50 protein-coding genes are annotated in these 57,671 nt (G+C 73.6%); 29 read left to right on the top strand and 21 right to left on the bottom strand.

Translation table 11 applies throughout. The features are described from left to right. The 4 genes from AC6EXY_RS02855 to purH form a co-directional block, all read left to right on the top strand. Positions 1-1,049: cell division protein PerM (locus tag AC6EXY_RS02855; RefSeq protein ID WP_499842285.1), on the top strand; the 1,049-nt coding region annotated here is incomplete at its 5' end. Positions 1,050-1,142: 93 nt separating this feature from the next. Further along, positions 1,143-1,673, top strand: a complete 531-nt coding sequence (locus AC6EXY_RS02860; protein ID WP_101831703.1) for a helix-turn-helix domain-containing protein — start codon at positions 1,143-1,145, stop codon at positions 1,671-1,673. 268 nt (positions 1,674-1,941) lie between these two features. After that, positions 1,942-2,565 (top strand): phosphoribosylglycinamide formyltransferase, encoded by a 624-nt coding sequence (gene purN / locus AC6EXY_RS02865; RefSeq protein ID WP_101831702.1) that lies wholly within the window; start codon positions 1,942-1,944, stop codon positions 2,563-2,565. After that, the gene (purH, locus tag AC6EXY_RS02870; protein ID WP_101831701.1) at positions 2,562-4,196 is read left to right on the top strand and encodes a bifunctional phosphoribosylaminoimidazolecarboxamide formyltransferase/IMP cyclohydrolase; all 1,635 of its coding nucleotides are present in this window, start codon (positions 2,562-2,564) and stop codon (positions 4,194-4,196) included. The genes purN and purH overlap by 4 nt, the downstream gene beginning before the upstream one ends. A 353-nt stretch (positions 4,197-4,549) precedes the next feature. Here purH and AC6EXY_RS02875 read toward each other — a convergent pair whose 3' ends face one another. The 3 genes from AC6EXY_RS02875 to AC6EXY_RS02885 form a co-directional block, all read right to left on the bottom strand. After that, complete coding sequence (locus AC6EXY_RS02875; RefSeq protein ID WP_101831725.1) at positions 4,550-4,879, bottom strand: hypothetical protein; 330 nt, start codon at positions 4,877-4,879, stop codon at positions 4,550-4,552. Positions 4,880-5,048: 169 nt separating this feature from the next. Continuing rightward, positions 5,049-5,702 carry an FHA domain-containing protein gene (locus AC6EXY_RS02880; RefSeq protein ID WP_101831700.1) on the bottom strand — a complete coding sequence of 218 codons (654 nt, stop codon included), beginning with the start codon at positions 5,700-5,702 and terminating at the stop codon, positions 5,049-5,051. Between the two features lie 181 nt (positions 5,703-5,883). Further along, positions 5,884-6,270 carry a hypothetical protein gene (locus AC6EXY_RS02885; RefSeq protein WP_499842286.1) on the bottom strand — a complete coding sequence of 129 codons (387 nt, stop codon included), beginning with the start codon at positions 6,268-6,270 and terminating at the stop codon, positions 5,884-5,886. A 387-nt stretch (positions 6,271-6,657) separates the two neighbouring features. On the opposite strand from AC6EXY_RS02885, the gene AC6EXY_RS02890 reads away from it, so the two are divergent. Then, on the top strand, positions 6,658-7,056 hold the full coding sequence (locus tag AC6EXY_RS02890; RefSeq protein ID WP_499818915.1) for a DUF3017 domain-containing protein: 399 nt from the start codon (positions 6,658-6,660) through the stop codon (positions 7,054-7,056). A gap of 91 nt (positions 7,057-7,147) precedes the next feature. Here the strand turns inward: AC6EXY_RS02890 and AC6EXY_RS02895 are convergent, their stop codons facing one another. Beyond that, the gene (locus tag AC6EXY_RS02895) at positions 7,148-8,386 is read right to left on the bottom strand and encodes an NAD(P)/FAD-dependent oxidoreductase (protein WP_243407469.1); all 1,239 of its coding nucleotides are present in this window, start codon (positions 8,384-8,386) and stop codon (positions 7,148-7,150) included. 174 nt (positions 8,387-8,560) lie between these two features. Here AC6EXY_RS02895 and AC6EXY_RS02900 point away from each other — a divergent pair, with 174 nt between their 5' ends. From AC6EXY_RS02900 to AC6EXY_RS02910, 3 genes are all read left to right on the top strand, one after another. Beyond that, the gene (locus tag AC6EXY_RS02900) at positions 8,561-9,430 is read left to right on the top strand and encodes a serine hydrolase domain-containing protein (protein WP_101831723.1); all 870 of its coding nucleotides are present in this window, start codon (positions 8,561-8,563) and stop codon (positions 9,428-9,430) included. 477 nt (positions 9,431-9,907) lie between these two features. Further along, positions 9,908-10,516: a 2'-5' RNA ligase family protein gene (locus AC6EXY_RS02905; RefSeq protein ID WP_101831697.1), complete on the top strand. Its 609-nt coding sequence runs from the start codon at positions 9,908-9,910 to the stop codon at positions 10,514-10,516. A gap of 72 nt (positions 10,517-10,588) precedes the next feature. Next, entirely contained in the window at positions 10,589-11,596 is a 1,008-nt protein-coding gene (locus AC6EXY_RS02910; protein ID WP_101831696.1) for a YihY/virulence factor BrkB family protein, read from the top strand. Here the strand turns inward: AC6EXY_RS02910 and AC6EXY_RS02915 are convergent. Further along, positions 11,497-13,587, bottom strand: coding sequence for a D-alanyl-D-alanine carboxypeptidase family protein (locus AC6EXY_RS02915; protein WP_499842287.1), 2,091 nt, complete (start codon positions 13,585-13,587; stop codon positions 11,497-11,499). The genes AC6EXY_RS02910 and AC6EXY_RS02915 overlap by 100 nt on opposite strands. Before the next feature lie 88 nt (positions 13,588-13,675). Next, positions 13,676-14,701 carry a DUF1003 domain-containing protein gene (locus AC6EXY_RS02920; protein ID WP_243407468.1) on the bottom strand — a complete coding sequence of 342 codons (1,026 nt, stop codon included), beginning with the start codon at positions 14,699-14,701 and terminating at the stop codon, positions 13,676-13,678. A gap of 873 nt (positions 14,702-15,574) precedes the next feature. Here AC6EXY_RS02920 and AC6EXY_RS02925 point away from each other — a divergent pair. Further along, the gene (locus tag AC6EXY_RS02925; RefSeq protein ID WP_499818885.1) at positions 15,575-16,882 is read left to right on the top strand and encodes a zinc-binding metallopeptidase family protein; all 1,308 of its coding nucleotides are present in this window, start codon (positions 15,575-15,577) and stop codon (positions 16,880-16,882) included. On the opposite strand, the gene AC6EXY_RS02930 is transcribed toward AC6EXY_RS02925, so the two are convergent. Continuing rightward, positions 16,773-17,339 (bottom strand): GNAT family N-acetyltransferase, encoded by a 567-nt coding sequence (locus tag AC6EXY_RS02930; protein ID WP_499818886.1) that lies wholly within the window; start codon positions 17,337-17,339, stop codon positions 16,773-16,775. The genes AC6EXY_RS02925 and AC6EXY_RS02930 overlap by 110 nt on opposite strands. A 242-nt stretch (positions 17,340-17,581) precedes the next feature. On the opposite strand from AC6EXY_RS02930, the gene AC6EXY_RS02935 reads away from it, so the two are divergent. The 7 genes from AC6EXY_RS02935 to AC6EXY_RS02965 all read left to right on the top strand — a co-directional run bounded on the left by AC6EXY_RS02935 (position 17,582) and on the right by AC6EXY_RS02965 (position 23,853). Next, complete coding sequence (locus AC6EXY_RS02935; RefSeq protein ID WP_101833561.1) at positions 17,582-18,160, top strand: hypothetical protein; 579 nt, start codon at positions 17,582-17,584, stop codon at positions 18,158-18,160. A 984-nt stretch (positions 18,161-19,144) separates the two neighbouring features. Beyond that, on the top strand, positions 19,145-19,216 hold the full coding sequence (locus tag AC6EXY_RS02940) for a hypothetical protein (protein ID WP_499818891.1): 72 nt from the start codon (positions 19,145-19,147) through the stop codon (positions 19,214-19,216). A 183-nt stretch (positions 19,217-19,399) separates the two neighbouring features. Further along, positions 19,400-19,642: a type II toxin-antitoxin system HicA family toxin gene (locus tag AC6EXY_RS02945; RefSeq protein ID WP_101834170.1), complete on the top strand. Its 243-nt coding sequence runs from the start codon at positions 19,400-19,402 to the stop codon at positions 19,640-19,642. Further along, positions 19,635-20,204, top strand: a complete 570-nt coding sequence (locus AC6EXY_RS02950; protein ID WP_499818887.1) for a hypothetical protein — start codon at positions 19,635-19,637, stop codon at positions 20,202-20,204. The genes AC6EXY_RS02945 and AC6EXY_RS02950 overlap by 8 nt, the downstream gene beginning before the upstream one ends. A 112-nt stretch (positions 20,205-20,316) precedes the next feature. Beyond that, positions 20,317-20,592 (top strand): SCO4848 family membrane protein, encoded by a 276-nt coding sequence (locus AC6EXY_RS02955; RefSeq protein ID WP_499818888.1) that lies wholly within the window; start codon positions 20,317-20,319, stop codon positions 20,590-20,592. Between the two features lie 111 nt (positions 20,593-20,703). Beyond that, the gene (locus AC6EXY_RS02960; RefSeq protein ID WP_499842288.1) at positions 20,704-23,175 is read left to right on the top strand and encodes a RecQ family ATP-dependent DNA helicase; all 2,472 of its coding nucleotides are present in this window, start codon (positions 20,704-20,706) and stop codon (positions 23,173-23,175) included. A 315-nt stretch (positions 23,176-23,490) separates the two neighbouring features. Beyond that, positions 23,491-23,853 carry a hypothetical protein gene (locus tag AC6EXY_RS02965; RefSeq protein WP_207770203.1) on the top strand — a complete coding sequence of 121 codons (363 nt, stop codon included), beginning with the start codon at positions 23,491-23,493 and terminating at the stop codon, positions 23,851-23,853. A 236-nt stretch (positions 23,854-24,089) separates the two neighbouring features. On the opposite strand, the gene AC6EXY_RS02970 is transcribed toward AC6EXY_RS02965, so the two are convergent. Continuing rightward, positions 24,090-26,045: a serine/threonine-protein kinase gene (locus AC6EXY_RS02970; protein ID WP_499818890.1), complete on the bottom strand. Its 1,956-nt coding sequence runs from the start codon at positions 26,043-26,045 to the stop codon at positions 24,090-24,092. A gap of 93 nt (positions 26,046-26,138) precedes the next feature. Next, entirely contained in the window at positions 26,139-29,237 is a 3,099-nt protein-coding gene (locus AC6EXY_RS02975; RefSeq protein WP_499842289.1) for a serine/threonine-protein kinase, read from the bottom strand. Between the two features lie 151 nt (positions 29,238-29,388). Here AC6EXY_RS02975 and AC6EXY_RS02980 point away from each other — a divergent pair, with 151 nt between their 5' ends. The 4 genes from AC6EXY_RS02980 to AC6EXY_RS02995 are packed head-to-tail and all read left to right on the top strand — an operon-like array spanning position 29,389 to position 32,973. Next, positions 29,389-29,892, top strand: coding sequence for a cytidine deaminase (locus tag AC6EXY_RS02980; RefSeq protein WP_101830794.1), 504 nt, complete (start codon positions 29,389-29,391; stop codon positions 29,890-29,892). Then, positions 29,889-31,196 (top strand): thymidine phosphorylase, encoded by a 1,308-nt coding sequence (locus tag AC6EXY_RS02985; protein WP_101830793.1) that lies wholly within the window; start codon positions 29,889-29,891, stop codon positions 31,194-31,196. The genes AC6EXY_RS02980 and AC6EXY_RS02985 overlap by 4 nt, the downstream gene beginning before the upstream one ends. A 47-nt stretch (positions 31,197-31,243) precedes the next feature. Then, on the top strand, positions 31,244-32,347 hold the full coding sequence (locus tag AC6EXY_RS02990; protein ID WP_101830792.1) for an adenosine deaminase: 1,104 nt from the start codon (positions 31,244-31,246) through the stop codon (positions 32,345-32,347). Next, positions 32,344-32,973: a DNA-3-methyladenine glycosylase I gene (locus AC6EXY_RS02995; RefSeq protein WP_101830791.1), complete on the top strand. Its 630-nt coding sequence runs from the start codon at positions 32,344-32,346 to the stop codon at positions 32,971-32,973. The genes AC6EXY_RS02990 and AC6EXY_RS02995 overlap by 4 nt, the downstream gene beginning before the upstream one ends. 113 nt (positions 32,974-33,086) lie before the next feature. Here the strand turns inward: AC6EXY_RS02995 and deoC are convergent, their stop codons facing one another. Continuing rightward, positions 33,087-33,881: a deoxyribose-phosphate aldolase gene (gene deoC, locus AC6EXY_RS03000; protein ID WP_243407287.1), complete on the bottom strand. Its 795-nt coding sequence runs from the start codon at positions 33,879-33,881 to the stop codon at positions 33,087-33,089. Positions 33,882-34,133: 252 nt separating this feature from the next. Between deoC and upp the strand changes: the two genes are divergently transcribed. Beyond that, a complete protein-coding gene (upp, locus tag AC6EXY_RS03005) occupies positions 34,134-34,772 on the top strand; it encodes a uracil phosphoribosyltransferase (protein ID WP_101830789.1) in 639 nt (212 codons plus the stop codon). Positions 34,773-34,787: 15 nt separating this feature from the next. Here upp and AC6EXY_RS03010 read toward each other — a convergent pair whose 3' ends face one another. Further along, positions 34,788-36,764 carry a phospho-sugar mutase gene (locus tag AC6EXY_RS03010; RefSeq protein WP_499816652.1) on the bottom strand — a complete coding sequence of 659 codons (1,977 nt, stop codon included), beginning with the start codon at positions 36,762-36,764 and terminating at the stop codon, positions 34,788-34,790. A 24-nt stretch (positions 36,765-36,788) separates the two neighbouring features. Then, entirely contained in the window at positions 36,789-37,787 is a 999-nt protein-coding gene (locus AC6EXY_RS03015; protein WP_499816653.1) for a purine-nucleoside phosphorylase, read from the bottom strand. 90 nt (positions 37,788-37,877) lie between these two features. Here AC6EXY_RS03015 and AC6EXY_RS03020 point away from each other — a divergent pair, with 90 nt between their 5' ends. From AC6EXY_RS03020 to AC6EXY_RS03035, 4 genes are all read left to right on the top strand, one after another. After that, the gene (locus AC6EXY_RS03020) at positions 37,878-38,267 is read left to right on the top strand and encodes a hypothetical protein (protein ID WP_101830417.1); all 390 of its coding nucleotides are present in this window, start codon (positions 37,878-37,880) and stop codon (positions 38,265-38,267) included. A gap of 234 nt (positions 38,268-38,501) precedes the next feature. Next, on the top strand, positions 38,502-40,331 hold the full coding sequence (gene aspS / locus AC6EXY_RS03025) for an aspartate--tRNA ligase (RefSeq protein ID WP_101830418.1): 1,830 nt from the start codon (positions 38,502-38,504) through the stop codon (positions 40,329-40,331). Positions 40,332-40,472: 141 nt separating this feature from the next. Beyond that, entirely contained in the window at positions 40,473-41,621 is a 1,149-nt protein-coding gene (locus AC6EXY_RS03030; protein ID WP_101830419.1) for a glutamate--cysteine ligase, read from the top strand. A gap of 108 nt (positions 41,622-41,729) precedes the next feature. Next, positions 41,730-42,947, top strand: coding sequence for an amidohydrolase (locus AC6EXY_RS03035; RefSeq protein ID WP_101830420.1), 1,218 nt, complete (start codon positions 41,730-41,732; stop codon positions 42,945-42,947). A gap of 25 nt (positions 42,948-42,972) precedes the next feature. Here AC6EXY_RS03035 and AC6EXY_RS03040 read toward each other — a convergent pair whose 3' ends face one another. After that, positions 42,973-43,413, bottom strand: coding sequence for a gamma-glutamylcyclotransferase family protein (locus AC6EXY_RS03040; RefSeq protein WP_101830421.1), 441 nt, complete (start codon positions 43,411-43,413; stop codon positions 42,973-42,975). Positions 43,414-43,604: 191 nt separating this feature from the next. On the opposite strand from AC6EXY_RS03040, the gene AC6EXY_RS03045 reads away from it, so the two are divergent. Then, a complete protein-coding gene (locus AC6EXY_RS03045) occupies positions 43,605-45,083 on the top strand; it encodes an NAD(P)H-quinone dehydrogenase (RefSeq protein WP_101830422.1) in 1,479 nt (492 codons plus the stop codon). Positions 45,084-45,659: 576 nt separating this feature from the next. Here the strand turns inward: AC6EXY_RS03045 and AC6EXY_RS03050 are convergent. The 3 genes from AC6EXY_RS03050 to AC6EXY_RS03060 all read right to left on the bottom strand — a co-directional run bounded on the left by AC6EXY_RS03050 (position 45,660) and on the right by AC6EXY_RS03060 (position 48,158). After that, positions 45,660-46,055, bottom strand: coding sequence for a DUF5313 family protein (locus AC6EXY_RS03050; protein ID WP_101830423.1), 396 nt, complete (start codon positions 46,053-46,055; stop codon positions 45,660-45,662). Positions 46,056-46,113: 58 nt separating this feature from the next. Beyond that, the gene (locus tag AC6EXY_RS03055) at positions 46,114-47,871 is read right to left on the bottom strand and encodes an ATP-binding protein (RefSeq protein ID WP_101830429.1); all 1,758 of its coding nucleotides are present in this window, start codon (positions 47,869-47,871) and stop codon (positions 46,114-46,116) included. Between the two features lie 116 nt (positions 47,872-47,987). Further along, on the bottom strand, positions 47,988-48,158 hold the full coding sequence (locus AC6EXY_RS03060) for a hypothetical protein (protein WP_243407221.1): 171 nt from the start codon (positions 48,156-48,158) through the stop codon (positions 47,988-47,990). On the opposite strand from AC6EXY_RS03060, the gene AC6EXY_RS03065 reads away from it, so the two are divergent. Continuing rightward, a complete protein-coding gene (locus tag AC6EXY_RS03065) occupies positions 48,115-48,342 on the top strand; it encodes a hypothetical protein (protein WP_243407222.1) in 228 nt (75 codons plus the stop codon). The genes AC6EXY_RS03060 and AC6EXY_RS03065 overlap by 44 nt on opposite strands. A gap of 16 nt (positions 48,343-48,358) precedes the next feature. On the opposite strand, the gene AC6EXY_RS03070 is transcribed toward AC6EXY_RS03065, so the two are convergent. Further along, positions 48,359-49,954, bottom strand: coding sequence for an acyl-CoA carboxylase subunit beta (locus AC6EXY_RS03070; protein ID WP_101830424.1), 1,596 nt, complete (start codon positions 49,952-49,954; stop codon positions 48,359-48,361). Between the two features lie 316 nt (positions 49,955-50,270). Here AC6EXY_RS03070 and AC6EXY_RS03075 point away from each other — a divergent pair, with 316 nt between their 5' ends. Next, entirely contained in the window at positions 50,271-51,263 is a 993-nt protein-coding gene (locus AC6EXY_RS03075) for a biotin--[acetyl-CoA-carboxylase] ligase (protein ID WP_101830425.1), read from the top strand. Positions 51,264-51,409: 146 nt separating this feature from the next. After that, the gene (locus tag AC6EXY_RS03080) at positions 51,410-51,934 is read left to right on the top strand and encodes a PH domain-containing protein (protein WP_101830426.1); all 525 of its coding nucleotides are present in this window, start codon (positions 51,410-51,412) and stop codon (positions 51,932-51,934) included. A gap of 61 nt (positions 51,935-51,995) precedes the next feature. Here AC6EXY_RS03080 and AC6EXY_RS03085 read toward each other — a convergent pair whose 3' ends face one another. The 4 genes from AC6EXY_RS03085 to AC6EXY_RS03100 all read right to left on the bottom strand — a co-directional run bounded on the left by AC6EXY_RS03085 (position 51,996) and on the right by AC6EXY_RS03100 (position 57,412). Beyond that, positions 51,996-52,637, bottom strand: coding sequence for a hypothetical protein (locus AC6EXY_RS03085; protein ID WP_207770174.1), 642 nt, complete (start codon positions 52,635-52,637; stop codon positions 51,996-51,998). A gap of 25 nt (positions 52,638-52,662) precedes the next feature. Next, positions 52,663-53,562 carry a hypothetical protein gene (locus AC6EXY_RS03090; protein WP_133150567.1) on the bottom strand — a complete coding sequence of 300 codons (900 nt, stop codon included), beginning with the start codon at positions 53,560-53,562 and terminating at the stop codon, positions 52,663-52,665. 1,550 nt (positions 53,563-55,112) lie between these two features. Next, positions 55,113-56,444 (bottom strand): hypothetical protein, encoded by a 1,332-nt coding sequence (locus tag AC6EXY_RS03095; RefSeq protein ID WP_101831199.1) that lies wholly within the window; start codon positions 56,442-56,444, stop codon positions 55,113-55,115. Between the two features lie 371 nt (positions 56,445-56,815). Continuing rightward, the gene (locus AC6EXY_RS03100) at positions 56,816-57,412 is read right to left on the bottom strand and encodes a TetR/AcrR family transcriptional regulator (RefSeq protein WP_101831198.1); all 597 of its coding nucleotides are present in this window, start codon (positions 57,410-57,412) and stop codon (positions 56,816-56,818) included. Between the last annotated feature and the right edge of the window lie 259 nt (positions 57,413-57,671).

Consider the following 57,671-nt stretch of genomic DNA (forward strand, 5'->3'; position numbering starts at 1 on the left):
ACCCGCGCCGCCCCCGCCCGCCCGCGGCCAGCACGCGGCCGACCAGCGCTCGGGCGCGGCGCCCGGACGGGCGGGGGCGGCGCGGGTCGTCGGGGGTCGGCGTGCCCTGGCGGGTCGTGATTCTGGACGTCGGCGAGGTCGTCGCCGCCCAGACGCTGTTCGTGGTGGTCGTCGCGCTGCTGGTCAGCTCCGGCCCGGCCCGGCCGGGCCTCGCGTCGGCCGCGCTGGGCACGGTCGCGTTCGGCCTGCCCGCGGCGCTGCTCGGCGCCCTCGCCGGGCGCCATCGGCTGCGCACCGCGTGGCGCGTGTTGCCGCGGTGGCTGCGGACCCCGCTGCTGTGCGGGATGGCGGCGTTCGCCTCGCTGGTGGCCGCCGCCGCGTTCGGGGTGGCCCTCGTCATCGCGGCCACCCTGCCCGAGGTGGCCGGCGCCGAGCGGGCGCTGGACGTCGGGGTCCTCGGCGGGCTCGGGCTCGCGGTGGCGCAGCTCGCGGTGCTGCCCAATCTGGTGTTGTGGGCGCTGGCGTACGCCCTCGGTCCGGGCTTTCACACCGGTTCGGGCCTGGTGCGCGCCGACGTCGTCCACGCCGGCCGGGTACCCGACCTGCCGGTGCTCGCGGCGCTGCCGCCGAGCGCGCTACCGCGTCCGGGCTGGCTGGCGCTGCTGGTGGTGCCGCTCGTCGCCGGAGTGGTGTGCGGGGTGATGGCACATCGCGCCACAGCGGGCGCGCGCTCGCGGGACCGGCTCGCGACCGTGCTGCTCGCCGGGGCGTGCTGCGGCCTGCTCATCGGGCTGGCCTGCCAGGCCTCGCTGGGGCGGGTGGGCGGCGGCGCGGGCGTCTACGGGCCGGCGGCGGCCTGGGCCTGCGGTCTGCTCGCCGGAGGCGAGGTGGCGTTCGTCGGCCTGCTGCTGGTCGGCGGGGTGGACCTCGCGGTGCGGCGGGCCGAGCGGCCGTTCCTCGCCCGGGACGCCGAGCCGTCCTTCTGGCGGCGCAGGATGCCGCTGCCCGGTGGCCGGACGGCGACCTGGACGTCGCGGCGCCCCGAGTGAGGCCGCGCGGGCGGGCGCGCCGGGACTCGTCGCCGGAAACTGTCGGCGGTGCCGGCTAGGGTCCGCGCAACGGATCATCTTCAGGAGGTCGTCGTGCCGGTCGCGGTCGCCCGTATCCGAGTCGAGGCTCGTCAGCTGCGCGAGCTGGGCTGGTCCTCCCGTCGCATCGCTCGCAGGCTGCAGGCTCGGCATCATCTCGGCGCCCTGGTGGCGTTCCGGCTCGCCCAGGGGTGGACGCAGGAGGAGGCGGCCCGCCGGTGGAACGAGCGCTGGCCCGCTCCCGGGCCTGCCAAGACGGGTAAGACCTGGTCGTACTGGGAGGCCTGGCCGGCCAGGGGCGGCCGCGCCCCGTCGGCTGCGGTGCTGTGGCGGCTTGCCGAGCTGTACCGGTGCCGGCCCGGAGAGCTGCTCGACGGGCCGGACTTCGGGCAGGTCGACGCCGGCGCGGACGAGTCCGCCGCGGGCTGTCGGTGCGGCGCCGGCGGGGCCGAGGACGACGTCAGCCCGGGCCTGCTGCCCCTGGCGGCTCGGCTGGCCACCGCGTCGGGGCCGGCCGCCCCGCCGGCCGCTCTGATCGAGGAGCGACTGGCCGCTCTGGTCGCCGGCTGGGCGCCCGCCGCGTGAGCCGGCGGCGGGCGAGGCCGCGTCGATGTGATGTGGCCCGGTCGATCGGCTGGCGTGGGTACTCGGAGTCAGTACAGTCGGACTCGGCGCGGTTCGTCGCCTGGCGGTTGACGGCGGCCCCCATGCGTTGACGGTGGTGTTTTGGTGGCATCGGCCGTTCCCGCGGTCCTCGCCCCGGCGCCCCTGGCGACCACGGGCCCGCGACATCGGTCCGGTCCCCGCACGGCCCTGGTCCTGATAGGTCTCACGTCCCGTTACGGAGTGTGGTGTGTCTGCTCGCCTCGTCGTTCTCGCCTCAGGCGCCGGCACCACCCTGCAGGCGATCCTCGACGCGACCGCGGACGCCGGGTTCGGTGCCACCGTCGTCGCGGTCGGGACCGATCGGCACGGCACCGGGGCGCAGCGGCGGGCCGAGGCCGCGGGCGTCCCGGTGTTCACCATCCGCCTCGAGGACCATCCCGACCGGGCCGCGTTCAACGTCGCGACGGCCGAGCGCATCGCCGCCCACCAGCCCGACCTGCTCGTGCTTGCGGGCTACATGAAGATCCTCGGCCGTCAGGTCATCGGACGCTTCCCGGCGGTGAACACGCACCCGTCGCTGTTGCCCGCCTTCCCAGGGGCCGCCGCGGTCCGCGACGCGCTGGCCGCCGGAGTGAAGGTCAGCGGGGTGACGGTGCACTGGGTCGACGAGGGGGTCGACACCGGCCCGATCATCGCGCAGCGTGCCGTGCCCGTCGAACCGGGGGACACCGAGGACACGCTGCGAGTCAGGATCCAGGGCGTCGAACGCGGCCTGTTCGTCGCCACGATCGGGGAGATCGTGCGCGCGGCCCCGGCGCGGCCGGCCGCGGCACAGGTACCGGCAGAGGTTCACGTCCAGGAGGAATCATGACGTCATCGGGCGAAGAAGTGGCCGGCCAGGGCGGGTCCGGGTCGGCCGAGGTGCTGCCCACCGGGCGCCGGCCGCTGCGGCGCGCGCTGGTCAGCGTCTACGACAAGGCCGGTCTGGAGGTGCTCGCCGAGGCATTCCTGGCGGCCGGGGTCGAGGTGGTCTCGACCGGTTCGACCGCGGACGTGCTGGCCCGCCACGGGCTGGCGGTGACGCCGGTGAGCACGGTGACCGGCTTCCCGGAGGTGCTCGGCGGCCGGGTGAAGACCCTGCATCCCCGGGTGCACGCCGGCCTGCTCGCCGACCTGCGCAACGCCGAGCATGCGGAGGTGCTCGCCGAGCTCGACATCGCGCCGTTCGATCTGGTCGTGGTGAACCTCTACCCGTTCGCCGCGACGGTGGCCGGCGGCGCCACCGAGGACGAGGCGGTCGAACAGATCGACATCGGCGGACCCGCGATGATCCGGGCCGCCGCGAAGAACCACGCGTCGGTCGCGGTGGTGGTCTCGCCGGACGACTACGCGGGGCTCGCCGAGGCCGTGCGCGGGCCAGGCTACGACCTGCCGGCACGGCGCCGCCTCGCCGCGAAGGCGTTCGCCCACACCGCGGCGTACGACGTGGCCGTGTCGTCGTGGTTCGCGGGCGTCGTCGCCCCGGACGAGGTCGCGCGGGAGACCGGCTGGCCGGACGTGCTGTCCGCGCAGTGGCGGCGGGCCGACGTCCTGCGCTACGGCGAGAACCCGCACCAGCGCGCGGCGCTCTACGTCGAGACGGGCGCCGACGGGCCGGTCGGGCTCGCCACGGCCCGCCAGCTGCACGGCAAGCAGATGTCGTACAACAACTACACCGACACGGACGCCGCGCGCCGCGCCGCCTACGACTTCACCGAGCCCGCCGTCGCCGTGATCAAGCACGCCAACCCGTGCGGCATCGCGGTGGGCTCCACGATCGCGCAGGCGCATCGCAAGGCCCACGCCTGCGACCCGGTCTCCGCGTTCGGCGGCGTCATCGCGACGAACCGGCCGGTGACCGTCGAGCTCGCCGAGCAGATCGCCGAGATCTTCACCGAGGTCGTCGTGGCGCCGGAGTACGAGCCGGGTGCCGTGGAGATCCTCGCCCGCAAGCCGTCGATCCGGTTGCTGGAGTGCCCGGCCCCGCCGCATCAGCGCGGTGTCGAACTGCGCCAGATCAGCGGCGGGCTGCTGCTGCAGTCGCGCGACGCCGTCGAGGAGCCCGGCGACGAGCCGTCCGGGTGGACGCTGGAGGCCGGGGCGCCGGCCGACGAGGCGTTGCTGGCCGACCTGCGGTTCGCCTGGCGGGCCGTGCGCTCGGTGAAGTCGAACGCGATCCTGCTGGCCGTCGACGGCGCGACCGTCGGGGTCGGCATGGGCCAGGTCAACCGGGTCGACGCGGCGCGGCTGGCGGTCACGCGCGCGGGCGACCGGGCGAAGGGTTCGGTCGCGGCCAGCGACGCGTTCTTCCCGTTCCCCGACGGGTTCGAGGTCCTCGCCGAGGCCGGCGTGCGGGCCGTCGTCGAGCCCGGCGGATCGGTGCGCGACGAACTGGTCATCGCCGCCGCTCGTGAGGCCGGGGTCACGCTGTACTTCAGCGGCGTGCGCCACTTCGCCCACTGACGAGTCCGCGAGGCGCTGCCGGCCCGGCGTCGGCGCCGGGTTCGGCGTCGTGCCGGTCCGGCATCTCGCCGGTTCGGCCGCGCGCCCGCTGCGACGGATCCGCCGCGTCACCGAAAGCGGCGGGTCCACCGCGTCGGCGGCGGGGCCGGCGGCGGTGAGACCGGAGCCCGAGCTGGCGGGTCCGGAGCTGGCGGGTCCGGAGCCGTCGGGGCCGGAGCTGACGCCTCGGGCGGCGGGGCCGCGGATGGCCGCGGGGACCCGTCCGCGTGACCTGCCGCCGTACCGGCCGACCCGGGTTTCGCGGAGGTGGCGCCGACCGGCGGCACCTCGTCGGGCCGCCCGGTGCCGGCGCTTCAGGACCCGGCGCTCGCCTCCGCGGCCGCCGAGCCCCGCCGCCCGCCGCTACCCGAGCTGCCGTTCGCCGTCGTCGCGGTGGTGGGGGTGCTCGCCGCCGCCGGGCCGCCCGGCGTGTCGCTGGTCGGCACGTAGCGCTGCGCCACCCAGTCGAGCGCGTCCCGCCAGCTCGCGCCGTAGAGCACCGAGATCCGGTCGGCCGTCTGCCGCGCCAGTGCCTGGACGAACACGCGATCGTCGCTGTCCAGGTGTCGGGCGTCGCCGAAGGTCTCCCAGGCCCGGAACATCAGTTCCTGCAGCTTCTTGCTGTGAGGCGATTCGTCTGTCACGTCGAGCTCCCTCCCGTTGGGCACCGCGGCCGGAAGTCTGCCCTAAGGGTGCACGACGTCCAAAGGTGGGGGTGTTGTGGATTGTGACTCCGATGTTCCTCGATGGGCTGGGTATGAGCGGAATTCCCGGTCTGTGGTATAAGGCCTTTGGCTCGAGGTGACCCGCTGGTCAGGCGGGCGCGGCTGGCCAGGACGGCTCGGCCGGCTCGACCGGGCTCGGGCGTACGACGCCCAGCCGCACGGCCTCGTTCGCCAGCCGTCCCCGGCGGTTCGGTCCCGGGGCGATGTCGAACTTGCGGTAGAGCCGCAGCAGGTGCTGTTTGACCGCGCCCTCGGTGACGACGAGGTCCTGCGCCATCTCGCGGGTTGACAGTGGGACGACGAAGGCGCCGGGTCTGCCTGCCGGGCGGGACAGGGCTCGCAGCACGTCCCATTCGCGGCGGGTGAGGTCCGGCGGGTCCGGCATCCGGATCTCCGCGGTGAGGACCCGTTCCGCCAGGTCGCGGCCGGCCTCGACGGTGAGTTCCAGCAGCGGCCCGGGGTCGCGCACCCGGACGCCCGCGGCGCCGAAGCGTACGACATCGCCGTCGTGCAGGATCCGCCGGCCGACCTGCTGGCCGTTGACCCTGGTGCCGTTGCGCGACAGCCCCTGGTCCCAGACGTAGAGGTACGGGCCCCGCCGCACGATCTCGGCGTGCAGCCGGGAGACGCTGGGATCCGCGAGTGGCACGTCGACCCCTGGCCCGCGACCCACCGTGGTGATCTCGGCACGCAGGGAGAAGACCTCGCCGGTGACCTCGACCCGCAGACTCGGCCCGTTCACTTCTCGTCGACCTCGCTTCCGTCTATCGCCATCCGTTTCGAGCGCCTCTGCCAGTGATCCCCGGTCGCGGGGCAGTAACACGTGGCGTTCGTCCATCCGCGGCGCAGGGTGATCTCGACCGACGCCGGGCCAGCCAGGCTCGGGGCGCCGACCCGGGCCTACCGTGTGTCCCCCCATCGGGTCATGCTGGTTGGATGGACACACCGCACCGCACCGTCCACCAGGGCGGTGGGGACCGCCGGGACGGCGCCCGCCCGTGCCCGTGCCCGTGCCCGTGCCGGGCGAGCGTGTCCACGACGATCTGACCGGCACCGGAGGTGGGATGGGGGTGTCCGACGTGGTCCGCCGGCCCGGAGCGCATCAGCCCGATCGCGGGCGGGGCGGTCCCGGCTTCCCGGACGGAGCCGGCGACGGCGGCGCGGCCGCACCGGACTTCTTCGGGGCACGCCCGCCTGCGGGGGATTACCAGAGCACCGGCGCGCACCGCGACGGCCCGTGGCGTGCCGGCGGACACGACGGTACTGGCGAGTGGCGGCGCGACGAGCCGGCCGGCGCAGGCGGGGATCACGGCGCGATCCGAGAGTACGGTGCCGGCAGGGATCATGGCGCGATCCGAGATCATGATGCTGGCCGAGACCATGGCGGCGGCGGAGGACATGGCGGCGGCCGGGAGCGCGACGCTGGCCGGGAACGTGACGCGGACCCGGGTCGCGGTGGCGATCCGGGGTGGCCGGACCGGGATCGCGGCCGCGGGGCGGCCGGCTCCGCGCTTCCGGGCGCTCCGTGGACCTCGTCACCGGCGGGCCAGGGGGGTACCGACAGCCGCGCGACCGAGCCGGTCCGCACCGTCCGCTCCCGGCCCGCGCGCCCGCGACCGACTGCCCCGGCAGGGCCGCCCGAATGGCCGGTCCCGCCCGGTGGCGACGACCATCGGCGGCCGGCCCGCCGCGAGCGGGTGGCGGAGCGGGACGGGCAGGCGGGCGGGACCGCCCAGCCGGTCGCCCGGCGGCAGACGGCCGCGGCCGGCCCCGGGGACACCGCCGCGGCGCGGTCCGGGCGGCTCCGGGCGCTGCGGTCGGCGACGATCGAGTGGCTGCGGCGGGAAGCGGTCTTCGCGGCGGTGCTCGCCGGGGTGACCCTCGGGCTGCTGCTGGTCTCCCAGGACCGCTGGCGCCGGGGACTGCTGACGGTCGGGGTGACGCTGGTGCTCGCCGGAATCGCCCGAATGACGGTGCCGGGGCGGCGGATCGGGCTGCTCGCCGTGCGCGGCCGGGTGTTCGACACCGTGCTGCTGCTGGTCCTCGGCGGGTCCGTGATCGCGCTGACCTCCGCCGTGCCCTACATCGGCCGCTGACAGACCTTCGGTGCACCGGCACCGGCACCGGCACCGGCACCGGCACCGGCACCGGCAGCGGTCAGGTCAGGTCAGGTCAGGTCAGGTCAGGTCAGCGAAGGCCGGCCATGGTGCGGCGCATGGCCAGGCGGGTGAGAGAGCTCGCCGGGATCGTCCCGCGGCCCAGCCCGATCTCGACCAGCGTGTCGTAGAGCTCGGTGCGGGTGCGGGCGGCGCGCACCGCGCCGTCCATCATCGTGCGGCTGCGGCCGATGAGCCCGGCGAGCAGCGTGGTGTGCCGCAGGTGCCGCCCGAGTTCCGCGTCGAGCGAGCGGCGGTACAGCCGGCCGGCGGCGGTCGGCTGGGCGACGCCGACGGCCGCGCGCCCGGCCAGCGAGCCGGACAGCAGCGCGTAGTAGATGCCCTCGCCGGTCAGCGGGTTGATCAGGGAGGCCGCGTCCCCGGCAAGCAGCACCGGGCCGGACGGCTGGCGCGGCCGGTGGGTCGACAGCGGCAGGTGGTGGGCCCGCAGCGTGGCCGGATCCGCCGGGGTGTGCGGCAGCATCCGGGCGAGCGTGCGGTGCAGCACCGTCTTGGCGCTCGCACCGTCGTCGCCGCGGCCGAGCTGGGAGCGCAGCATCCCGTAGCCGATGTTCGCCCGCCCGTCGCCGATCGGGAACGACCAGGCATAGGCCGGCCAGCCCTCGTCCGTCATGTGGATGAACTGCTCGGGCGGTCGGTCGTCGGCGGGCAGCTCCGCATAGGCGCGCACGGCGATCGCCATCGCCTCCGGCGGGTTGGCGGGCAGTCCCAGGCCGCGGCGCACGACGGAGTTCGCCCCGTCGGCGCCGATGACGACCCGGGCGGTCAGCGCGCCGTTGACGACCACGACCGGTTCCCGCCCACGCCCGTCGAGCCGGGGCCGGTCGGTCAGCTCCAGGGTGCGTACCCGACGGCGGAGCAGCTGCGCGCCCCGCGCGCGGGCCGCGGCGACGAGCCGGGCGTCGAACACCTCCCGGGGCACCACGTAGCTCGCCCGGGCCGACGGGGTGGCGACCTCGGCGCCGCCCGGAGTGCGCAGCCGCATCCGGTCGACCGGCCGGTAGCCGGCCACCGCGTCGGTCACGCCGAGGTCGCGCAGCACGTCGAGGCCGTGCGGGGCGATGCCGTCGCCGCAGGTCTTGTCCCGGGGGAAGGCCGCCGCGTCGGCGATGACGACGCTGGCGCCCGGGCGCTCCCGCAGCGCCGCGAGGGCCGCGGCGCACCCCGCCGGACCACCCCCGACGACGAGCACGTCGATACGGTCCGGGAGGTCGACGTGCTCGTCGATCCGCACGATCGGCGTGGCCATGGTGATCGTGCCGGAGTCCTTCGCCGGCCCCGCCGGAGCGGGGCGCCTGCCGGACGGCTCGGACGGGGGGGACGCGGTCTGCACGACCGCCAGTCTCGCAGCCGCCGGCCCGGACCTGATCGAGCGCCCCCGTCGCGACCGCCCCGCGGCCGGGAAGTTCGTACAGTGCGGGACATGGAGGCACTGGAGCGGGTTTCGCGGTGGCCCGTCGAGACGGTCGCGGTCAGCGTGCTCGGACGCGGTGACGGCGACGAGGGCCCCGCCGGCGGGTCCGCCGTGCGGGAGCTCGGTCAGACGGGGCCGGCGCAGCGGCCTTTCCGGCTGGCCTCGGTGTCCAAGCTGCTGGCCGCCTACGCGGTGCTGATCGCCGTCGAGGAGGGCGCGTTCGGCCTCGACGACGAGGTCGGGCCGGGCCCGGCCACCGTGGCGCAGCTGCTCGCGCACGCCTCCGGGCTGCCGTTCGAGGGCGAGGGACCCCGTGCGGCGCCGGGCGCCCGGCGGATCTACTCGAACGCCGGCTTCGACCGGCTGGGTGAGGTGCTCACCGGGGCCACCGGGATCGCGTTCGCCGACTACCTGGCCGAGTCGGTCTTCCGGCCGCTGGGCATGGACGGCGCCCAGCTGGTCGGCCCGCCCTCCCACGGCGTGACGGCGACCCTCGCCGACCTGCGCCTGTTCGCCGCCGAGCTGCTCGCGCCGGCGCTGCTGTCGCCCGCGACGTTCGCCGCCGCGACCACGGTGGCGTTCCCGGGCCTGGCCGGAGTGCTGCCGGGTTTCGGCCGGCAGAACCCCAACGACTGGGGCCTCGGCTTCGAGATCCGTGGCCACAAGACGCCGCACTGGACAGGCACCGCGAACTCTCCCGAGACGTTCGGGCACTTCGGCCAGGCCGGCACGTTCCTTTGGGTGGATCCCGTCGTGGGGTTGGCGTGCGTCACACTGTGTGATCGCGATTTCGGGGAATGGGCTCGCCAGCTCTGGCCACCCCTCTCGGATGACGTGCTCGCGTCGGCCCGCCCGCAGGCGGTGAATCCGTCGCCGTGACGCGGCGGTGACCGGCCTGCGAGGGCTGGTCGACCCGGGCTGCGTATCGGATTTCTCCGCGCATCGCCGGGTGCGGGATGTTTGGTTGTGCCCTCTTTGCTCCGGTCTGCGGGCGTGCTGGAGGCGGTCTGCCGGTCCGTGGGAGACGGACCGGGTCCCTGGGCCATGATGTCGGCATGCTTCCTTGCCGACACCGATCCCGACGGCCGGTCTCCGACCCGGCGATGACGTGCCTGCAAGCACGGAGAGTGACGACCTCTGGTGGGTGGGTCGCGGCCGCCGCGCCGCCGGTCGCGCATGGCTGAACGACCGAGCGGCCGTGCGGTGCCCGCGTACGCGTCTGAGCCCGCGTACGCGTCTGAGCCTGCCTATGGGGCCGAGCCTGCCTATGGGGCCGATCCGGGATACGGCGGGGCGGCCCCGGGGTACGGTGCTGACGCGACGTTCGCCGGCCAGCCGTCGCCGGGGCCGGTTCCGGTGCGGGCGGCCGATCCGGCGCGCCCGTCCGACGCCGTCGGCCTGGCCGACATCGGGGTCGCGATCGGGATACCCGAGCCGTACCGCACCCAGTTGCAGGACTGGCGGGAGCGCCTCGGCGATCCCAACGCCAGCCTGATCGTGCCGCACGTCACCCTGCTCGGGCCGACCACGGTCCGCCTCGCCGACCTGCCGGCCATCGAGCGTCACCTGGCCCGCGCGGCCGAACCGAACGACGCGTTCACGATCCGACTGTGCGGAGCCGGGACGTTCCGCCCGCTGTCCCCGGTCGTGTTCGTCGCGCTCATCGCGGGGGCCGCCCGGTGCGCGGCGCTGGCCGCGGCGGTGCGTTCCGGCCCGCTGGACCGGCCGCTCGCGTTCCCTTACCACCCGCACGTCACCGTGGCCCATGACATCGCGGCGGACGGCCTGGACCGTGCCTACGACGCGCTCACGGACTACCGGGCGCAGTTCGACGTGCGGGGCTTCGGGCTCTACGAACGGGGCGCTGACCTGCGCTGGCGGGAGCTACGCTTCTTCCCGTTCGGCGGGCGGGTGGGCGCACCGGGCGGTGGGGAGCCACCGGCCGGCGCCGACGCCCGGGAGTAGTCGATCGTCTGCCAGGAGTGAGCGAGCATCGTCGGGGGGACATCGACGGATGTGACGAGGTCTCGTGAGGCGATGAGGGCAGGTGTCGGAGCGGTGTCCGGCGCGGCCGAGGAAGTGCGGGCACGGCGCCCGTTCCTCGACCATGCGATCCGTGCCTACACGCGGTACACCGAGGACGGTGGGGACCGACTCGCCGCAGCGGCGACGTACTACGCGTTCCTGTCGTTCTTTCCGCTGGTCGCGCTGGCGTTCGCGGTCACCGGCTTCGTGGTGGACGCCTACCCCGGCGTGCACGCCAGCCTGACCAGGCAGATCAACGACTACCTGCCGGGGCTCGCGGACCGGCTCGACGTCGCCTCGATCGGCAACGCCAAGGTCGGCGTCGGCATCATCGGGCTGATCGCACTGCTGCTGGCCGGGCTCGCCTGGATCGACGCGCTGCGCGACGCGGTACGGCTGGTCTGGCACCAGGACACCGACTCGGGCAATCTCGTCACCCGCCGGCTGCGCGACATCACCGTGCTCGGCGGCCTGGGACTCACCCTGCTGGCCTCGCTCGTGGTGACGAGCCTCGCGACATCGGCGACCGGGGACGTGCTTGACCGCGTCGGGCTGTCCGGCAGCGGCGCGGCGGGCGCGGTCGCGGCCGTCCTCGCCGTGCTCCTCGCCCTCGCCATCGACGCCGCGGTGTTCCTCTACCTGTTCTGGCGCCTGCCGCGGCACACGGACCGGCACCGCGCGGCCCGCGGCGCGCTGCTCGGAGCCGTGGGCCTGGAGATTCTCAAGATCGCCGGTACCTGGCTGGTCGGGCAGACGATGAGCAACCCGGTCTACGGCACCTTCGCGGTGATCGTCGGACTGCTCATCTGGATCAACATCGTGATGCGATGGACACTGTACGTCGCCGCGTGGACGGTGACGGCGCCCTACGACTCCGACATCCACCCGTCCGGCACCGCGGGCGCCGCGCCCGCCGGCGTTCAGCGGCCGGAGGAGTCCCCGAACCTGGACGAGCCGTCGAGCCGCCGGCCGCCTGACCGCTCGTCGCCGAAGGGCTCGTCCGCGGCGGTGTCGCGGTAGGAGCCGGCATCGGCGGTGCCAGGGCCGATGCCCTCGACGACGAACCCGTCGGCGGGGTGCGCGAGATAGCCGGCTGGTCCGTGCCCAGCGGAGCGGGGACGAGGCGTGTCCCGCCCGCGGTCGTCGTATCCGTGGCCGCCGTACCTGAGACCGTCGGGGCCATGACCTTCGGGACCGTGGCCTTCGGGACCGTGGCCTTCGGGACCGTGGCCTTCGGGACCGTGGCCTTCGGGACCGTGGCCTTCGGGACCGTGGCCGTCGGGACCGAGGTCGTCGTACGCGGCGTCTCGTGGGTGGCCGTCACGCGGGTAGCCGCGGTGGACACCGACGTCATGGGCGTCGACGCCGTACACGCCGCCGACGGCGTGCCCGTCGGCGTCCCCGGCGTCGGGACGATCGCCGTCATGACCGTCGCCGTAGCGGTCGTCGCCGTAGCGGTCGTCGCCGTAGGGGTCGTCGCCGTAGGGGTCGTCGGGGGCGTCGCGTCGACGGGGAACGGCGCCGCGGAGGTTGAGGGCCTGGGTGCGCGGGTCGTGACGATCGCGTTCGCGGGCGGGCCGGCGGGGGTCGTCCCCGCGGCGGCGGCCGGGGATGTGGTGCGGCGCCGGGTCGTGGGTATCGACGCCGGCCATCCGCCGGATCGGTCTGGTGGGCAGGTCCCCACGGGTGACCACCCGGGTACCCGCGATGGTCGGGTCCGCGAGGCTCCTGGTCCGGCCGCGCCGCACGGCCGCAGCCGCGGCGGGCGGCCGGTCGCCCCGGCTGGGACCGCTCGGCCGGGACCGGTCGCCGACGTGGCCCGCCGCGCCCAGCGGACGGACCAGCGGGCCGGTGGGCATGGCGGCGGTCGCCGGGCCGGGACCGGCCCGCGCGGTCGCCCCGCGCCGGCGCCGCAGGCCGCGCGCCAGCAGGATCGAGGGGACGGCCACAGCCGTCAGCGCGAGCGCGATCCAGGTCGTCGGGCCGACGCCGGTGAGGATGCCGCGCTGCCCCGGCCGGGGGCGCGGCGCGACCGCGGCGGTGCCGGGCCGGGCGGCGGCGGGGGCGGCGGTGTCCTCGCCCGGCTGGCCGGCGGCCTTCGGCAGGTAGGCGACCGGGGTGACCCGACCGTCGTTCGCGAAGCCCCAGTCGAGCAGCGCGCGGGCGTCCGCGTCGAACAACGGGGCGGTGCGCAGCAGGGCGACGACGAGAGTGCGCCCACCACGGGTCGCGGCTCCGACGAAGGTCGCGCCGGCGGCCACCGTGTAGCCGTTCTTCACGCCGATGGTGCCGTCGTACCGGCCGAGCAGCAGGTTGTGGTTCTGGATCTCGAAGCGCTGGCCGCCGCGACCGGGCAGGGACGCCCGCGGGATGGTCAGGTATCCCCGCACGCTCGGGTCGTTGATCGCGGCCCGGCCGAACACGGCCAGATCGTGGACACTCGTGAGCTGGCCCGGGCTGTCCAGACCGGTGGGGTCGCCGGCGACCGTGTCGCGTGCGCCCAGGGAGGCGGCGAGGGCGTTCATCCGGGCGAGCACGGCGGTCGAGCCGCCGGCGGCGTCGACGAGCGACACCGTCGCGTCGTTGCCGCTGGCGATGAGCATCGCGGTGGCGAGGTCGCGCACCGGGTATCCGACGCCGGGTACGAGGCCGACCTTCGTACCGTCGACCCGGGCGGCGTCCTCGCCCACCGGGACGATCTTGTCCGCGGGCAGGCCCGGCAGGATCGACAGCGCGGTGAGGATCTTCATGGTGCTGGCCGGCATGTCCCGGTTGTGCAGGCCTGAGGCGGCCAGGATGGCACCGGTGCCGGCATCGGCGACGAGCCAGTACCGGGCGGCGAGATCGGCGGGCGGCGCGGACGCGGGGAGCGTGCCCGGAGCCGCTGTGCCCGCCGCGGCCGTGCCCGGTGTGGCGGCCGCCGGCGCAGCGGGGGCCGGGGTGGCGGCGCCGGCCATTCCGGGCCCACTGACCATGAGCGCCGCCAGCAGGCCGAGGCTCGCCGCAGCCATCCGCGCGCCGCGCCGCCATCGACCGGTGGCGCCCGCAGGCGGAGTGGGACGGGAGCGACACGACCGGCCGGCACGCACCTGCCGCACGCTACTGGCTCGGACCGCGCCTATGCGGGCAGTCGTCGGACGTGTCGCGTGCGGGTACCCGCTGAGGGCGGATCACCCTTTTTGTTGAGTTCTGCCGCCCGTCGAGTGGATACCGCGCGTGATGAGCCGCGGTGATTGCCCCGCCTTCGGCCTCGGCCTGGGTGGCTGTGGCGGCGCCGGCCTCGAGCTCGGCGGTGGTCGCGCCCGTGGTCGAGGCGGCGAGGGCGGCTCGCGCACGGCGGGCACCCTTGCTCCGCCTGGCCCCGCGGGTGGTGGAGACACCGCCCGCTTCGGGCGCGAGAGCGGCCCCGTTGCCCCGCGTCTTGGCCGCGGTCCTCCCCGTCCCGGTGACCCCCGCGGTGCGGGCCACATCCGCCGCACCCTGCGGATCAGGTATACCCGAAGCTCCCGCCGCGCCCGTCACCTCCGCCGTCCCGGCGGCGACCGCGGCGCTGGCGGGAACCGCCGCGGCCGCGGACGGCACCGCCACCAGTGACGCGCGGATCGCCTCGAGCAGCAGGCCCTCCAGATCGCCGCGCAGCGCCTCCAGCTGACCTGCCAGCTCGCCGCGGACGTACTGGCGGGTCGCCGCCTCGCTCTGGGCGAGGCGCAGCGCGGCGACCTCGCGCGTCAGGAACTCGGTGTCCTCCCGCATCCGCCCGGCTACCGCCCGGTCCTCGGTGAGCGCGGCCCGGTCCCGGTCGTCCTGGCGGTTCTGCGCCAGCAGGATGAGCGGCGCGGCGTACGCCGCCTGGGTGGAGAAGGCGAGGTTCAGCAGGATGAACGGGTAGGGATCCCAGCGCATCAGCGGGACGGCGATGTTCAGCGCGATCCAGACGATGACGACACCGGTCTGGATCGTGAGATACCGCCCGGTGCCGAGGAACCGCGCGATGGTCTCCGCGAAGCGGCTCACACTCTCCCGGTCGACCCGGGGGAACGGAACGGATCTGCCGGCGTCCGGCAGGTCGAGGCGCTCGGCGCGCAGACCCCGACGGTCCGTGGTCCGCGATGCGGTGATGGCCATGGAAGCTCCCCATCCGCGCGCGGGCGATCGCCGCCGGTGCGCGCACTTCTCGAGCTGGCCGCGCGGCATCGTTGCCACGGCGGCCCCAGGTCGACACGACGTCATCGACCGCACCTGCTCGTGCACTGCCCGGCCCGGGCGTCGGGGGCCGGTGGATGTGAGGGAGCCGCGGTTCACCGCCGACGCGGACATACGCAGTCGGCGGCCCGGCCGGGTGAGGACGGACAGGCCGTCATCACCCAGCCTGGGAAGGACCGGCGACGTGACATCGTCGCCGGAGGCGAACCGCGGGCCGGATCACGGCCGGCTTCCGGGCAGTGCCCCGGGGGAGTCGTCGACCCCGGGATCGTGGACGTGAGCTGGGCGCGCGATGCGCGCCCAGGCCGAGGACTCAGCCCTGGCCGACGCCCACGAGCAGGAAGCGGCCTTTACTGGAGCACCCGCCAGGACTCACAGCGGCCACCTCCTCGCGTTGGTCCTCCGTGGAGGAGATTGCGGAGCGTGTCAAGGATAACCGGCCGGCATCGGACCGGACCTCCCGGGGTATCCGTGATCTCTGTCGCGAAGGAGTCACCTCGGGCGTACGTCACGTTTCGCGCGCGCCGGTGGCTGGGCGGAGCGCAGGCGGGTGATGCCAGAGGGTGTGCGGCGGCCGCGGTGGTGACATCGCGGGCGGATGCGTGAGAAGTCCGATCTCCGGGTACGTCGTTGCCCGTCCGTGGACCGGGCCGGGTGGGCCGCGGGAGTCTCCGTGCGGGCGTTGTTCCGCGTCGTCCCAGGTCAGCCCGGGTGCCGGGCGGTTGGCCGTACCTGAGCCGGTCCGCGGCGGTGGGTGACCCGTGGTGGGTGACGGTGGTCGGTGGGAGGAATCAGGTGAAGGTCAGCGGATGCGCGCGGTGCGGCCAGCTCGTCTTCTTCGAGAACACCGCCTGTCTGCGGTGCGAGGCGCCGTTGGGATTCGATCCCGGCCAGGGCCGCGTTGTCACCCTGATGGCGGACACCTCGTCCGGCTCAGGGGAGCCCGATGGTGACCTGCCCGGCGTGCTGCGGGAACTGCCGCCGGTGGCGGTGAGCGCCGGCGTGGCGGAGCGCGACCGACGTCGGTACCGCCGATGCGCGGGCGCCCGCGCGGCCGGGTGCAACTGGCTCGTCGCCGCCCCGGCGGACCGGGCCGACGACCCGGACCACCCGGACCACCCGGACGAGCTGTGCGCGTGCTGTCGGCTGACGCGCACCCGGCCCGCGGACACCGACGAGGTGGGCCGGGAGCGGTTCGCGCGGGCCGAGGCGGCCAAGCGGCGGCTCGTCGCCCAGCTGCTCGACCTCGGCCTGCCCGTCACCTCCCAGCTCGACGATCCCGAGCGGGGACTCGCGTTCGACCTGCTGAACAGCGCCGACCACCCGGTGGTGACCGGGCACAGCGACGGCGTCATCACCCTGGACCTGGCCGAGTCGGACGACGCCCACCGCGAGCGGGTCCGCACCCGGCTCGGTGAGCCGTACCGCACGCTGCTCGGGCACTTCCGGCACGAGGTCGGGCACTACTTCTGGTCGTCGCTCGTGGCCGACGAACCGGACCGCGCGGCCCGCTTCCGCGCCCTGTTCGGCGATCCGGACATCGACTACGCGGCCGCCCTGCGCCGCCACTACGCCGAGGGTCCACCGCCGGCCTGGGACCAGACCCATGTCAGTGCCTACGCCACCATGCATCCGTGGGAGGACTGGGCCGAGACCTTCGCCCACTACCTGCACATCCGGGACACGCTGCGGACGTCGGCGGAGTTCGGCCTACATGTCGACGGACCCGATCTGGCCGCCTTCGGGGTCGCGCCAGACCACCACGCCGCCGAGCCCGGCGATCCCGCCGCCGTTCGGGCCGGCGGCGGGATCGCCGGGATCATCAGTCAGTGGCTGCCGTTGACGTACGCGCTCAACGCGATCAACCGGAGCATGGGCCGCGACGACCTCTACCCGTTCGTGCTCACCGCCGCGGTCCAGGCCAAGCTCGCGTTCGTCCACGACGCCATCGCCGCGTCCGCCGGCGAGGTCACGCCTCGGCCGCGGGAGGCGGTCACGGAGACGCAGACGGCGACACGGGTGGTGGGGACACGGGTGGCGGGGACGCGGGATAGAGCTGCCGCAGCATCGGCAGGAAGGTCTTCACCGCCGGATCGTCGGTGATCGGCCGCGCGCCGCCCAGCACCACGAAGCCGTGCCGGGCGTAGAGCCGGCGGGCGGGCAGGTTGCGCGGCGCCACCCACAGCCTGACCGCCTCCGCCCCCGACCGCCGGGCCCAGTCGAGCGCCGCCCTCAGCACCTCGTCGCCGGCGCCGCTGCCGCGGGCCGCGGGTGACACCCACATCGCGGCCACCTCGCGCAGCCAGGGCCGGCCGGCCGGCGTCAACCCCTGCACCATGCCGACCGCGTCCCCGCCCTGTTCGGCGATCGCCACCAGCCGGGTGGGGGAGTCCGCGCCAGCGGCGGCGAGGCGCGCCCACTCCTCGGGCGGCTGGGCGCGAGCCACCTCGAGGGTGTGCCAGAAGGCGGCCGGCGCGTCGGCGAGGGCGGCCAGCCGCAGCCGGCACAGCAGCGGACCCTCGTCCGGCCGGATGGCGCGGGCCCGGATGCCCTTCGTCACAGCGGCTCCCTCTCTCGGCGGCGGCCTCACCTGTCCCCGGCAGAGCAGAACGAGCGATCCACCGGGATTGTCCCGACACGTCCCGGACCGGCCACTACGCGACCGGACCGGCCTCGCGCCGGTGTTCGGCGCTGGACGTAATCGGCGCGACCTTTGGCTCAAACAGCCCCCGGGCGGCCCCGCCAACACGGATACTGATCACAGCGGCGGGAGGGCGGAGGAGTCGCCGGAGATGATCCATCGTGGGTAGGCCGGTCTCACTCATCGTGCGGCAGGACGGTCCCTCGTGGTCGGCCTGGTCGCCCCAGTACCCCGGCCTCGCCATGGTGCAGCCGGCCACCGCGGACCTGCGGGCGGTGCTGCCCGAGGTGCTCGGCTGGTACTTCGGGGAGGACGCGCGGATCGAGCCCCGGGTGCACTGCGAGCGCGAGGCGCATGGCGTCGTCGTCCGCATCGCCCAGGATGAGCACGTCTACGAGCGGGAGCTGGTCGCCGAGCGGCTGGGTGAGGCGCTCGGCTCGGCCGGCCAGCGGGCGCGGCTGTCCTCCGCGACGCTCGGTGGCGGTGGCGGCGTCACTCTGGTCTGCGCCCTGCAGTCCGACCGGGTCTCCTGGCTCGCCGAGCAGATGGAGGAGGACGACGCCGTCATCGCCCTGCTTCCGGTCGCGGAGTCGATGCTGTGGGCCGTCCGCTTCGGTGTGGGTGATGACGCCGCCGACGGCGACGAGGCGACCGTCTCGCTGTCGGCCTACCCGCCGTCGACCACCCTCGGGGAGATCCTGCGCACCTACGCCGGCCCCCGCGAGCACCTCCACCGATGAGGGCAGGCTCAGGCGCGAGCCGGAGGAGAACGCCGTCCACATGTGCGTCACGGCTTCCGAGCGCGGTCGGCGTCTGAAGGGGGGTCACCTGGCAGGTGGCCTTGTGAGCTGTGTACTGCGGGCGGTTGCGGTGGCCGTGCCAACAGGAGAGCGGGCACGCGGCTCCGGCTGCTGATCCACTCCTCGACGCTGGCGTCGAGATGTCCGGTGACACGCAGTAGATCGCGATGGAGGGTCGCGAGCGGCCGACTGTGAATCGGTTCGTGGTGCGCGACGCGGTTGCGGAGTCGAACGAGGTCACGTCCACGAGGCTGTCGACGGGGCTGTAGATCCGGGTTCGTTGCGCCGGGCGGAGGTTCGGAAACGCGCGGCGGAGTGCGGGAGTCCACAGGGTCGTCTCGTAGCGCCTGGTCAGGAGGTAGCGCCAGAAGCCGAACGTCAGCTCGGCGATCATTCGACCGGGCGTGATGACTTTCCCGTCGCGACGCAGCCTGGCGTAGGCGTCGGCGACGTCCCGCCGTCGGTGGGCTTCGAGGATGCCGGCCGGGTCGTCGAACCACTGGCCTGGCCTTCGCTGGCGCTGATGCCAGAGGGTGAGCTGGTCGTGCAGCGCGTTGCGCAGGACGATCTCGAAGAGCCCGAGGACCTCGTGGAACGCGGCGCTGATGCTGCTGTTCCACTCGTACAGGGCCACTGCCTGCTCAAGATCGTGGTTGCAGGCCCGTTCGTACGGATCGAGGCGCTCGGCGCTCAGCCTGCGCCGGATCTGGACCGCGAGAACGTGCGGCGGAGTCAGAGCGTTCGACATCGGGCTACCGGTCTTCTACACTGTGCAGTGGACACCCCGGATGGCCTCTACCGCTCAAGGCGGCAAGCCCCCGGGGTTTTGTCTGTGCGTTCACCTTATGGTGATCAACGTGTCCGAACTCGCGTCCCCACACGAAGACCACAGCTCGCGGCCGGTGCCAGGCTGGTGGGGTCACTCTGTCGAAGCGTGCGTCCTGGTTCCTGGTCGCGGTGGGTGTGTGGTCGTGGGCGATCTGGCCGAACTTGTAGAACATTTACTTATGACCTAGGTACGGAGCCGTGTCTCCTCGTGTCCTGGCGGCATTCGTCCCCCTATGGACGCCTACGCTGGGGCCGCATCCCTGATCATGGTGCGGAGGTACCGGTGAAAGCGTTCCCTCGAACTGCTGGTGACGGAAGCTACGGTCGGCGAGACTCGACCTTCGTGTCGTCGTGACTGGAGAGTTCCCGTCGCTGAAGGCTCGGCAGCTCCTGCGCGTGCTCGGGCGGCTGGGGTACCGGGTGACCAGGCAGGACGGCTCGTCGCACCGGTGGCTGGAGGCGGACGGGCGCCCGCGGCTCCGGTTGGCGTTCCACGATCGTGTGACTGTTGGTCCGGGTCTGGTTCGTCAGATACTGGTGAAGCAGGTGGGCCTGACCGTGGAGGAGGCACTGGAGGTGATCCACGGTGACTAGGGCGATCACAGTGATCGTGCGGCGGGATGGCGAGTCCTGGTCGGCGTGGTCGCCGCAGTGCCCTGGGCTCGCGGTTGCGGAGCCGACCGCGGCGGAGCTGCGTGGGGCCCTCCCCGAGGCGCTTGCCTGGTACTTCTACGGAGACTTTGACTTCGAGATCCTCGTGCATCTCGAGCAGGAGCTGCGTGGGGTCGTTGTTCGGATCGCTCAGGACGACTTCCTATGGGAGCGGCAACTGGTCGCGGAGCGGCTGGGGGCTGCGCTCGGCGTTGAGGACCAGGCCGAGCAGTTGCGGGCGGCGCCGGCGAACTCCGCAGGGGAGGTCGTCTACGTCTGCGCGCTGCCGAGCGACTCGATCTCCTGGCTAACGGCTCAGACTGAGGAGATTTCCGATCCGGTCGTGGTTGCTCTGCCGGTGGCCGAGTCGATGCTGTGGACTCTGCAGCTCGGTGGCGGGCGCCGGACTGGTGCTGGGACAGCCGGCGCGGGCTACCCGCCAGACACGACATTCGGCGAGATCATGACGACATTCACCGGGCCTGGGCTGAAGCTCAGCGCATAGGAGTCTCGGCGATCCGACATCGGGACCTGGCTGCGCTCGCCGTGCTCGACTTCACGCGGAACAAACGTCTTTGATCGGTTAGGTCCTCCCGCTCGGGTGCGAAGCTGGTCCGGTGACTCTGTCGAAGCGTGCGTCCTGGTTCCTGGTCGCGGTGGGTGTGTGGTCGTGGGCGATCTGGCCGAATTTCCTGCGCAACATCTGGAAGGACGATCGTTCCTGGGACAACGGGCCGACCGGTTTCTTCGCGGTCCACCTGGTCCTGACGGTCGTCTCCCTGGTCGTCGGCACCGTGGTCGGCTGGATCGGCGTGCGCGGGGCGCGGGCGGCCCGTCCGCACCCCGCCGCCGAGACGACCGCACCGGACCAGTTGATCAGCTCGGGCCGCTGACCTCCTCGCCTTCGCTGGTCGCCGTTCTGTCGGACGCGTCGGGTAGAACGTCGTTCCATGGTGGTGGAGGGGACGGCGGTCCCGGGCGTGACGGCGGCGGTACGAGCGCCGGTGGCGGCACGGGGGTCGGAGGACCTGCGGGAGCGGGCGGAGGGGCTGCTGCGGGAGCTCGCCGGGCCCGCGGCCGTGTTGCGTGACGACCAGTGGCGGGCGATCGAGGCGCTCGTCACCGACCGGCGCCGGGTGCTGCTCGTGCAGCGCACCGGCTGGGGGAAGTCCGCGGTGTACTTCCTCGCCACCGCGCTGCTGCGGGGCACCGCCGCCGCTGACGGGGAGGGCGGCGATGCCCGGCCGCGGGCCGGCGGTGATGCGGGGTCGCGGGACGAGGGCGGGGACGGGCCGCGAGCTGGCGGCGTGGGAGAGCGGTCGACGGCCGGCGGCGTGGCGCTGGGCCGGCCGGGGCCGACGGTGATCGTCTCGCCGTTGCTGGCCCTCATCCGCAACCAGGCGGCGGCCGCGGGTCGGCTCGGCATCCGCGCGGGCGAGATCCATTCCGGCAACGTCACCGAGTGGGACGAGGTGTACGCGGCGCTGCGGGCCGGCGAGCTCGACGTGCTGCTCATCGGCCCCGAACGGCTGAACAACCCGACCTTCCGGGACGACTACCTGCCCGAGCTCGCGGCCACCACCGGCCTGCTCGTCGTCGACGAGGCCCACTGCATCTCCGACTGGGGGCACGACTTCCGGCCCGACTACCGCCGTCTTCGCACCCTCATCGCCGGCCTGCGTCCCGGCGTCCCCGTCCTGGCCACCACCGCCACGGCCAACGAACGCGTCGTCGCCGACGTCAGTGAGCAGCTCGGCGGCGCCCCCGGCGTCCCGGGCCCGCCGCCGGCGGGCGGCCCCAGCGGCGCCGCAGGCCCGGACAGCGCCGTGGACATGGGCGGCACCGTCGGGCTGGGCGGCACCGTCGGGCTGGGCGGCACCGTCGGTGTGGGCGGCACCGTCGGTGTGGGCGGCACCGTCGGTCTGGGCGGCACCGTCGGGACGGGCCGCACCGAAGGTCCGGACGGAGCCGCCGACGGGGCAGGGACGCTGGTGTTGCGGGGGACGCTGGACCGGGAGAGCCTGCGCCTCGCCGTCGTCGCGCTGGCGCGGGCCGAGGAGCGGTTCGGCTGGATCGCCGAGCGGCTGCGGGAACTGCCCGGCTCCGGGATCGTCTACACGCTGACCAAGGCCGCCGCCGAGGAACTGACGGCCTTCCTGCGCGCGGAGGGGCACGCGGTCACCTGCTACCACGGTGGCACCGAGGCGGCCGAGCGGATCGCCGCGGAGGAGGACCTGCTCGCCGACCGGGTGAAAGCCCTCGTCGCGACCAGCGCGCTCGGGATGGGCTTCGACAAGCCGGACCTGGGGTTCGTCGTCCACCTGGGCGCGCCGGCGTCGCCGGTGGCCTACTACCAGCAGATCGGCCGGGCCGGGCGGGCCGTCGACACCGCCGAGGTGATCCTGCTGCCGGCCACGGAGGATCGCGACATCTGGCGCTACTTCGCCGACACCTCCTTCCCGCCCGAGCGCGTCGTGCGGACCGTGCTCGCCACGCTCGCCGACGCCCGCGGCCCGCTGTCCACCCAGGCGCTGCTGACCTCCGTCGACCTGGGGCCGGGCCGCCTCGACCAGATGCTCAAGGTTCTCGACACCGACGGGGCCGTCATGCGGGTCCGCGGCGGCTGGACGGCGACCGGGCAGCCCTGGTTCTACGACGAGGAGCGCTACCGACGGGTCGCCGCCGCCCGGGCGAGTGAGCAGCAGGCGATGCTCGACTACCTCGCCACCCAGGGCTGCCGGATGGAGTTCCTGCGCCGCCAGCTCGACGACCCGACCGCCGCGCCCTGCGGCCGGTGCGACCGCTGCACCGGCCGGGTGTGGGCGTCCACGGTCTCGGCCGAGGCGGCCGGGCGGGCCCGCGCGGAGCTGATGCGCCCGGGCGTCGTCGTCGAGCCGCGCCGGATGTGGCCGACGGGCATGAGCCGGCTCGGCGTGGCCGCGTCGGGGCGGATCCCGGCCGGGGCGGGCGCCGAGCCGGGGCGGGTGCTCGCGCGGCTCGGCGACATCGGATGGGGCAACCGGCTGCGGCCGATCTTCGCCGCGGGTGCCGCGGACGAGCCCCTGGCACCCGATCTGGTGGAGGCGGTCGTCGGCACGCTCGCCGGCTGGGGCTGGTCGCGGCGGCCGGTGGCGGTGGTGGCCGTCGCCTCCCGGGGGCGTCCCCGCCTGGTCGGGAGCCTCGCCGAGCGGATCGCCGCGATCGGACGGCTGCCGCTGCTCGGCCAGCTCGACCGGGTCGCCGGCGGTCCGTCCGCCGGGGAGGTCCACAACAGCGCGCACCGCCTCGCCGGGCTCTGGGCCGCCTTCGCCGTCCCGCCGGGCCTCGCGGCCGCGCTGGCGGAGGTCGACGGCCCGGTCCTGCTCGTCGACGACCGGATCGTCACCGGCTGGACGATGACGGTGGCCGCCCGCCTGGTGCGGCAGGCGGGCGCGCCGGCGGTGCTCCCGTTCGCCCTCGCCACCGACGCCGTCTGACAGTGAGGAGCCGGAGCCGGTCCGGCCGCCACCGTCAGGAGTGATCGCGGTCACCGAGCAGCGGCAGCGAACCCGCGGCTTTGGTGGCGCCTTTGCGGTAACGCCACAACGTATTTTACTGATTATTCTTTCATGATGAGGTTGATGCGTTACGTGCCCGCGCAACCGGTAAGCGCGCCTTTCTGTGACATCGGTGTGAATTCCGCGCCCAGGGCATGGACATGCTCCGTAGCCGTCCTAGCCTTGGCGGGCGGGCGTTTCGAGACCGGTCCGCGGTGGCAGGTCGGACGAGACGAAAGCGGGCGCTGATCGATCATGTGGGACTTTGAGCGCTGCACCGCCATGGTGAGGGGAGGTGGGCGGGGGTACGTCGCCCACCGGTGCGGGAAGCGGGCGATCGAGAAGGACCCGGACGGGCTGTGCCGCACGCATCGCCTGGAGCGGGAGGGCGCGCAGGACTCCGACGCGGACGAGCGCACCTGGCGGCGCGGCAAGGAGACGGAGCGGCGGCTCATGGAGCTCGCCGGCCACCTCGGCGACTTCTACCGCCTGCCCGTCACGATCGAGTACGACGAGTCCGAGCCGACCCGGCCGCCGACCGGGAGGCTGCTGATCCAGCCCGACGACCTGCTGCGGGTGCTGCGGGCGCAGGATCTGATGCCCCGCCGCGCGGTCTGATCCAGCCCCGCGCCCGGATGGGCACGCGCGTTTCTCCGAAAACACACCCTGACCCTGGGACGCCCGCGGCGCCGCATCATGCCCGCGGTGGTGACGCCCGCCGGGTTCTGGCGACGGAAACGACGTGAAAACACGGTTCCGTGCGGGCCCGCGGGATCGACAGCTCGCTGGCCGGCCGGCCGCGCGCCGGCCGGACATTCACTATCGGACGATCCGGGTCACCGCTGCGATGATCGTTATGGCGCCGTGGGCGGTGTCGGCGGGGGAGTGGGCGCGCCCGCGGAGGGCGAGGACGGCTTGCCCGTCGCTGACGTCGGCGCGGAGCTCGGCGACGGGCCTCTGGGCGAGGTGGACGTGGCCGAGGGCGTCGCGCTGGGCGTGGGCTCCACGGTGGCCGTCGCCGAGGGCGGCGCCTCTGTCTGCGTCGGCTCGACGGTCTGCGTCGGAGTGTTTCGCGGCCGGCGGGGGGTGTGCCGCGGCGCGTCCGGGGTGACGAAGACCGGAGCGGTGTACGCCGGCAGCGTGGCCGAGGGGACGGTCTGCGCCGCGGTGGGTGGGGCGGTCGTCTCCTGGGCGCCGACGTCGTTGTGGCCGCCGGACGAGCCGCCGCCGGACAGCGTCGCCAGGGCGATGATCGCGCCGGCGAGGGCGACGACCGCGCCCGCCGCGATGGCGATCGTCATCCGGCGCCGCCGGGCCGCGTCGTCGCCCTGCCGCCAGCCGTCGCCGGGCCCGCCGGGGGGCGGGGAATCGGCGCGCCGCCGAGCCTCGTCGAGCGGGACCAGACCGGCCGCGTGATCGTCGTCGAGCAGGCCGAGATCGGCGGCCCCGACCATGGGGAGGGTGCCGATGCGGGTCTCGTCGTCCGCGCCGCCCCGGACCGCACCGGTGGCCTGGCCGGACATCCCGACCTGGGTGTGCGCGTCGTGGTGATCGCCTGCCTGGGGACCGGTCCGCCGTGGCGGGGCCGCCTGGGCGGACGCGCGGCCGCCGCCGGTCGCGGGTGAGATGGCGGTCTCGTCCGCGGCCGCGGACGAGACCACCGGGTCGGCCGTGATCTCAGCCTCGCCGGGTGCGGCGGATCCCAGGACCGGCGCGGGCAGCGGCGGGGTGTCGGCCCGCGGCCCGGTGCCGCGGGAGCGGCCGTCCGGCCCGGTCCGCGGCATCGCGGAGGCCGGCCCGGGCGCGCCGCCGGTGGCCGGACCGCCGCCGGGCGCCGCCTGGGCGGGCCGGTCCGCCGCGTCGTCGAGGTTCTCCAGGCCGACGTCGGCCGCGCTCGGGCCCTCGTCGTCCTCGCCGCGGGACCGGGCGTGCATCACCGAGGCGGGAACCGGGTTGGCGTTGCGGGCGACGGGGATGAGCCGGCGGCGGATCTCCGTGACGTCGGGGCGCTCCTCCGCCGGGCGGTCCATCAGATCGCTCAGGAGGTTGCGCAGGGGACCCGCCAGCCGGAAGGCGCGGCGCCGACCCTCGACGACGGCGGTGAGCACCGCGTAGGTCTCCGGGCCCTCGAACGGTGGCTGGCCCTCGACGGCGGAGTACAGCGTCGCGCCGAGGCCCCACAGGTCGCTGGCCGGGCTGCCGGACGAGCCGCGGACCCGCTCGGGGGCGATGTAGGCGGGGGAGCCGACGAGCGCGCCGGTCCCGGTGAGGGTGACATCGCCCTCGGTGGCGGCGATGCCGAAGTCGGTGAGGCGGACCCGGCCGTCCCGGCCGAGCAGGACGTTGCCCGGCTTGACGTCGCGGTGCAGCACGCCGGCGGAGTGGGCGGCGGCGAGCGCGTCGGTCAGCGCCAGGCCGATGGCCGCGACCTGGTCGAACGGCAGCGGGCCATGGTTGCGGATCACGTCGCCGAGGCTGTCCGCGTCGACGAGCTCCATGACGATCCAGTGCCGCTGGTGCTCCTCGACCACGTCGTACACGGAGACGATGGCGGGGCTGTGCAGCCGGGCCAGCGCGCGCGCCTCGCGCAGGACACGGGCCCGGATGGCGTCGCGCTCGTTCTGCGCGCCGGCCATCGGGACGAGGATCTCCTTGATGGCCACCGGCCGCTGGAGGAGCTCGTCCTCACCACGCCAGACGACACCCGCTCCACCCCGCCCGATGGGCGTGTCGAGACGGTAGCGCTGAGCTACGTAACGAGGCGTGCCATGCCGGTCGGTGTCCGGGGGCACGCTTGCCGATTTGGCCATCGTGTCAAGTCTGACAGACGGACGGATCCGCGTGCCTGACGGCCTGCGTGCTTCCCGTCGCGACGAGAGTCGGAAGTCCGGCGAATGATGACATCACGGACCAGGCCGGAAGGTTCCGAAGACTTGGCGCATCAATGGTTGATCCTGCAACCAGAGGTCGTCGCGGGTATGCCAGTAGAGGGCATATCCGTGACCGTTGCGAATCGCGCCCCGGTTGAGCACATGAACCATGATCCCGTCCGACCTGCGGTAGGTGAACTCCCAGTCGGCCTGGCCGGTGCCATCCCCACCGTCGCTGGGAGCGAGCCGTACGCGCCGATAGTCCTGCACGCTCCGAACGAATCCGGCCTCGTTGCGTTGCCAGTCTCCGATTGCGGAGGTGTTTGCCTGCCTGACGCTACCCACCCGCAGGAAGGACCGGGTAGCCGGGTCCACGAAATCGACGTTGCCGGCCCCGCCCGGGCCCTGCTGGCGGTGCCAGCCGGACGGGTACGCCACCGACCAGCCGGCGTCGGGATCGGTGTAGGACGTCCAGCCGGCCGGCGCGGCGGCCGGCGGGGTCCCGTGGGCGACCGGATCGACGGGCCCGGCCTCGCGATCAGCCGCCCGCACGGCGGCGGACCGCCCCCCCGTCGCCGCCGTCGGGCGCGATCCGGGTGGACGGTCCGCTCCACCGGCGTCCGCCACCTCGCCGGCGGGGCCGGCGGTGGCCGGCCCGGGACCGGATTCGGCGTCGGAACCCGCGGTGGTCAGCAGGACCAGCACGACGACGAGCGCGGCGGTGACGAGGACGGCCACCGCCGCCACGGCGACGGTCCGCGCCCGCCGCGGGCCACCCGGACCCGCCGGCCTCCCCGCCGGCGCCTTCCCGTCCAGGCCGCCGGACTCCGGCGCCCGCCCGCTCCACGTCCTGGTACTCGCCGCCGACCGCCGCGGGGACATCGCCGCCGTGGCGTCAGGCTGAGCCGGCACCGGCAACGTCGAGTCGGAGACGGGCACCGACGGCGCCGTCGGTCCGGTCGCCGGGGTCTGTGCGGGCGGCGCCGCGGTGTCGGCGGGCCGGGTCAGGTCGGCGCGCTGGGCGGGATCCGCGGGTGGGGAGAGGTCCGCGGGCCGGGCGAGGTCGGGCGCGGGGGCCGGTTCGGCCGGGTGCGCGTGACCGGGCAGGTGGACGGCGGCGGCCGCGCGGCCGATCAGCCGGGCCCGTGCGGGAATCCCGCCCAGCGCGCGCGTCCGGTCCGTGGCGCGCAGCCGGTCCAGCGGGCTGGTCAGCCGCGGCCGCGGCCGCCCCCGCCCGGGCGGCGGCGCGGCCTGGGTCGGCGGGGCGGCCTGGGTCGGCGGGGCGGGCAGCGGCGCGACGGCCGTGGCCGCATCCTGACCCGCGACGTCCATGTCCGTCTGAGCGCTGATGGTCGTGTTCGTGCTGGTGGTCATCCCTGCGCCGACAGCCGTTTCCGCGCCGACGATTCCCGCGGCCTTCCCCGCTCCCTCCGCGCCGACCATCGTCACGGTGGGCGCGTCGTCGGTGGCCGTCGCGGCCACCTGGTCGCCGGGATCGCCCGTGGAGGCGGGCGCGGGGTCATCCGGGCCGGTCGCGGCCGGGGCGGGGCCCGCGGGGGGACCGTCGGTGGCTGCGTGCAGCACCGCCGTCGCGTCGGTGGCGACCGTCGCGGCCACTCCCGCGACCGCTGCCTCGACCTGCCCGGACGCGGACGTGGCTGGGGCGATCACGCCCGCCGCCGGGCCGGCGCCCGGGATACCCGGTGTGGTGTGGGTGGACGCGCCCGGCGGGTTGTCAGCTGGTTGCCCGCCGTTTTGGAGGGACGCGGCGTGATCGTCGGATGGTGTTTCTCCGGTGGAGGCGCCGGTCGGATGTTGCGCCGCATTCAGGTGTTCGTGGTCCGTTTGGTGGTCTTCTGATTTCCCGGATGAAGCCGGCGCCGGCTCTCCGGAGTGTCCAGTGTGATTTTCGAGGGATTCCGGTGTGGTGATATTCAGTACTGGTTCCGTTACCGCGGCCGGCGCTGTCGCGGGTGGCGGGTGTGATGAATCGTCACCGTTCGTCATCGCGCCGGACGATCCGGCCGGAGTGGGTGCCGGTGAATCGGCTTCGCGCGCGTCGGCGATCGCGGGAGAATCGACCGTCGGATCGTCTCGGGTCGCTGTGGTGGCAGTGGCGAGAGGCGGTTGCGGAGATGTGTTCGACGTCATGTTTTCGTGCGGGGTGGTCGCGGCGAGGTCGTGCCGTTTCGGGCGGGACGCGCCCCCGGCGCCCCGGGACGCGCGCGGGCCGCCCGCGTGGGCGAGGATCTCGCGCAGCCGCCGGCGCACCGTCGACAGGGAGGGGCGCTCGGCCGCCCGCGGTGCCATCAGATCGTCGATGAGGGGGGCCAGCGGGCCGGCGAGCCGGAAGGGCTGGCGCTGCCCCCGCATGAGGGCCGCCAGCACCGCGATCGCGTTGGCGCCGGCGTAGGGCGGGGTGCCCTCGACGGTGGTGAACAGGGCCGCCCCAAGCCCCCAGCGGTCGCCCGCGGCGCTGCCGGTGTCCCCCCGGGCTCGCTCGGGCGGCAGGTAGGCGGGCGAGCCGAGCACCATACCGGTGCTTGTCAGGCGGGGATCGCCGTGGCTCACCGCGATGCCGAAGTCGGTGAGTCGGGCCCGCCCATCGGGTGTGACCAGCACGTTGCTCGGTTTGACATCCCGGTGCACGACGCCGAGCCGGTGCGCGGCCTCCAGCGCGTACGCGAGACTGATGCCAATCCGGCATGTCTCGTCGATCGGACGGGGGCCCTCGTCGGCGATGATCCGCGCCAGCGACCGGCCCTCGACGAACTCCATCACGATCCAGGGCAGATCGCCGTCGTCGATGACGTCGAGGACGGTCACCGCGCCCGGATGGTGCAGCCGCCCGGCCGCGCGTGCCTCCCGCAGCACCCGCTCCCGGGCACGGTCACGCTCCAGACCGCTCTCGCTGATCGGCAGCCGGACCTCCTTGACGGCGACCACCCGGTGCAGCAGCTCGTCGGTGGCCCGGTGCACCACCCCGAATCCGCCGCGCCCGAGAATGCCGTCGAGCCGGTAGCGCCCGCCGACCAGGGCCGCCCCGGCAGAGCTCGGGAGGCCCGGGTTGCCCGGGGACTCGCCTGCCAATGCTTCTCCCCCTTCCTCGTCGACGGTGAGCCTCGCGTCCATGGGATCACATCGTGGCGGGTTCAGGACGGTCGGGCATGCTGGCGACAGCACCCGACCAGACCACGCGGACCGGCGCGGACAGGGGCCTGACCTGCCCCGGACGAAGGCGGCCGACGATGCGGGCGGGCACGAGCGACAGGGAGCCGCAGACATGAGATGGACGGTCGACGACCGTGACTGGGCGCGGCTGCGCGAAGCCGCCGCCCGCGTCGCCCGCGGCGCGTACGCGCCCTACTCCGGCCTGCGGGTCGGCGCCGCCGCACTGGTCGTCGACCTGCCGGACGCGGACGGGCGGACCACCGGCGACGAGCCGTGGATCGTCGTCGGCTGCAACGTGGAGAACGCCTCCTACGGTCTCGCGCTGTGCGCCGAGTGCGGGCTGGTCTCGGCGCTGCACGCCCGTGGCGGCGGGCGGCTGGTCGCCTTCGTCTGCGTCGACGCGGACGGGCGCCCGCTCGCGCCCTGCGGCCGCTGCCGCCAGCTTCTCCACGAGCACGGCGGTCCGGATCTGCTGGTCGCCACCGCGGACGGGGTGCGCCCGCTGGCCGAGCTGCTGCCCGGCGCGTTCGGGCCCGCCGACCTGCCGGACCCACCGTCACCCGGCACGCCCGGCACGCCCGGCACGCCCGCGTCGTCGGCCGGGGGGCGGGGATGAGCGCCGCCTTCGACGCCGTCGATCTGATCCGAGCCAAGCGGGACGGTCGCTCGCTGTCCGGTGAGGCCATCGACTGGCTGGTGGACGCCTACACCCGCGGCGCCGTCGCCGACGAACAGATGTCGGCGTACCTGATGGCCGTGGTGTGGCGCGGCATGTCGCCGGCCGAGCTGGCCCGCTGGACCGGCGCCATGATCGACAGTGGCGAGCGGCTGGACCTGGCCGGCGTCGGCCGTCCGACCGTCGACAAGCACTCCACCGGCGGCGTCGGGGACAAGGTCTCGCTGGCGCTGGTGCCGCTCGTCGCGGCCTGCGGGGTCGCCGTCCCGCAGCTGTCCGGGCGCGGCCTCGGGCACACGGGCGGGACCCTGGACAAGATGGAGTCGATCCCCGGTTGGCGGGCCGACCTGCCACTGGGGCGGATGCGCCGCCAGCTCGGCGAGATCGGCGCGGTGATCTGCGCCGCCGGGGCCGGTCTCGCCCCCGCCGACCGCCGGCTGTACGCACTGCGCGACGTCACCGGGACGGTCGAGTCGATCCCGCTGATCGCCTCGTCCATCATGAGCAAGAAGATCGCCGAGGGGACGTCGGCGCTCGTGCTCGACGTCAAGGTCGGCAGTGGCGCGTTCATGACCTCGGCGGGTGAGGCCCGGGAGCTGGCACGGACGATGGTCGGGCTGGGCGCGGCGGCCGGCGTGCGCACCGAGGCGCTGCTCACCGCGATGGACAGCCCGCTCGGGCGGACCGCCGGCAACGCCCTGGAGGTGGCCGAGGCGGTGGACGTGCTGCGCGGCGGCGGCCCGGCCGACGTCGTGGAGGTCACGGTCGCCCTCGCCCGGCTCATGCTCGACCTGGCGGGGGCGGACAGCGGTACCGGCGCGGGCGGCCCGACACCTGATCCGGCGGAGGTACTGGCGCGCGGGGAGGCGTACCCCGTGTGGCGGGCGATGGTGGCGGCCCAGGGCGGCGATCCCGATGCGGCGCTGCCCCGCGCCTCGACGGTCGAGACCGTGCCAGCGCCGGCGTCGGGGTATCTGACCAGGCTGGATGCTCGCGCAGTGGGGGTCGCGGCCTGGCGGCTGGGCGCCGGGCGGGCCCGCAAGGAGGATGCGGTGTCGGCCGCGGCGGGGGTGCGCTGGCTCGCGGGCGTCGGCGATCCGGTCGAGGCGGGCCGCCCGCTGCTGGAGCTGCACACCGACGATCCGGCCACCTTCGACCGGGCCCGCGTGGCCCTCACCGGCGCGATCGCCGTCGGCCCGGCGCCACCGGCCGCCACCCCCCTCGTCCTCGGCCGCGTCCGCTGAGTTCTGTCGGACCCGTGTCCTACCGTCTGGGGTGAGACGGAGGAGAGATGACCAACGACACCGCGCCCGGCCCGATCACGGTCGACGAGATCAGTCGGGTGCCGAAGGTCCTGCTGCACGACCACCTCGACGGTGGCCTGCGGCCGGCCACCGTGGTGGAGCTCGCCGACGAGGTCGGCTACCGGGACCTGCCGACCACCGACGTGCACGCCCTGAGCACCTGGTTCCGTGGCGGCGCGCACAGCGGGTCGCTGGTGCGCTACCTCGAGACGTTCAGCCACACCGTGGCCGTCATGCAGACCCCGGAGGCGATCGCGCGGGTCGCCCGCGAGTGCGCCGAGGACCTCGCGGCTGACGGCGTGGTCTACGCGGAGGTGCGCTTCGCCCCCGAACTGCACGTCGGGCGCGGCCTGTCCCTGGACGCCGTGGTCGAGGCGGTGCTCGACGGGTTCCGCGCCGGCGCCGCCGGCACGCCGCTGCGGATCCGCGCGCTGCTCACGGCCATGCGCCACCAGGCCCGGTCGCTGGAGATCGCCGAGGTCGCGGTGCGCTGGCGCGACGCGGGTGTCGTCGGCTTCGATATCGCCGGCGCCGAGGCCGGCAACCCGCCGACCCGCCATCTGGACGCCTTCCAGTACATCCAGCGGGCCAACGGCCACTTCACGATCCATGCCGGCGAGGCGTTCGGGCTGCCGTCGATCTGGGAGGCGGTCCAGTGGTGCAACGCGGACCGGCTCGGCCACGGCGTGCGCATTGTCGACGACATCACCGTCGACCCGGACGGCAAGGCCACTCTCGGCAACCTGGCGAACTACGTGCGTGACGTGCGGGTGCCGCTGGAGATGTGCCCGACGTCGAACGTGCACACCGGTGCCGCACCGAGCATTGAGCGGCACCCCATCGGCCTGCTGCGCCGGCTGCACTTCCGCGTGACGGTGAACACGGACAACCGGCTGATGAGCGGCGTGTCGCTGTCCAGCGAGTTCGCCACCCTCGTCGACGTGCACGGCTACGGCTGGTCGGACATCCGCTGGCTGACGCTCAACGCGATGAAGTCGGCGTTCCTGCCGTTCGACGAACGGCTCATCCTGATCAACGACGTCATCAAGCCGGGCTACGCGCCCTACGTCCAGGAGGACTTCGCGAGATGAGCACGACCCTGCCGGCGGACGAGCGGCCCGCGGCACCTGCCGCCGACGCGGGCGGCGCGGTGCTCGGGGCGGACGGGCGGGCGCGCTGCCCGTGGGGCCTGTCCGCGCCGGAGTACATCGAGTACCACGACGGCGAGTGGGGCCGCCCGGTGCGGGACACGGTGGGCCTGTTCGAGCGGCTCACGCTGGAGGCGTTCCAGTCCGGCCTGTCCTGGCTGACGATTCTGCGCAAGCGGCCGGCGTTTCGCGCCGCCTTCGCCGACTTCGATCCCGCCGCGGTCGCCGCGTTCGGTCCGGCCGACGTCGAGCGGCTACTTGCGGACGCCGGGATCGTCCGCAACCGCCGCAAGATCGAGGCAACCATCGCCAACGCCCGGGCCGTGCTCGCGCTCGACCGCCCGCTACCCGAGCTGATCTGGGCCCATCAGCCGCCCGCCGCCCCGCGTCCGGTCCGGCTGTCCGACGTCGCGGCGATGACGCCGGCGTCAGTGGCGCTGGCGAAGTCGCTGCGCGCCACCGGGTTCGTCTTCATCGGCCCGACCACCGCCTACGCGCTCATGCAGGCCTGTGGCCTGGTCGACGACCACCTGGCGGACTGCTGGGTGCCCGCCGGAGCCGCCGCCTGAGGGGAGAACGGGGCAGGATGGCGGGCGGTTCTCCCTGCTCTGTGTCATCTTTTCATCACGCTCGGTGGCGCGATTCGATGGCGCGGCCCGGTGGTGGAGGCAGCGTGGGTCTGTCAGACGGGAAATCCGGCCAGGACGTCCTCGGAGGCCGACAGGCCGAGGCGGGTCGCCCCGGCGTCGATCATCGCGGTCGCCTGGTCGGCGGTGCGGATCCCGCCCGATGCCTTGATCCCGAGGCGGCCTCCCACCGCCCGTGCCATCGCGCGCACAGCCCGCACGCTGGCGCCACCCGCCGGATGGAAACCGGTCGACGTCTTGACGAACTCGGCGCCGCCGGCCTCGGCCGCCCGGCAGGCGGCGATGATGCTCTCGTCGGGCAGCAGCGCCGTCTCCAGGATGACCTTGAGGATCACGTGCGGCGGCACGGACAGCCGGACCTCGATGATCTCGGTCTCGATCGCCTGCCAGTTCTCGTCCATCGCGTTCGCGATGTCGATGACCATGTCGACCTCGGTGGCGCCGTCCGCGACCGCGCGGCGCGCCTCCTCCGCCTTGATGACGGTCAGATGGTTGCCATGCGGGAACCCGACCACCGTGGCCACGGCGGCGGTGGGCGTCCGCTCGTCGCGGTCACCGCGCCGAATGCTCGCAGCCGCCAGGTAGACGTGCGTCGGCGCCACGCAGACGGCGCCGACCCCGAGTCGGGTCGCCTGCGCGCACAGCGCCAGCACCTCCTCGTCGGTGGCCGCCGGCGCCAACAGGGTGTGGTCGATCATCCGGGCGACCTCGGCACGCCGCAGGACGGGCCGCCCCGGCGTCGGCTCCTGCGGCGACGGTGAAGGTGAGGCGGACCCGGGCTGCTCGGCGGGACGGTCGGCTCCGGCGGGCACGCGTGTCATACCTTGCATCATTGCCGACCCGCGCACCATTGCCGACCCACACATGCCTGCCAACCTGGGCACACCTGCCAACCCGCGCACACCTGCCAACCCGTGCACGCCTGCCAACCCGCGCACGCCTACGAACCCGCGCACGCTTACCAGACCGCGCACTCCTGCCAAACCGTGCTGGCCGACCCGGCCAGCCTCGCCGGCCCTCCCGTTGGTCTCCCGTCCGCGCGTCGCTCACCCCGACCCGCTCCAGTGCCGAGGAGTCAGTCTGTGCACCTGCACGTCGTGGACCACCCCCTGGCGGCGATGGCGCTCACTGTCCTGCGGGACGAGCGCACGCCCCGTGACCGCTTCCGGCCCGCCCTGCACGACCTCGCGACGATGCTGGTCTACGAGGCCACCCGCGCGCTGCCGGTGATGCCGGTGACCGTGACGACGCCGCTCGCGACGACGGCCGGCACCCGGCTGGCGGCCGAGCCCGTCGTCGCGCCAGTCCTGCGCGCCGGCCTCGGCATGCTGCCCGCGGCGCTGGCCCTGCTCCCGACCGCGCACACCGCCTTCATCGGTCTCGCCCGCGACGAGACCACCCACCAGCCGACCGCCTACCTGGAGTCCGTGCCCGACGATCTCGCTGGGCACCCCGTGTTCCTGCTCGACCCGATGCTCGCCACCGGCGGGTCCGCCCTGCACTGCCTGCGCCTGCTGCTCGACCGCGGCGCCCGTGGCATCACGGTGGTCGCGGTCGTGGCCGCGCCGGAGGGGCTCGTCGCGCTCGAGTCCGGCCTGCCGGCCGATGCGGCGGCGGAGCTGACCGTCGTGGCGGCCGCCGTCGACGAACGGCTCAACGACACCGCCTACATCGTCCCCGGCCTGGGCGACGCCGGCGACCGCATCTTCGGCCTGATGTGAGCGGGACCGGCGCCGTCAGGGGAGGCCGGTGAGCAGGGCGTCGACGGCCGCGGTGAGGTCGGTGAGACGGCGGCGCGCGAGGGTTCGGGCCGGGGGGACGCCGGCGCGGGTGGCACCGGCGACGGGCTCGACCGCTTCGACGTAGATCTTCAGCTTGGGCTCCGTGCCGCTGGGGCGGATGATCACGCGGTCCCGGTCGAGTGACAGCTCGAGCACATCGGCCGGTGGCAGGACGGTGGCCGCGTCGTCGGCGGCGGTGCCGCCGCGCAGCAGGTCGCGGTGGGCGGTGACCGGCCGGGCGGCGAGGTGCGACGGGGGCGCGGCGCGCAGGCGGCGCATGATCGTGTCGAGGTCGTCGGGGTCGGTGACGCGCACCGAGCGCGCCGTGGTGAGATGCACGCCGATCCGGACGGCCAGCTCGTCGAGCAGATCGAGCAGCGTCAGCCCGCGGCGGCGGGCATCCCCCGCGAGCAGGGCGATCGCGAGCGCGGCGGTGATGCCGTCCTTGTCCCGGACCAGGTCGGGCGCGATGGCGTACCCGAGCGCCTCCTCGTACCCGAAGACCAGCCGCGCATCCGCCCGCATGATCCACTTGAAGCCGGTGAGGGTTTCTCGGTACGGCACCCCGTAGGAGGCGGCGAGCGCGCGCAGGCCACGAGAGCTCACCAGCGTCGTCGCCACCGGTCCGGGCCGGCGGCGCAGGACCAGGTCGGCGAGCAGCAGGCCGACCTCGTCGCCGGTCAGCATCCGCCCGCCGACCGCGACGGCACAGCGGTCGGCGTCCGGGTCGGTCGCCAGCACCACGTCGGCGCCGACACGCTCGCCGAGCGCCAGCGCCCGATCCATCGCGCCGGGCTCCTCCGGATTCGGCCATCGCACGGTCGGAAAGTCCGGATCCGGCCTGGCCTGCTCCTCGACGACCACCGGACGCGGCAGCCCGGCGGCGGCGAAGACGTCAGCGAGCACCTGGCCACCGACCCCGTGCAACGGCGTGTAGACGACGACGGCCGTCGAGCCCGGGTCGGCCGTCGAGCCCGGGCTATTCGTCGAGCCCGGGTCGGCCGTCGAGCCCGGGCTATTCGTCGAGCCCGGGCCGGCCGTCGAGGCCGTCCCCTCCGGCGCGAGCAGGTCGAGTGCCGTCGCCGCGGCGGCCCGCACGTACTGCTCGACGACCGGGCCGTCGCCGGGCAGCCGCAGATCGTCCGGCCGCCGGCCGCTGGGGGTCTGCCCTACATCGCGTGGGTTTTCGAGGGTCGGGTCGTCCGTGCGCCGCCAGGAGTCGGCGAGCGGGATGGCCCTGGCGGGGCCGACGGCGGCGATCCGTCGCTCGATGTCGGCGTCGGCCGGCGCCACGAGCTGGACGCCCCGGCCCGGATCCGCGTCGTCAGTGCTCTCGCCGCCGGCGCCCTCGCCGCCGAGATAGACCTTGTAGCCATTGTCGGTGGCGGGGTTGTGACTGGCGGTCACCATCACTCCGGCGTCGGCGTTCAGCCGCCGAACGGCGAACGCCAGCACCGGGGTGGGCAGCGGCCTCGGCAGCACCAGTGCGCGCAGCCCGGCCCCGGCCAGGACCCGCGCGCTGTCCACCGCGAACGGTTCGCTGCGGTGCCGGGCGTCGTACCCCACGACGACGAGCGGCACCCGGTTCGCCGCCCGCTCGTCCGCCCGTGCCCGCAGCCAGGCGGCGAGCCCGGCGGCGGCGCGGCGGACGACGGCGGTGTTCATGCCCGCGGGTCCGGCGCGCAGCGGACCACGCAGCCCGGCGGTGCCGAAGCGCAGCGGGGCGCGGAAGCGGTCCTCCAGGTCGGCCAGCGCGCCCTGGTCGGTGGCCGCCGCGGCGTGCAGCCGGTCGAGCTCGGCCCGGTCCGCGGGGTCGGGGTCGGCAGCGAGCCACGCGTTGACCTGCGTGGCCAGCACCTCAGGCAGCTCCGCGGATGTCCTGGGGGGCGGTGTGCCCGGCGGGCCGGGGCGGGGGTCGGCGGTAGGCGGCATCGTCGCGAGGCGCGGCCGGGTCGGTCAGATCCGGGTGACGACGTCGGCGAGCAGGACACCCATCCGCTCGGCGGCGGCCGCGCCGGCGGCCAGCACCTCCAGGTGGTCCAGCGGCTGGCCGGTCATCCCGGCGGCCAGGTTGGTCACCAGCGACAGGCCGAGCACCTCGACGCCGAGCGCCCGGGCGGCGATCGTCTCGTGCACGGTCGACATTCCCACCAGGTCGGCGCCGAGCACCCGCAGCATCCTGATCTCCGCCGGCGTCTCGAAGTGCGGGCCGGGCAGGCCGGCGTAGACACCCTCGACGAGGGTCGGGTCGACCGCCCGGGCGAGCGCGCGCAGCCGGGGGGAGTACGCGTCGGTCAGGTCGGTGAAAGCCGCCCCCACCAGCGGTGACCGTCCCGTCAGGTTGAGATGGTCGGCGATGAGCACCGGCTGGCCGATGCGCAGGTCGTCGCGCAGGCCACCAGCCGCGTTCGTCAGGACGACGGCGGACGCACCGGCGGCGCGGCTGAGGTGGACCGCGTGCACGACCTGGGACAGCGGGTGGCCCTCGTAGGCGTGCACGCGGCCGAGGAAGATGAGCAGGCGGCGATCGCCGACGCGCACGGAACGGGCGACCGGTCGGTGACCGGGCACCTGCGTCCCCATCGGGAATCCGCCGAGCTGCGCGAAGCTGACCTCGGTGACCTCGTCGGCGTGAGCGGCCAGCACGTCGGCGGCCGGCCGCCAGCCCGATCCCAGCATGATCGCGACGTCGTGCCGCGTGGCGCCGGTCAGCTCCGCGAGCCGGGCGGCCGACGAGGCGGCGTCCGACTCCCCGTTTCCGTCGCTCGCGCCCGGGCCGGCCGGCTCCGGGCGGGGCACGCTCACACCGTCCGCGAGGGCACCGTCCGTGAGACCACCGCCCACGATCGCATCGTCCATGATCGCATCGGTGGCGACGGCGCCGTCCACGATCGTGGGCGACCCGATCGTGCCGTCGGCGGTCGTGTCGTCGGCGTCCGTTTCGTTCACGGTCACATGGTTCACGTTCGCCTCGCCCACCGTCGCGCCGACCTCCCACTGCCGCACCCGGCGACTGTACGGCGCCGGTGGAGGAGACTGGCGCGCGTGTCCCTGTTGCCGTCCCACCGCCGGCTCCCGCAGGTTCCCCTGGAGCCGGGGGAGTTCACCGAGGTCGTACTGCGCGGCCGGCTCACCGACCCGGACGGCCCGGGGCGGCTCACCGCGAAGGTCGAGTCGTTCGTCGGGCACCGGGTGGGAGCCTCGCGGTGGATCATGCTGACCGACCGGCGGCTGCTGGTGCTGGCGCCGTTCCCGCGGGAGGGCGACTGGTTCGACGTCGTGTTCGACCGGCGGGAGGTGTCGGCGTCACGGGGGGTCAAGCACGGCGACGTGATCACCATGGAGCTCGCCACCCCGCGGGGACGGCAGATCCTGCGCGTCCCGGCCCGGCTGCGGACCGAGGCGGGCCGATTCATCCGGGCCCTGCGTCGCTGAGCCGGGCCCTGCGTCGCTGAGCCGGGCCGGCCGGGGTCTCGGCGCTTGGCGGTGGGCGGCCGCGGGCCCTGGAGTGGCCTGATCGGACCGTCGGGGCACAGCGGCCGATAGGGTCGGGGCGGGACCCGCGGTGAGCGTGACGATGTCGCCACCGGACGGGCACATGCCGCCACCAGACCGGGCACGGAGCATGCTCGGCGGGCCGAACCGGACAGTGATGGGAACGACGGACCGATGACTACAACCCAGCCGGCCACCGGCGAGCTTCCGATTCCGGTCCCGGGGGATGCCCCGGCCGGCGGGCAGCGCACGGCCATGCGCACGCACCTGTGTGGTGACCTGCGGGCTGATCACGTCGACCGGACCGTCTCGGTGTGCGGCTGGGTCGCGCACCGCCGCCAGCACGGGCAGTCGCTGACGTTCGTCGATCTGCGGGATCACTCCGGCCTCGTGCAGGTCGTCGTCGACGGTTCGGTCGACGTCCGCTCGGAGTACGTGCTGCGGGTGACGGGCACGGTGGTCATCCGCCCGGAGGGCACCGCGAACCCGGCGCTGGCCACCGGCGAGGTCGAGCTGCGCGACTGCGCGGTCGAGATCCTCTCGACCGCCACCCCGCCGCCGTTCCCCCTCGACGACCGGGCCGACGCGGTCGACGAGTCGACCCGCCTCGCCTACCGCTACCTCGACCTGCGCCGCGAGCGGATGCAGCGCAACCTGCGGGCGCGCTCGGCGGTGCTCGCCGCGATGCGCGCGGCGCTCGGGCCGCGTGACTTCGTCGAGGTGGAGACGCCGCTGCTGATGCCGTCGACGCCGGAGGGCGCGCGGGAGTTCATCGTCCCGTCCCGGCAGTTCCCGGGCAGCTTCTACGCGCTGCCGCAGTCGCCGCAGCTGTTCAAGCAGCTGCTCATGGTGGGCGGCACTGACCGGTACTTCCAGTTCGCCCGCTGCCTGCGCGACGAGGATCTGCGCGCCGACCGCCAGTACGAGTTCACCCAGCTTGACCTGGAGATGAGCTTCGTCGACCAGGACGACGTGCTCGACGTGGTGTCCGCCGCGGTGCTCGCCGCCGCGGCGGCGGTGACGGACGGCCCGGTGCCGCCGATCGAGCGGATCACCTGGCACGAGGCGATGAACCGCTTCGGCGCGGACAAGCCGGACCTGCGGTTCGGGATGGAGCTCGTCGAGCTCACCGAGGTGTTCGCCGGCAGCGGTTTCAAGGCCTTCGCCGGGGCGGCGGCGATCAAGGGCATCCGGGTGCCTGGCGGCTCGGCGTCGCACAACCGGCGCCGCCTCGACGATCTGACCGAGCGGGCCAAGTCGCTGGGCGCGAAGGGCCTGGTGTGGATGCGGGTCGCCGCCGGTGGTGAGCTGGAGTCGCCGGTACGCAAGTTCCTCAGCGACGCCGAGGTCGCCGGCATCGTCGCGGCGACCGACGCCGCCGAGGGTGACCTCCTGCTGCTGGTCGCCGACGAGTGGTCGACGACCTGCGAGGTACTCGGGCAGCTGCGCAATGATCTCGGTCGCCCGCCCGCTGGGCAGGGCCCGCTGCGGTTCGTGTGGGTGGTCGACTTCCCGCTGTTCGTCGGGATCGACGCGGCGACCGGGCGGCCGAAGCCCGGCCATCATCCCTTCACCCGGCCGCATCCGGATGACCTGGACAAGCTGGAGTCGGCACCGCTGGAGGTCCGCAGCCGGGCCTACGACCTGGTGCTCAACGGCTGGGAGCTCGGGTCCGGCTCGATCCGGATCCACGAGGGCGAGCTCCAGCAGCGGATCTTCGGCCTGCTCGGCATCACCCCCGAGGAGGCGAACGCCCGGTTCGGCTTCTTCCTCACCCCGTTCGGGTACGGCGCGCCGCCGCATGGTGGCTTCGCCGTCGGCATCGACCGGCTGGTGGCCATTCTGGTGGGGGAGGAGAACATCCGTGAGGTGATCGCCTTCCCGAAGACCCAGTCCGGGCTGGATCCGCTGACCGGGGCGCCCACGCCGGTGACCGACCGCCAGCTGCGTGAGCTCGGGGTTCGCGTCATCGCCTCGCCGCCCGCCGCGGGCGCCGCCGGCTAGGCCGGCCGGGCCCGCCGGATTCCTCGGCAGGTGTCGGGGTAGCAGCGGATCGAACGGGGTAATCACTTCTCGCTGTCCGTGCGTGCGGCGCAGCGATGACGGCTGTCCCCAGTCGGTGCCGCCCCGAGCCGAGGAGCCCGAGTGCAGATCCCGTTCTCGTCGTCGGCGAGCTCCAGTCTCGGTATCGAGTGGGAACTGCAGCTTGTCGACCAGCAGACCCGGCAGCTGCGCGGAGAGGCCACCGCGATCCTGGAGGAACTGCGCGCCAAGGTCGGCGAGCGGGAGGCGGCCAAGGCGAAGCACGAGCTGTTCGAGTCGACCATCGAGGTCATCACCGGGGTGTGCGGGTCGGTCGGGGAGGCCACCGCCGACCTGGCCGGCACCGTCTCGCTGCTGCGCGACCTCGCGGAGCGCCGCGGGGTCGCGCTGATGTGCAGCGGCACCCATCCGCTCAGCGACTACACCCATCAGCGGATCACCGACGACATCCGGTACTCCCGGCTGGTCAGCCAGATGCAGTGGCTCGCCCGGCGGCTGCTGATCTTCGGGGTGCACGTGCACGTCGGTGTGCGCTCGCCCGACAAGGCCATGCCGATCATGAACGCGCTGATGGCGCACATCCCGCACTTCCTCGCGCTGTCCGCGTCGTCGCCCTACTGGCTGGGGGACGACACGGGGCTCGCGTCGTCGCGCTCCCAGGTGTTCGCGAGCCTGCCCACGGCGGGCCTGCCCTACCCGCTGGAGGACTGGGCGGGGTTCGAGACGTTCATGGGCACGCTCGTGACGTCCGGGACGATCGAGACGATCCGCGAGGTGTGGTGGGACATCCGGCCGCATCCCAACTTCGGCACCGTCGAGCTGCGGATCTGCGACGGCCTGCCGACCCTGATGGAGGTCGGCGCGGTCGCGGCGCTGGCGCAGTGCCTCGTCGACCGGATGAACACCCAGATCGACCGCGGCTACAGCCTTCCTAGGCCGCAGCGGTGGCTGGTGCAGGAGAACAAGTGGCGGGCGGCCCGCTACGGCCTCGACGCCCAGATCATGATCGATGGTCACGGGGCGGTGCGGTCCGTCCGGGACGACCTGGTGGATCTGGTGGAAGACCTGCTCCCGGTCGCCCACCGGCTCGGGTGTGCGCGAGAGCTGTCCGACGTGCTGGTCATTCTCGAGGCCGGGGCGAGCTACACACGTCAGCGGGCCGCCGCGGGGCGTGCTGACGGAGATCTCGCGCGGGTGGTCGATACCCTGCTGGAGGAGATGAACGCCGGACGTCCGGTCGTGGGCTTCTAGCCCCCGGCCGGCGGGTCGCGGCGGCATCCGACAGCCCGCGTGCCGTTTACGGCCGGTTGTGCGCGTCGCGCCGCGGGATGGGGATCGAGGGAGGAGCCTGGCCGACAGATGGAGGCCAACGAGATCGCCGCGGTCGCCGGGTGGGTGGCCGCTCATGAGTCCGAGCTGGTCGCCCTGCGCCGCGACCTGCACGCGCATCCGGAACTCGGCCGCCAGGAGCGGCGCACGGCCGGACAGGTGGAGGCGCGACTGCGCGCGGCCGGGCTGTCGCCGCAGCGGCTGCCGGACGTACCTGGGCTGTGGTGTGACATCGGGGTCGGCGTGGATGCGGATCCCGCGGCGCCGGTGGTGATCGTTCGCGCCGACCTCGACGCGCTGCCCCTGCCGGACAGCAAGAACGTGCCCTACCGGTCCACCGTGCCCGGGGTGGCGCATGCGTGCGGGCATGACGTGCACACCGTGGTGACGTTGGGCACAGGTCTGGCGCTCGCGGAGTACGCCCGGACGGCGCCGCTGCCGGGCACGATCCGCCTGGTGTTCCAGCCGGCGGAGGAGCTGATGCCGGGTGGCGCGCTGGACGTGATCGACGCCGGCGTGCTGAAGCCGGCGTCGGCGGCGATCGCCGTCCACTGTGATCCCGCGCTCGACGCCGGGACCATCGGGCTGCGCACGGGGCCGATCACGTCGGCCGCCGACGCGGTGGAGATCACGGTCGCTGGGCCCGGCGGCCACACCTCCCGCCCGCAGAACACCGTGGATCTGATCTACGCGATGGCCCGGCTCGCCACCGACCTGCCCGCCGCGCTGGGCCGGCTGGTCGACCCGCGCTCGGCGCTGTCGATGGTGTGGGGGCAGATCCAGGCCGGCACGGTCGCGAACGCGATTCCGCGCAGCGGCCAGCTGCGCGGCACCGTGCGCACCCTGTCCCGGGAGACCTGGGAGACCGTCCCGACACTGGTAACGGGCCTCGCCGAGCAGATAGTCGCGCCGTACGGCGCGCAGATCGTGGTCGACTATCGCCGCGGAGTGCCGCCGGTGGTGAACAGCGCCGAGGTCGTGGATGTCTTCCAGAGCGTTGTCGACCGGTCGTTGGGGCATGGCGCGTCGAGGACCGTCGCCCAGTCGCTGGGCGGTGAGGACTTCGGCTGGTACCTCAACCACGTGCCGGGAGCACTGGCCCGGCTGGGCACGCGGGTGCCCGGTGGTGCCACCTACGACCTTCATCAGGGCGCCTTCGACGTGGACGAACGGGCCATCGGCGTTGGCGTCCGCCTGCTCGCGGGCGCCGCGGTGGAGCTGTTGCGCAGGCCTCCTGCCGCGGCCTGATCCGGCTCAGGTTCGCGGCCGCCGGTCAGGCGCTGGGCCGGGCGCGCAGCTCCTCGACGTAGTCGGCGGGCGCGCCCGCCTTCTCCGCGGAATTGGCGATCATGTCCAGGTACCACCGGGACGGCAGGCCACCCTCATAGGAGTTGAGGATGTAGGTCCAGGCGAGGGCCTCGCCGTCCAGGGTCGACACCCGGACGCGGATGCGGGTGTACAGCCCCGTGTCGGCGCCCTCCCAGATGTCGAGTCGCTCCAGGTCGTAGCGGTCGAGGTCGTAGAGGAGCACGTAGGCGTGCTTGCCCGCGGACTCGACGATGGTGGCGAGGGCACCGTCCCACCCGACGTTCTCGCCGCCGAACGTGAGTCGCCACCCGTCGATCCAACCGGTGCCGGTGACAGGCGAGTGGGGCGCCCGCTCCTTCATCTGCGCCGGGTCAAGATTGCCGGCGTAGGCCGCGTACAAGGTCATCGTCGTCTCTCGGGGTGACGGTGCGTGGTTATGGAACACGCTTTTCGGTTCAATGATGGAAGTTAGGTGACTTGTATGACATCGAACCCTCGACCTCCGGGTGTGATCCTACGGAGCACTCCGCACCGGGAGGAGCGCGGACTTCGGGACGGGGGAAGATGAAAGGAGGAGATGTCAGATCGGGAGGACACGTGACGCGCATCGTCATTCTCGGCGGAGGACCTGGCGGCTACGAGGCGGCGCTTGTGGGAGCGTCGCTCGGCGCGACCGTCACGGTCATCGACTCGGACGGTATCGGCGGTGCCTGCGTGCTCACCGACTGCGTTCCCTCCAAGACCTTGATCGCGACGTCGGAAACCATGACGAACCTCGCACTCGCTCCGGGGCTCGGCATCCAGCCCCACGGCCCCGGTGCCGGTGGCGAGCCGGCGCTGCCCGCGGTCGCCTGGGGAATGCCGAGCAGTGCCGATTCGGGTCCGGCGCTCACTCCGCCCGAAGTCGTCAGCGTAGAGCCTGAGCAGGTGTACGAGCGGGTCCGGGAGCTCGCGAAGGCGCAGTCGGCGGACATCGAGCGTCGGCTGCAGCGGGAGAGGGTCGAGGTGGTTCATGCCGCCGGCCGGCTCGTCGGCCCGCACGCGATCGAGACGAGCAGCGGTGAGACCTTCGTGGGCGATGTGATCCTCATCGCGACGGGTGCCTCGCCCCGGGACCTGTCGACGGCGCAGCCGGATGGCGAGCGCATTCTCACCTGGCGCCATCTCTACGACCTCAAGGAGATCCCGGAGCATCTGGTGGTCGTCGGCTCGGGTGTCACCGGGGCCGAGTTCGCGAGCGCCTACCGTGCGCTCGGCGCGGAGGTCACCCTGGTGTCGTCGCGGGAGCGGGTCCTGCCGGGCGAGGATCCGGACGCGGCGCGGGTCATCGAGGAGGTCTTCGTGCGGCGCGGGATCGAGGTGCTGAACCGCTCGCGTGCGGCGTCCGTCCGCCGGATCGGAGACGGGGTGATCGTCGAACTCACCGACGGACGCACGGTGACGGGCAGCCACGCCCTGATGGCGGTGGGCTCGGTGCCGCGAACGAAGGGCCTCGGCCTGACCGACGTCGGCGTCCGGCTCGGTCCGGGCGGGCACGTGAACGTCGACCGGATGTCGCGCACCTCGGTTCCCGGCGTCTACGCGGCTGGTGACTGCACCGGCGTGCTGCCGCTCGCCTCGGTCGCGGCGATGCAGGGCCGGATCGCGATGTGGCATGCGCTCGGCGAGGCGGTCAGCCCGCTGCGGCTCGGCACCGTGTCGTCCAATATCTTCACCGAGCCGGAGATCGCCACCGTCGGCGTCACCCAGGTGATGAAGGACACCGGCGCGGTGGCGGCCGAGGTGACGACCGTGCCGCTCTCGCGTAATCCCCGAGCAAAGATGATGGGTGTCGAGGACGGTTTCGTCAAACTGTTCTGCCGTCCCGGGAGCGGAAGCGTCCTGGGTGGCGTCATTGTCGCACCGCGCGCCTCCGAACTGATTCTGTCCGTGGCGCTCGCGGTCGAACACGGTCTTACCGTCGATCAGATCGCGCACACCTTCTCCATCTATCCGTCGCTGTCCGGCTCCATCACCGAGGCCGCCCGCGTCCTGCGACCCAGGGACTTCTTCGCGGGCTTCGACAATCCGGCCTGAGGTGAGGCGCGGTCACGGAAACGGCTGCCGGCGGTGCTGGACCGCCGGCAGTCAGGTCGCTACGCGCATCGCTGGCCTGCTCCGGGCAGTGACATCTGCGCGCCCACCGGTCGATCGAGCGGGTCTGTCACCCGAAGCATAGGTCCGCTGTCGAGCCGAATCCACCGTGCGCCGGAGAATTCTTTTCATTGGCTTTTTGGTTGCGAGCTCCGCGGATGGCGTTCGCCAGGGTATTTCTTGGCAGTGTGGTTTCTTCTTGGAGCCACTCATCGCCAAAGGGCGTCATTGTCGGCGCCGGCCTCATCCGCTACCATCGAACCCGTGTTCGAAATCCGCACTGCTTTTCTGGCGGGCGTCGCCATGAGCGGAGACGTGGATGTCCTGCGCTGGGCCGTGCGAATGTCGCCGACCAGTCCCCGCCGGAAGGAGCGGCTGTGAATGCCGACGTGGGTGCACGAGGCTCGTCCGGGGTACCGCGGCCCGCCGGTGCCGTCATCGGTCTGCTCGTTCTGTGCGTGCGCACCATCCGCCGGAGGGTGCGCATCGCGCGCGGTATGGCACCGGGTGGGTGCGGCCCTACTCGTCGTCGTCGTCCTCGACGGCCAGTACGGGAGGAAAACCGTGCTGTTCGAGCCGTCGGTTACGGAAGTACCCGCTGGTCGCGAATCCCAGCCCCGCCCCCGAGACCAGCAGGAAGGCGACCACGGTCGCGCGGACGGCGATCGCTCCCGGAAGCAGTGCGAAGATCACCGCGAACGGCGCCATCAGCAGGACGGGACGTGCCGCCTGCCGCGTCCGCCAGCCGGAACCGGTCAGATCGTGCGAGATCCATGCGCGATAGGTCGACGGAAGCGTGCCACCCAGGAGGTAGTAGATCCGACCCGTCAGTGGCGGGCGCTGCTGTTCCTGCTCGGTGGCGGTCACGGTGCCGTCCTGGCCGCCCGCCGTCGAGCTGTCTTCGCCGTCGCTCATATCCGCAGCTTACGAAGCGGACAGACGTGGTGAGACAGCCGACGGCGGGCCGGCGGGGTCAGTCCTTGATCTCACACAGGACGGCGCCGCTGGTCACCACCGCGCCGACGGCCGCGGCGAGATCAGTGATCCTGCCGTCGCGGTGCGCGTTGATGGGCTGCTCCATCTTCATGGCTTCCAGGACGATCACGAGGTCACCGGCGGCGACCGTGTCGCCCTCGTTCACCGCCACCTTGACGATGGTGCCCTGCATGGGGCTGGTGAGCGCGTCGCCTGTCACCTTGGCGGCGGCCGCGCCGCGGGACTTCCGCCTGGGCGCCGCGCCCTTGGCGGACGCCGTCGCGGTCGCGCCGAACCCGGCCGGGAGCACCACCTCGAGGCGCTTGCCGCCGACCTCGACGATCACCGCCTCGCGGGGCTCGGTGCTCGTGTCGGCGTCGGTGCCACCGGTGAAGGCGGGGATGGTGTTGTCGAACTCGGTCTCGATCCAGCGGTTGTGGATGCGGAACGGTTCGGCGGCGTTCTCAGGTGCGAAGGCGGGGTCCCGGACGACCGCGCGGTGGAAGGGCAGCGCGGTGGCCATGCCGTCCACGACCATCTCGTCCAGGGCGCGGCGGGCACGCTCGAGGGCTTCCTCGCGGGAAGCGCCCGTGACGATCAGCTTGGCCAGCAGGGAGTCGAACGCGCCGCCGATGACGCTGCCGCTCTCGATGCCGGCGTCGAGACGGACGCCGGGGCCCGCCGGCGCGACGAAGGTGGTCACGGTGCCCGGAGCGGGCAGGAAGTTGCGTCCCGGGTCCTCGCCGTTGATCCGGAACTCGATCGAATGGCCGCGCGGAGCGGGATCGGTGAAGTCGAGCGCCTCACCTTCGGCGATCCGGAACTGCGCGCGCACCAGGTCGATGCCGGAGACCTCTTCCGTCACCGGGTGCTCGACCTGCAGGCGGGTGTTCACCTCAAGGAAGCTGATCATGCCGTCGCGGGCGACCAGGAACTCGACCGTCCCGGCGCCCTCGTACCCCGCCTTGCGGCAGATGGCCTTCGACGCCTCGTACAGCGAGGTGAGCTGCTCCTCCGACAGGAACGGCGCCGGCGCCTCCTCGACGAGCTTCTGGTATCGCCGCTGCAGGGAGCAGTCCCGCGTGCCGACGACGACGACATTGCCGTGCGAGTCCGCGAGGACCTGGGTCTCCACGTGCCGGGGCTGGTCCAGGTACCGCTCGACGAAGCATTCGCCTCGGCCGAAGGCGGCCACCGCCTCCCGGACGGCGCTGTCGAACAGCTCGGGCAGCTCCTCGGCGGTCCATGCCACCTTGAGGCCACGCCCGCCGCCGCCGAACGCCGCCTTGATGGCGACCGGCAGCCCGTACTGCTCGGCGAACGCGACGACCTCCTCCACACCGGACACCGGATCAGCGGTGCCCGGAGCGAGGGGGGCGCCCACCGCCAGCGCGATGTGGCGGGCCGCGGTCTTGTCGCCCAGACGGCGGATCGCCTCAGGCGGCGGGCCGATCCAGGTGAGGCCGGCGGCGATCACGGCCTCGGCGAAGTCGGCGTTCTCGGAGAGGAAGCCGTATCCGGGATGAACAGCGTCAGCCCCGGATGACTTGCACGCGTCCAGAATCTTGTCGATCCGAAGGTAGGAGTCACCGGGCGTGTTCCCACCGAGAGCGAATGCCTCGTCCGCCACTCGCACATGTAGCGCGTCCAAATCCGGCTCGGCATACACCGCGACGCTGGTGTACCCGGCGTCGCGGCACGCGCGGGCCACCCGAACCGCAATCTCGCCCCGGTTGGCAATGAGGATCTTACGCACGTCGCTCCCGTCCTCGTCCGGCATGCCCGAGTTTAGGCGAGTCGGGCCGCACAGCTCGTTCTCGTCGAACCCAGATGTGATGCCGCCGACATCTCATCGTTTGTACTTCCGTTCGGTCACCAGCCGGCCCGAGTACGCGTACCCGGGCTCATTCCGGAGCGACGCCACGCACCCACGCCGACCTGCAAGGGTCCGCGAAGTGCATGGGTGGGCTCGGCCCAGGGGGATCGAGCTGGGCGCGCGGTGTCCGCCACCGGGGCCGAGCGTGCGGCGAAGACGGCCACCACGGCGGCGATCTCCTCCGCAGTGGCATTCCCGCGGATCAGCCGCAGCCGGGGCCGCTCGTTCTGCCCGCCGTCGTCCTGCGCCACGGTCCTCTCCCTGCTCGACTGGTACATGGCGGGCTGGCCGGAAACGGTCGCCCGTGCGGTTTCCGGACGGCAGGGCCGTCCGTCCGTGCGTCGCCTCTGACATCACCTGGAAGGATCTACAGCGGAATGTTGCCGTGCTTCTTCGGCGGCAGCGACTCACGCTTGGTCCGCAGCAGGCGAAGCGCGCGGATGATCTCTCTCCGGGTCTCGGAGGGGATGATCACCGCGTCGAGGTAACCCCGCTCGGCGGCGATGTAGGGAGTCGCGAAGTGATCCGTGTAGTCCTGGATCAGTTCGGCCCGGCGGGTGTCCGGCGACTCGGCCTTCGCCAGGTCGCGCCGGTAGATGATGTTGACCGCGCCCCGCGCGCCCATGACGGCGATCTCGGCGGTGGGCCAGGCGAGGTTGATGTCCGCCCGCAGGTGCTTCGAGCCCATCACGTCGTAGGCGCCGCCGTAGGCCTTCCGCGTGATCACGGTGACCTTGGGGACCGTCGCCTCGGCGTAGGCGTAGATCAGCTTGGCGCCGCGCCGGATGATCCCGTTCCATTCCTGCGACGTGCCCGGCAGGAATCCCGGCACGTCCACCAGGGTCAGAACCGGGATGTTGAAGGCGTCGCAGGTGCGCACGAAGCGGGCGGCCTTCTCGCTGGCGTCGATGTCGAGCGTGCCGGCGAACTGCATGGGCTGGTTGGCGACCACGCCGACGGACCGGCCGTCGACCCGGCCGAAACCGACGATCAGGTTCTGCGCGAACTGCGCGTGCACCTCGAGGAAGTCGCCGTCGTCGACCAGCCGCTCGATGATCTCGTGCATGTCGTACGGCGTGTTCGGCGAGTCCGGGATGAACGTGTCGAGCTCGGGGTCCACCTCGTCGGCCAGGTCGTCCACCGCGTCGTACGCCGGCGCGTCGTCGAGGTTGTTCGAGGGGAGGAAGGACAGCAGCGCCCGGGCGAGCTCCAGGCACTCGTTCTCGTCCGCGGCCTGGAAGTGCGCGACACCGCTGCGCGAGTTGTGGGTGGCGGCGCCGCCCAGCTCCTCCATCCCGACGTCCTCGCCCGTCACTTCCTTGATGACGTCGGGGCCGGTGATGAACATGTGGCTCGTCTGGTCGACCATCAGCGTGAAGTCGGTGATCGCCGGCGAGTAGACCGCGCCGCCCGCGCATGGCCCCATGATCAGCGAGAGCTGGGGGACCACGCCCGATGCCATCACGTTCCGGTAGAAGATCTCGCCATACAGGCCAAGAGAGACGACGCCCTCCTGGATCCGCGCCCCGCCGGAGTCGTTGATGCCGACCACCGGGCACCCGGTCTTCAGCGCCAGGTCCATGATCTTGACGATCTTCTCGCCGAAGACCTCGCCGAGGCTTCCGCCGAAGACCGTGAAGTCCTGGCTGAACACGCAGATCTGCCTGCCGTCCACGGTGCCGTATCCGGTCACCACGCCGTCACCGTAGGGACGGTTGGCCTGCACCCCGAAGTCGTGTGCCCGGTGCCGGGCGAACGCGTCCGTCTCCACGAACGACCCGGGGTCGAGGAAGGCCTCGATCCGCTCCCGGGCGGTCATCTTGCCCTTCGCGTGCTGAGCGTCCACGGCTCGCTGCGATCCGGCGTGGATGGCCTCGTCGTTCACCCTGCGCAGCTGCGCCAGTCGCCCTGCGGTGGTGTGGGGGTCGGGAGCTGAATCCTCAGCGGACGCGGGGAGAGCCATAGGCCGCAGCGTACGACCCCCGTATGGCAACGTGCTCGACTCGTGTGGAGTTGATCTCATCGATTGTGAGGAATCAGAGGTGGCGTGGCTGCCATGCCGTATCGCGTATCACAGCGGGCCCTGCCCGGCCGGCCCAAAACGTCGGATCGAATGTCCTGCCTACGCCGTCATCGCCCGATCCAGCCTGCGGGGCGGACGCATTCGGGCAGATTGGGGCGTTGCCGGCAGGGACCACTCCGGGGTGACGTCGAGTCGATGCCCGATCAGGCGTGTCGACCCGTGAGCCTCGCGACCATCGGTCTGGCAGGCTGGCCCGGTGAGCTCGACGTTCGACCCAGGCCCTGCGGAGCATCCAGAAGACCCGGCCAGCAGCCTGCGGCCACGCGGCCAGGACCAGCGCAGGCGGGACACGGGCCTGGGCGGCCAGCAGGCGGGCACACGGGCCCACGGCCTGGGCCCGGTGGCCGAGGACTCGCGGCGCGGGCCGCTCGACGCCGCGAGGCTCGTGGTGCTCGCGAGAGCCGCCGGCCTCGGCGCCACGGTGGTCGAGGAGATCGACTCGACCAACGCCGCCCTGGTCCGCGCCGGCCGCGGCGAGGCCGGCGAGCCGGCCCTGCGGGAGCTCGCGCGCGCCTGGCGGCTCGGCGGTGACGGCACGGAGGTGGCGGATCGCGGCCATGTGCTCGTGGCGGAGCGGCAGACCGCCGGGCGCGGACGGCTGGACCGTGCCTGGGTGTCCCGCCCGGGCGCCGGGCTGACCGTCTCCCTCCTGCTGCGGCTGCCGGTCCCACCCGCCCGGCTGGGGTGGCTGCCCCTGGTGGTCGGCATGGCGCTCGCCTCCACCGTGCGCTCGGTCGCCGGTCTGCCGGCCACGCTCAAGTGGCCCAACGACGTCCTGGTCGACGGCGCGAAGCTGGCGGGCGTCCTCGTGGAACTGGTGCCGATCCCGCCCGCCGATCCGTCGGTGGTCATCGGGTTCGGCCTCAACGTCCACGCTGAGCGGGACGAACTACCGGAACGCTCGACGAGCCTGCGCCTGTGCGACGCCGACCCGCGGGCGCTGGACCGGACCGCGCTGCTCGGATCGATCCTCGGCACGCTCGTCACCAGCCTTGACGCGTGGGCCGCCGACCCGGAGCGGGCCCGTGACGCCTACCTGGAGCTGTGCGGCACGATCGGCCGCCAGGTACGGGTCGAACTGCCCGATGGCACCGCCGAACTCGGCACCGCGACGGATGTCGACTCCACCGGTCGCCTCGTCGTCGACGGCCGGGCCTACAGCGCGGGGGACATCATCCACCTGCGCTGACAGTGAGGATGTGTGGTGGATCCCGCGCCCCGGACCGGCGTCGTCACCAGGCGGCCGGTTCCCCCGCGGCCCGGGGCCGCGATGCGGGCGTGCGGCTCCGGCGGGGCCCGGTGTGGTCCGTTGGTGGGTGATGCGACGATTGTCACGTGGCATTTCCTGACGACATCCTCACCCAGGACGAAGAGGTGGTCCTGCACCTGCACCCGCATTGGGTCAGCCTGATCGGCCCGGTGCTGTGGACGGTCGCGGCGATGCTCTTCGCGGTGCTCGGGGTCTTCTTCGCGCCTGGCGGCGTGCTGCAGAAGCCCATCCAGTACCTGGTGCTCGCCATCGCCCTCGGCGCCATCGCCTACCTCGGCGCCTTGCCGTGGCTGCGCCAGCTGACCACCCACTACGTCATCACCAACCATCGCCTGGTCATCAGGGAGGGCCTGCTGACCAGGACCGGTCGGGACATCCCGCTTGCCTGGCTGGTCGGTTCGACGATCCAGCAGAGCCTGTTCGAGCGGTCGGTGGGATCAGGCCGGCTGCTGGTGGAGACCGCCGGCCAGCGTGGCCGCATGGCGCTGTCCTGCATGCCACACGTCGAGCGGGTGCAGGAGACCCTCGCCGAGCTCGCGGCCCCGTACCAGGAACGCGGGTATCCCGACCAGCAGGGACGGCGCTACTGAGACGCCGCGCCCGTGCCCGCGGCCCCGCCGCCGCGGGCACGGGCGAGGGCGCGGGTGCGGCTCAGACCGGGTCGTAGTCGCGCCACCAGGCCAGCAGGCGAGCCGCGTCGCTGTCCTCGGCGGAGAAACCGAGCAGCTCATCGTCGACTGTCCAGAACACCGAGAACCGATCCGGGACGGCGGAGCACAGGAACGTGCCGCGCCGCCGGGAGCTGTGGGCCCAGCGCTCGATGCTGGTCTGACCCCGGCTGCACTCGCCGACGTCGGTGAGCGCGGCGGAGCGGCGGCCCACGTCTGCCCGCAGCGTCGCCGCGTCCGTGTACCGGACGACCGACACCGCCCCCGGCGCCGCCGCGGCGGTCGACACACCGGGAACGCAGTCCACCGCGGCGCTGACCCCGGCGCCGCGCGGGGCGGTGTGGCAGTCGGTGACCGCGAAGGGCCGCAACATCGCCACCAGATGGGCATCGGTCGCGTCGAGGGTGCCGCTCGGCTCGGGTGTCGCCCGCCCGGCCGGCCGGGCCGACCCCCCTGACGCGGACGGCCCCGCCGCGGGATGCGTGCCCGCGTCGGATCCTGATCCGCCGCAGGCCGCCAGGCTCAGCCCGCCTCCGACAAGGAGCAGGACGCCGGTCGCCGCGGCCAGCGGCGACGACCACCATCGTCGTGCCGGCCGCCGCCCCGCTCCCGGATGCGCTCCCAACGCGCTACCCCACATCGGTGTTCGGTCAGTGACGCAGCGGGTCGAACGAGTGCCACCAGGCGTTGAGATGCCCGGCTTCCGCGTCGTCGACGGAGAAGGCGACCAGGCTGTCGTCGTAGGTCCAGAACTCGTAGAACCGGTTCGCGAAGAAGTAGCAGAGGCGGTTGCCGCCCGCCCGCTGCGCGGACGAACTCCAACGCTCCGAGCTCTGCTGGCCGTCGTCGCAGTTGCCCTCGTCGACGTAGTAGGTCTCCCGCGCGCCGATCTGCCGGTCGACCGCCGAGCGGTTCGGGAAGTGGAACGCGGTGACCTCGATGCCGGCCGGGGTACGGCAGCTCAGGGTCGCGTCGGCGTACGCGCTGTCGCTGCGCTGGGGCGCGGCGCATCCGGTCATGACCGTCGGGTTGAGCGCCGAGCGCAGCGCGTCACGGGGGTCGCCGGTGGACTGCCCGTCCGGGCTCGCGGACGGCGAGGCGGAACCGGCAGGGGTAGTGCCGGGGCGGGCCGCGTCGCTGTCACCGTCGCCGCCGGTGAACGCCAGGGCCCCGAAAAGGATCACGAGTGCCATCAGGATGCCGCCGCCGGCGAACAGCAGCCGCCGGTCCACGAGCACCTTGTGCCGGTCGGCGGTGGGACGACCGGGGGAGAGGCGGCCGGTCGGATCGGGGGCGCCGAAGCCGCCCGGGGCGGGCGGCACGGGCTCCGGAGGCAGACCGGGCAGGAGCCCGGGAAGTGAGTCGGCGCGCCCCGGCTCCGTGTCCCGCGCGGCCGCGGCGGGAGGCAGGCCGAACGGGTCGGTACCCGGCACGACCGGCAACGGAATGCTGTCGGTGGCGCCCAGCGGCGGCAGGTCCGGAGCGAGGCGCGCGTGGGGCTCGCCGGCTGGCCCGCCGCGGGCCGCGCGCGGCCCGGCCGTGCCGAGCACCGCGGTGTCCTCGCCGGTGTCTGGCCGCGGACCGCTGAACAACGCCGCCGGTTCCGGCCCGATGACGGGCGGGTGCGGACCCGTCGCCGACCGACTCGACGGCGTGATGCCTGGGATCAGAGCGCCGGGCCCCGAGACACCGGGCACTGGGAGACCCGGCGCTGTGCCAGACGGGGGACGGCCAGACGCGGGAAGGCCAGACGGGGGAAGGCCGGGAGCCGGGACACCGGGGGTGGGGACGCCGGGCGTCGGGGTAGCGAAAGGCACGCGGCTCGGCGGCATCGCTCCTGGTGGTGCGGCCCCCGGGGGTGCGGCTCCTGGTCGTGCGGCCCCCGGGGGAACGGCGCCCGGTGGCGGAGCGCCCGTCGGCGTGGCCCCGGGCAGGGCGGGGCCGAAGGAAGGCGCGCCCGGCGGGTTGGGGCCGAAGGGAGGCGCGCCCGGCGGGTTGGGGCCGAAGGAAGGCGCGCCCGGCGGGTTGGGGCCGAAGGAAGGCGCGGCGGGCGCGGCGCCGCCAGGCGGAGGGGCGAGGCGGTAGGTGAGGTCGGCGTCGTGGGAGGGCCACGGGGGCCGGCCGGCGTTCGGTGGGCCTGGTGCCGGGGGGCCGCCCGGAACGCCGGGCGGAGGCAAGGCCGCCTGGGAGCCGGTGCCGCCGCGGGCGCCGGGACCGGTCGGTGGCTGGTAGTAGAGCGGGCCCGGGGGCCCGCTCAACCCGCCGGGTGGGCCGGGCGGCCCCGGCTGGGCCGACGGGCCGGTCGGGCGCGGCGGCGGAAAGGCCGACGGGGCCGGAAAGGACGACGGGGGCGTTGCGGCACCGATGGGCGAGCCGGCTCCACCAGGGCCGGGGCGGTAGGGATCGCCGGGTTCGAACCCGCCCGGCGGGCGGGGCCGGTCGGCCGGGCCCGGGCCCGGTGGGACGAAGCCTTCTGGGGCGGCCGGGCCGGCCGGCGGATGGGGAGTTCGGGGCGGCATCGGGGCGCCGGGCGCGGGCGGCCACGGCGGGATCGTTCCTCCGGGCGGGCCGGGGGGACCGCCCGGGCCGCCGAGCCAGGGCGGGGGCATGGGAACGGGCGGCCCGGGAGGGCGGCGCAGGGGCTCCTGCGGGCCACCCGCGCCCCCGCCAGGTGGTCCTCCCGGCGGCGCGAACGGGCCCGCGAAAGGCGGCGGCCAGGCACCGTGGCCGGCCGGCCCGGTGCCAGGTCGCGCCGGATCAGGCCCCGCGCCGGCGCCGCCACCCGGGCCGAAGGGGCCGGATGGCGGGGGCATGCGACCCGGGGTGCCGGGCGGGTGCTGGCTGGCTGGCTGCAGGATGGTGCGCTCGGCGTCGTCCAGATCCGTGCCCTCGTCCGGACCGTCGCCGGCGTGTGGCAGGGAGGGCGACAGTTCGGCTGGGCGTGGCGCGTCCTCGTCGCCACTGCCGGGGCTCGGCACGGTTCCTCCCGAGATGGGTGACAGGTGCGGTCCCCAGCGTAGGCGTATGGCCTTCCGGATACGGTCGGTATGGGGCTACCGCAGCACAAAAACCGCCCTATCCCGACCGGCTGGCCAACGGGTCAGCTCTGTGGCACCGGGTCGAAGCCGCTCCACCACTCGTAGAGCGCGGTGCCGTCGGTTCCGGTGGCCATGAACGCGACCAGCTTGCTGTTGTAGGACCAGTAGATGAAGTGATCGTTGTTCCGTTCGGTGCACACGGCCGTGCCCTGGGTCTGGCCCTGGTCGAAGTTCCAGGTGAAGACCTCGTTCCCGCCCTCCTTGCACTTGCCGGAGGGCGAGGCCACCTGGGACTTGCGCACCGCGACGTCGCTGCTCAGATCGCTGGCGGTGGCGTAGGAGTAGGCGGCGACGACCTTGCCGTCCTCGGAGTTGCAGAACAGGGCGGCCTGGATGTGATCACCCTCGGCGTCGCTGTTGGGCTCGCAGTCGGTCATCGCCGAGGAGTCCAGTTTGGCCGCCAGTGCGCTCTCCGCGGGGGTGAACTGGGCGGGCCCGCTCGCCGACGGCGACGGGGTGAACGTCGGCGACGGCGTGGGCGACGGTGACGGGCTGGCAGACGCGCTCGGGCTGGTGCTCGGGCTGGTGCTGGCGGTGGGCGGGGCGGACAGCCCGACCACCGGCTTGTCCTTGTCGTCGGAACCGCCGCTGAGCAGCACCACGGGGATGATGATCAGCAGGAGCACGACGACGACGATCCCGCCGATGAGCAGGCCCCGCCGACCCCCCGAGCCGGACGGTCCGCCGCCGGCGGGGGGATAGCCGCCGTAGCCGCCGCCCTGGGGATAGCCCTGCTGATAGGAGCCCTGCTGATACTCGGCCTGCTGATACCCGCCGGTCTGGGGGTAGCCGGCGGTCTGCGGCCCGCCGGACTGCTGGTAGGCGGACTGCTGGTAGGCGTCGCCCGTCGGGTACCCGGCGGTCTGGCCGTAGTTCTGCTGGTAGCCGCCCTGGTCGTAGCCGGCGCCCTGCTGCTGGTAGCCGCCGCCCTGCTGGGAGTATCCACCCTGCTGGTCGTAGCCGGCGGTGCCGTAGCCGTCCTGACCGGCACCGCCGTACTGCCCACCGGTGCCGTAGCCGCCCGGGCCGGTGTAGCCGCCGGCGGGAGGGGTCGCCCCGGACGCGCCGTACGCACTCGTCTGCTGGCCGTCCGGGGGAAGGATCCGGGTGCGCTCGTCCTCGCCGTATTCGTCGCCCGGCGCGGGACGGCCGGACGGACCGGACGGGTAGGAGGCGCCGCCCGACCCGGTGGGCGGGGGCCAGCCCTGCTGGCGCCCGACGGGTTCGGCGCCCGCGATCCGGGTCTGTTCGTCGTCGTTGTACCCGCCGGTAGGCCAGCCGGCGCGCTGGGTCTCGGCGTCCGGGTCCTGGGGGCCGGTGCCCGGTGCATGCATGTGTGGTCCTCCTGTGCCGCGCGTAGGCGCCCCCGCCCCGCGTCCCTCCGCCGCGCCGGCGGGCGGCCTGGTGACGACCGGCCATCCGTCCGTCTCGCCTCGACGCCTCGGGGCGGTGGATCCGAGGGCGGCGACCCCGCGAAACGGTATACCCGGCAGAAAGGATGAACAGTCAGGGTGTGTCAGCGTCCGACCCGGACAGACCGGGTCCGACGCCGATGGTAGGGCCTGGCCCGCAGAAAAGGGTGGGAGGTCATATTCTCGACAGGCTTGCCACGGTCGGCGATGGAGTGACCACCTTCGGTCGCCGGCTCGGGAATGGGTGTCGACTCGGTGCGGCTCGGGCGGCGTGCCGGCTCAGGCGTACCGGATCACGCGGCGTACCGGATCACGATGTCGTCGACGATCGTTTCGAGAAATGGCCGGTCGACCGGATCCCCGGTCACCAGGACGCGTTGCAGGATGATGGCTGTGCCGATCTCGGTAAGAATCGAGCCATCGACGTTCGGCTGGAGTTCACCCCGAGCTATCCCATGTTCAACGATGGCCCGCGAGCTCGCGTCCCGCTGGGTCCACATGCCGGCGCGCAACGCGTCGCGCAGTTCGGGATTGCGTGGCATTTCCGAGATCAGTTCCGCGATGATCCGGCCGCGGCCACCGCGGACGGCCTCGTGAAAGAACGTGAAGAACTCCAGCAGGTCCAGGCGCAGTGAGCCGGTGTCGGGAGTCGGCATTCGCTCCTGGGCGAAGTCGTTGATGGCATCGAGCACCATCGCCAGCTTTGACGGCCATCGGCGGTAGATCGTCGCCTTGCCGGTCCCCGCCCGGCTGGCGACCCGGTCCATCGTGACGCCGTCGTAGCCGAACTCGGCGAGCAGGTCGAGGGTCGCCGCCCGGATGACGTCGTCCCGGCTCTCGTCGCGAGGGCGGCCGCCCGGGCGGGGCGACGCGAGCGAGGACTGAGGCACGACAGGACCTCCCGACGGCGATCGGACGGTCGGCGCGGGCCGGCAAGGCCGACATCATGATGACACAGCGTGTCGAAACATGAACGCGTAGCGCCGATTTGGCCCGCAGAGCGTAACTCACAGAAGACGCGTCGAGTACGGTTCGGCATCGTGGGCGACGGGGTCCGACGTTGTCCGGCCGGGACAGACGCGGCGCCGGCGATCGACTCGCCGCGCCGATCCGGGCACCGCCGCCGCCTTGCGCGCCGCCGGCGGGCAT

It is taken from the genome of Frankia sp. RB5, assembly GCF_059816245.1.

Excerpts from the sequence above, each read along its gene's own strand:
- AC6EXY_RS02915 (WP_499842287.1), bottom strand. The coding sequence starts at position 13,587 with ATGGCTGCGGCGAGCCTCGGCCTGCTGGCGGCGCTCATGGTCAGTGGG.
- AC6EXY_RS02970 (WP_499818890.1), bottom strand. The coding sequence starts at position 26,045 with ATGGCCAAATCGGCAAGCGTGCCCCCGGACACCGACCGGCATGGCACG.
- AC6EXY_RS02900 (WP_101831723.1), top strand. The coding sequence starts at position 8,561 with ATGGAGGCACTGGAGCGGGTTTCGCGGTGGCCCGTCGAGACGGTCGCG.
- AC6EXY_RS02910 (WP_101831696.1), top strand. The coding sequence starts at position 10,589 with ATGAGGGCAGGTGTCGGAGCGGTGTCCGGCGCGGCCGAGGAAGTGCGG.
- AC6EXY_RS02975 (WP_499842289.1), bottom strand. The coding sequence starts at position 29,237 with ATGGACGCGAGGCTCACCGTCGACGAGGAAGGGGGAGAAGCATTGGCA.
- AC6EXY_RS02965 (WP_207770203.1), top strand. The coding sequence starts at position 23,491 with ATGTGGGACTTTGAGCGCTGCACCGCCATGGTGAGGGGAGGTGGGCGG.
- AC6EXY_RS03035 (WP_101830420.1), top strand. The coding sequence starts at position 41,730 with ATGGAGGCCAACGAGATCGCCGCGGTCGCCGGGTGGGTGGCCGCTCAT.
- AC6EXY_RS02990 (WP_101830792.1), top strand. The coding sequence starts at position 31,244 with ATGACCAACGACACCGCGCCCGGCCCGATCACGGTCGACGAGATCAGT.
- AC6EXY_RS03010 (WP_499816652.1), bottom strand. The coding sequence starts at position 36,764 with ATGCCGCCTACCGCCGACCCCCGCCCCGGCCCGCCGGGCACACCGCCC.
- AC6EXY_RS02995 (WP_101830791.1), top strand. The coding sequence starts at position 32,344 with ATGAGCACGACCCTGCCGGCGGACGAGCGGCCCGCGGCACCTGCCGCC.
- AC6EXY_RS03095 (WP_101831199.1), bottom strand. The coding sequence starts at position 56,444 with ATGCATGCACCGGGCACCGGCCCCCAGGACCCGGACGCCGAGACCCAG.
- AC6EXY_RS03040 (WP_101830421.1), bottom strand. The coding sequence starts at position 43,413 with ATGACCTTGTACGCGGCCTACGCCGGCAATCTTGACCCGGCGCAGATG.
- AC6EXY_RS03050 (WP_101830423.1), bottom strand. The coding sequence starts at position 46,055 with ATGAGCGACGGCGAAGACAGCTCGACGGCGGGCGGCCAGGACGGCACC.
- AC6EXY_RS02985 (WP_101830793.1), top strand. The coding sequence starts at position 29,889 with ATGAGCGCCGCCTTCGACGCCGTCGATCTGATCCGAGCCAAGCGGGAC.
- deoC (WP_243407287.1), bottom strand. The coding sequence starts at position 33,881 with ATGCAAGGTATGACACGCGTGCCCGCCGGAGCCGACCGTCCCGCCGAG.
- AC6EXY_RS03070 (WP_101830424.1), bottom strand. The coding sequence starts at position 49,954 with ATGGCTCTCCCCGCGTCCGCTGAGGATTCAGCTCCCGACCCCCACACC.
- AC6EXY_RS02980 (WP_101830794.1), top strand. The coding sequence starts at position 29,389 with ATGAGATGGACGGTCGACGACCGTGACTGGGCGCGGCTGCGCGAAGCC.
- purH (WP_101831701.1), top strand. The coding sequence starts at position 2,562 with ATGACGTCATCGGGCGAAGAAGTGGCCGGCCAGGGCGGGTCCGGGTCG.
- AC6EXY_RS02920 (WP_243407468.1), bottom strand. The coding sequence starts at position 14,701 with ATGGCCATCACCGCATCGCGGACCACGGACCGTCGGGGTCTGCGCGCC.
- AC6EXY_RS02895 (WP_243407469.1), bottom strand. The coding sequence starts at position 8,386 with ATGGCCACGCCGATCGTGCGGATCGACGAGCACGTCGACCTCCCGGAC.
- aspS (WP_101830418.1), top strand. The coding sequence starts at position 38,502 with ATGACTACAACCCAGCCGGCCACCGGCGAGCTTCCGATTCCGGTCCCG.